Genomic DNA, 55,332 nt, shown 5'->3' on the forward strand with positions numbered 1-55,332 from the left:
GCCCAGGCCGCGCTGGCTGCGCGGGCCCCGGGTTTCCGCGTCATGGCCGCCGAAGGGCGCCCAGCGCGCGCCGTAACTGTCGTCATCCCTGTCGTCATAGCCGTAGCCGGGCCGTGGGCCGGCATCGAGATGGCGGCGGTAGCGCGCGACATCCTCCCCGCCCATGCCCATGCCCATACCCGGGCGCTGGCGATGGCCCATGCCGCCATGGCTGAACGGCGCGTCGCGCCCGTCGTCTTCGTAACCGCGGCCGCTGCCCGACCAGTCGACGTTCGAACGCGTGCCCCCTCTCATGTCATCGGGGCCGATGTCATCAGGGCCCATCCCGGCGGCGCCGCGCCCGCCGGGATCGGGCGCGATGACATCGCGCTCCATGCCGCGGGTGAAGCGCGCGCCGCCATAGTCGCGGCGGCTCAGTTCCTGGCCCGGCTCTGCGGACCTGTCGTCGCGCCGCTCCCCGCGCTCGCGGCCGTAATCCCCGCGCCCGTATTCCCCGCGTCCGTATTCCCCGTGTCCGTGCTCGTGATCTCTCCAGTGCCGGGGCATGACAAATCTCCCTTCATTCCTCTGATGCTGCGGCCCGATATGCGGCGGCAGAGAAGAGGAAACAGGGGCGATGCGGCCCAGTTCCGTGGCGAAGCAGTTCCGTGTGCGATGCGGTTCCGCAGCGAAGCAGTTCCGTGCGCGATGCGGTTCGCTATCAGCCCGGCCGGCCCGACGGCGGCACGCGGTAGATGCCGCAGAGGAACATGTCGGGCGTGGCGTCGTCGCTGCTCAGCGGCAGGATCAGGCGCTCGTAGCTCCACACGCGGCCGTCGTCGCCCAGCAGGGTCAGCCGGTCGCAGCGCGGCTGCGGGCGGGCCAGCACGGCCTCGTACTGCTCCTCGACGATGCGGGCGACTTCCGGCGTGCGGATGTCGGCCGGCGACTTGCCGGTCAGGGTCTGGCCGTGGATCTCGTCCACCGCGGTGCCCGAGAGGCGGTAGCGGAAGCGCGGCGTGCCCCGCGGATCGACCTCGACGAGGAAGATGTTGGCGAGCCAGGGCGCGAGGTCGAGCGGATCGATGTCGGCGCGGGCGGGAAAGCGCCGGCCGCGGCGGCGGGCGTTCCAGTAGGCGTAGAGCGCGGGCAGCTGGGCGCCGCAGCCCGCGCCGGCGCGGCCGCAGCGCTGGCAGATTTCGTCGGTGCCCGCCTGTGCCGGGCCGGCGGCAGTCTTGCCGGATCCGTCCGGCGGGGTCTGCGTCTCCATCTCCGGCTCGATCCCGGTTGAACAGCCCCTTCGATAATGCAACGGGCCCGCAGCGGCAAGCCCGTTCGTATACGAATAAATTCCCCCGACGCTTTTGATGCGAAACGATTTTTCACGGCAGCGATGCGTGGTTGCCGGGCCGGCGGGGGAAGACGCGCGGCCAGAAAAAAGGCCCGGGATCGCTCCCGGGCCTTCCAGTGAGATGACGGCGGGTGCCGGACTTAGAAGTCCATGCCGCCCATGCCGCCCATGCCGCCCGGCGCGCCGGCGGCCGGAGCCTTCGGCTCCGGCTTGTCGGCGACCATCGCCTCGGTGGTGATCAGCAGGCCGGCGACCGAAGCCGCACCCTGCAGCGCCACGCGGACGACCTTGGCCGGATCGATCACGCCGGCCTTGACCAGGTCGGTGTACTCTTCCGTCTGGGCGTTGAAGCCCCAGTTGGTGTCCTTCGACTCGAGCAGCTTGCCGGCCACCACGGCGCCGTCCAGACCCGCGTTCTCGGCGATCTGGCGGACGGGAGCCTGCAGCGCGCGGCGCACGATCTCGACGCCATGCTTCTGGTCGCCGTTCTCGCAGCGCACCTTGTCGATGGCGCGGGTGGCATAGAGCAGGGCGGTACCGCCGCCCGGCACGATGCCTTCCTCGACCGCCGCACGGGTCGCATGCAGCGCGTCGTCGACGCGGTCCTTGCGCTCCTTCACCTCGACCTCGGTGGCGCCGCCGACCTTGATGACGGCCACGCCGCCGGCCAGCTTGGCCAGCCGCTCCTGCAGCTTCTCGCGGTCATAGTCGGAGGTGGTCTCCTCGATCTGCGCCTTGATCTGGGCGCAGCGGGCGTCGATGTCCTTCTTCTTGCCGGCGCCGCCGACGATCGTGGTGTTCTCCTTGTCGATCGTGACCTTCTTGGCGGTGCCCAGCATCTGCAGGGTGACGCTCTCCAGCTTGATGCCGAGATCCTCGGAGATCAGCTGGCCGCCGGTGAGGATCGCGATGTCCTCCAGCATGGCCTTGCGGCGGTCGCCGAAGCCCGGCGCCTTGACGGCCGCGACCTTGAGGCCGCCGCGCAGCTTGTTGACCACCAGGGTGGCCAGCGCCTCGCCCTCGACATCCTCGGCGACGATCAGCAGCGGACGGCCGGTCTGCACGACCGCCTCGAGCACCGGCAGCATCGCCTGCAGGCCCGACAGCTTCTTCTCATGCAGCAGGATGTAGGGGTTCTCCATCTCGCAGATCATCTTCTCTGCGTTGGTGATGAAGTACGGCGACAGGTAGCCGCGGTCGAACTGCATGCCCTCGACGACGTCCAGCTCGGTCTCCAGGCTCTTCGCCTCTTCCACCGTGATGACGCCCTCGTTGCCGACCTTCTCCATCGCCTTGGCGATCATCTCGCCGATCTCGGTGTCGCCGTTGGCCGAGATGGTGCCGACCTGGGCGACTTCCTTCGAGCCGGCGATCTTCTTGGCGCGGGCCCGCACGTCCTCGATCACCTTCTCGACGGCGAGGTCGATGCCGCGCTTCAGGTCCATCGGGTTCATGCCGGCGGCAACCGCCTTGGCGCCCTCGCGGACGATGGCCTGGGCCAGCACGGTGGCGGTGGTGGTGCCGTCGCCGGCCTGGTCGTTGGCCTTCGAGGCAACCTCGCGCACCATCTGGGCGCCCATGTTCTCGAACTTGTCGGCAAGCTCGATGTCCTTGGCGACGGTGACGCCGTCCTTGGTGATGCGCGGCGCGCCGAAGGACTTGTCGAGCACGACGTTGCGGCCCTTCGGGCCGAGCGTCACCTTGACGGCATCGGCGAGGATGTCGACGCCGCGCAGCATCTTGCTACGCGCATCGGCGCCAAACTTGACGTCTTTAGCAGCCATATTCGTTTCTCCTTGGAATCAAGACAGAATTGTCGGGGCGCCCTGGATCAGGCGGCCTTCTTCTTGCTGGCGACACCCTCGATGATGCCCATGATGTCGGACTCCTTCATGATCAGGAGCTCCTCGCCATCCAGCTTCACCTCGGTGCCCGACCACTTGCCGAACAGGACGCGGTCGCCGACCTTGACGTCCAGCGGCTGAACCTTGCCGTTCTCGTCCCGGGCGCCCGGGCCGACGGCGATGACTTCGCCCTGCATCGGCTTTTCCTTGGCGGTATCCGGAATGATGATGCCGCCGGCGGTACGCTCTTCCTCGGCCACGCGCTTCACCACCACGCGGTCATGCAGCGGACGAAACTTCATGCGATCCTCCATAAGTTGTCGCATAGACAGGATGTGAATTCCTCGGGAGCCCAACGAAATCAAAGACTTGGCAGCCGATCGCGCAGGGCTGTTAGCACTCTCCCTGAGAGAGCGCCAGACACCTAAGCACCCGCCCCCGCCCTGTCAAGGAGGGGTCGCCGAGATTCCGCCACAATTTTTCCGTGACCGGGGCCTGCGCCGGTGGGAATCAGGCCGCCGCCCGGCCGGCCCGGTGCGCCATCTCGGCCGCCAGCAGCGCCCGCGCCGCCGCGCGGATCTCCTCATGCAGGGCCGGATCGGCCTCTGTCAGCAGCGGCAGGATCGGGCCCATGTCGGCGAGGCCCGACAGCGTCACCGCGGTATGCAGCACGCGGATGTTGTTGCCGCGCTCGCGCAGATCCTCCAGCGGGGCGAAATGCGGCAGCAGGCGTTCAGCCGCGGCCCAGTCCTGCGCCTGCAGGGTGCGCAGCAGCTGCATGGACAGCGCCGGCGCGAGGCAGACGCAGCCCGCCGTGAAACCCGCCAGCCCGAAATGCCTCATGTGCGGCACGGCCGGCGGCTCGCCGAAGCCCGAGACGATGCGCGCGCGCCCCACCGCGGCGATCAGCGCGTCGAGATAGGCGTCCTGCTCGATCGTCCTGCGCGGCACGGCGTATTTGATGCCGAAGACCGCGCCCTGCTCCACCAGCCGGCCCAGCGCCTCGGGCGCCACGTAATTCTCGCTCCTGATGTAGACGATCAGCTTCACTCCGGCGGCGGCGGCGAAATCCTGCAGCCCGCGCGCCACGCCGTCCGCCGTCTGCGGCCCGGTCATCGGCAGGGCCATGGCGACGGGGAAGCGCATGTGCTTGAGGATCGCCGCCTGGTCCATCAGCTTGCCCCAGTCGGGCCCGACCGAGGGAATCACCCAGCTGTTTTCGGCCGCCATGCCGGCCAGACGCTCCAGCCAGTCCCGGAACCGCGAGACCGGCCAGTTCTGCACATTGGCGTTGCCGCCATAGAGCAGCGTGCTGACGCCGCCCGCCTCGATATGCCGGATCAGCGCCGCATTGGCGGCATCGGCGAAGTCCAGCTCCGGCGTCAGCGCCAGCGGCGGCACCGCCAGCACCGAGCGGGCCAGTTCGGATGTCTCGGCATGGGTCAGCATGGGCGTTCCTCTGTTGTCGCGCATGCTACAGGCGTTCCGGCGGCAAGGCCAAGCGGCTAGACTGCCGCGAAACCAGGGAGAGAGACCATGCCGGATAACAGCCTGCCCTTTTCCGACCTGATGGGCCTGAAGATCCTCGAGGTCACCAGGGAGAAGGTCACCGCCGAACTGCCGGTGAAGCCCGAACTCTGCACCCGGCCTGCCGTGCTGCATGGCGGCGCGATGATGGCCTTCGCCGACACGCTGGGCGCCATCGGCACGGTGGCGAACCTGAGCGACGGCGCCAGCACGACGACCATCGAGAGCAAGACCAATTTCTTCGCCGCCATCCCGGCCGGCGACACGGCGAAGGCCGAATGCACGCCGCTGCATCGCGGCCGCACCACCATGGTGTGGCAGACGAGGATCAGCCGCGGCGACGGCAAACTCGCCGCCATCGTCACGCAGACCCAGCTCGTGCTGCCGGCGAAGCCATAGGCCGCCGGCCGCCGGCCCGGTCTGTTTTCCTGTCGTTTCGGACACCGATAGCGGCTATGGTCGCGGAAACGGACCACAGTTTCGAAAGCCGCGAACCGCGATGAATCTCGCCGACCTCCCCACGCCCGTCCTGCTGCTCGACCGCACGCGGCTGGAGCGCAACTGCCTGCGCATGCGCGGGCGCGCGAAAACACTCGGCGTGCAGCTGCGGCCGCATCTGAAGACGGCGAAATCGGCCACCATCGCCGAAATCGCCCATGGCGGCGCGAAAGGCCCGATCACCGTCTCGACGCTCGCGGAGGCGGACTACTTCGCCGCCCGCGGCTTCCGCGACATTCTCTATGCCGTGCCGGTCGCGCCGCAGAAGCTGGCGCAGGTGGCGGCGATCATGCGGCGCGACGGCTGCGACCTGAAGATCATCACCGACAATCTCGACGTGGCGCTCGCGATTGCCGAAAAAGGCGCGGCGCTCGGCGTCACCTTTCGCGTGCTGATCAAGATCGACTGCGGGCTGGGCCGCGCCGGCATCACGCCCGACTCCGAGGCGCTGCTGCCGATCGCGGCAGCCCTGTCGAAACCGGGCGCGGAACTCGCCGGCGTGCTGACCCATGCCGGCCATTCCTATCACGCCAGGACGATCGCAGAGATCAGGCACATCGCGGAAGACGAGCGCGCGGCGGTGGTGAAGGCGGCGCAGCGCCTGCGCGAGGCCGGCCATCCCTGCCCCATCGTCAGCCTCGGCTCGACGCCGACGGCGGTGCATGCCGACAGCCTTGCCGGCGTCACCGAGATGCGGCCGGGCAACTACGTCTTCTTCGATCTCTTCCAAGTCGGCGTGCAGTCCTGCCGCATGGAGGATATCGCCGTCTCTGTGCTGGCCACCGTGGTGTCGCATCACCGCGGCCGCAACCATCTGCTGATCGATGCCGGCGGGCTGGCCCTGTCGAAGGATACCGGCGCCAACGAGCATGCGCCGGGCACCGGCTACGGCCTGGTCTGCCGCCCCGGGGCGCCGCTGCCCCTGCCGGGGCTGGCGATCCATGACGTGCACCAGGAACACGGCCTCGTCGGCCCGCTTCCCGCGCCGGAGGGTTCGCCGGCGGCGGCGCTGGATTTCGCCGCCTTTCCGCCGGGCAGCCGCCTTCGCGCCCTGCCGAACCATTCCTGCATGACCGGCGCGATGTATGACCGCTACTACGTCACCGAAAACCTGGACCAGGGCGGCGGCCTGGCGGTCGTGGCGGAATGGGACCGGGTGAACGGCTGGTAGCGGCCGGGAAAGAATGGACGCCACCTACGTTTAGAGGTTGAATAGGCGGCAGGGAATTACAAACGGGCAGTTCGTTGAGCGCCAGGCGGACAGCAGAAACCAGAGGGCATCGCAGGAGCGACCGGCGGCGCGCCCGCTTCCGCCAGTTCCTGCCGCTGAATGCCCTCGTGACGCTGTGCACCGCCAGCGCCACCGCCGCCATCCTGTCGACCGATTTCCCCGGACCGCAGATCACCATCTGGTGGCTCGCCCATATGGTCGTCGTCGCCCTGATGATGGCGCGCCGCTTCTTCATCGGTCCGGAGCGCGACGCCGCGGGCAATCCGCGGCGCCGGGGCGAGCGCGGCATCGACATGGTCACTGCCGGCCTGTCGGGTCTGCTCTGGGGTTCCGGCGCGCTGTTCCTCGACCGGCTCGGGCTGGCCTACCAGGTCCTGCTGATCACCGCGACCGGCGGCATGATCGCGGGCGCCGCCGCGACGATGGCGGTGGTGCCGCGGGCGGCGGCGCTCTACATGCTCACCGCCGCCGTACCCTATATCACCGGCCTGTTCCTGCGCGGCGACGGCGACGGCATCGGCCTCGCCCTGATGGCCTCGGCCTTCACCGTCGCGATGCTGTTCACCAACCGCCTGATCTTCGGCGTTATCCGGCGCAACCGCCTGCTGCACGAGGAAAACACCGCGCTGTACGAGCGGGTGCGCGCGGCCCAGGAGGAACTCCTGAACGTCGCCGAAAGCAGCGAGGCCTTCGCCCTCGTCGATGCCGCGGGCCGGCTGCAGCTGTGGAACCACCGTTTCCCCGCCCTGCTCGGCATCGACGAGCAGACCCTGCAGCGCAATGCCGATCTGGCGGCCGTGCTGGAGACGGCCGGACTGTCCGACCTCCTGCAGGAAAAGCTGTCCGGCGGCGCCACGCGGGCCCTGCCCAACGGCCGCTTCGTGCGCGCCCGCATCCGCGAGACGCCGCAGGGCGACCGCGCGCTGATCGTCATCGACAATACCGAGCAGCAGGAACTGCTGCGCAAGGCGAGCGCGGCGCGCGACGCGGCACTGGCCGCCAGCCAGGCCAAGACGATCTTCCTCGCCAACATGAGCCACGAGCTGCGCACGCCGCTGAATGCCATCATCGGCTTTTCCGATCTGGTGCAGCAGCGCATGTTCGGCCCCGAATCGCCGAAATACGATGAGTATCTGCGTGACATCAACGCCAGCGCCCGGCATCTGCTGGACGTGATCAACGACATCCTCGATCTCGCCCGCATCGAGGCCAACCAGATCGTGCTGAACGAGACGGACGTCTTCCTCGACGAGGAGATCGCCACCTGCGCCCGGCTCGCCGCGTCGCAGTTCGGCCGCACGCAGCAGGCGGTCACCATCGAGGTCGATCCCGACCTGCCGCCGCTGATCGCCGACGGCCGGCTGGTGCGGCAGGTCCTGCTCAACCTGATGGCCAACGGCTTCAAGTTCTCGCCCGGCGCCACGCCGATCGAGGCCGGCGCGCGGCTGAACGCGCAGGGCGAGATCGAGGTGTGGGTACGCGATTACGGCATCGGCATCGCCAAGGAGGACCAGGCGCGCATCTTCGAGCCCTTCGAGCAGGCTGACACCCAGCTGAGCCGCAAATACGGCGGCGTCGGACTCGGGCTGTCGCTGGTGCGCGCCTTCGCCGCCGCGCATCAGGGCCGGCTGGAAATCGACTCCGCCCCCGGCGAAGGCACCCGCGTCACCGTGGTGTTTCCGGCCGTCCGCACCGGACGGGCCTGAGGGGCGGAACGGCTACCAGCCGAAGCCGAGCTGGTGCAGGAAGGCATCCACCGCCGACTGCCACAGGTCCGGGTGATCGAGCAGGCAATGGCCGTCGGCGCCCTCCAGCGGCGGAAACACGTAGAGCTGGGCATGGCCGCCGGTGCTGGCATAGGCATCGTGCCACTGGCGCACGATGTCCGGCGCGAACATGCTGTCATTGGCGGCATAGAGCCAGAGCGAGGGAACCATCGCATCGCCGCCGATGCGCAGCAGCATGTCGCGGGTAAAGACGTTGGTCGCGCCGGCGGTGTCGTTCCAGCCGCCGGAGAAATTGATGCTGCCGCGCAGGCCCGATCCGTGCTGGCCGGCATAGAGCACGCTGAGCAGGCCGCCGCGCGACTGGCCCGCCACCACGATGCGGCTGCCGTCGATGTCATCGCGGTTGCGCATGAAGGCGATCGCCGCATCGAGATCGTCGAGCGCGTGATGCAGGCCCTCGCCGAGTTTCAGCGGATCGGGATCGTACCATTCGACATAGTCGCTTTCCGATCCGCCGCGGCCGCGCCGCATCGGCACCAGCATGGCGAAGCCGCGGGCGAGGAAATAGCGCGCCTGGATTTCGAAGCGCAGCACCTCGTCGGTGCGATGGCGCCCGCCGGCCGTGGAGCCGTGGCTGAACACGACCAGCGGCCAGCCGCGCGGCGGCGGCGGCTGCAGGCCCGGATAGAAGGTCGCCATCAGCCGCGCCATCCGGCTGCCGTCGGGCAGGGGCACGCGGCTCGGCATCCACAGGATTTCCGAATGCAGCGGCTGCTCCGGTGCGTCGGTCATCTCGGCTCGGCGGTTATGCGGCGATCCGCTGCGCCGTCTGGGCCCGCGCGCGCCGGCGTTCCAGCCAGCGCAGGTCCTGGCCGTCCCAGAGATGGGAGAACTCCGCCAGCAGCCGCGTGGTGACGGCCTCGACGAAAAACGCGCGGTCGGCGCCCGACTGCTGGCCGCGCGCCATTTCCACCACGGCGGCGGCCATGGCGAAGAATTCGCCGGGCAGGCCGGCGCGGTCGTAGATGGCGCGGAAGCCGCGGCCGCCGGGATCGTGTATCAGCAGCTGCGCGTTGCGCAGCGGAACGCTGCAGAGCTGCGCCAGCGCCTGCTCGAAGAAGACGATGTCGCCGCCGGCCAGCGCGCGCAGCACCAGGCCCGGCGAAAGCTGGCCCTGTCGCTGGAGGTCGGCGACCAGCCCGGCCAGCGCCGGCGGCGCGGCGCCCTCGCCAAGCAGGCCGAGCAGGCTTCGCTCGCGCAGCTGCAGCATCATGTCGGCCGCCATGGCCGGCGGAATCCGGTAGCGCGCGATCAGCGTCTCGCGCAGATCCTCGGCAACCAGCGCCACCAGCCGGGCGGCGAATTTCGCCGGTACGCCGGGCCGCCGCGCCAGCGCCTCGCCCAGCGCGCGGCTGTCAGGAAAGCGGTCGAGCGCGCGTTCCATCATCGGCTCGCTCACCGGGGCGCCGCGATTGCCCATCAGCACCGCCACGGCAGGCTCGGCGCCATGACTGACCAGCGCGCCGCAGAGTTCGCTTGAGACGCGGGCGCGGCCGGCAATCGCCGCCTGGTGCTGCGGCGAGACCGACTGCAGCAGCTCGATCAGTTCGGCATCGGTGAAGACCGGCGAGCGGCGCAGCACCGGCACCGCGACGGCGGCAACATCGCGCGCCATGCGGGCGGCGATCGCGGGCGGCAGGTCGGGATTGTCGGCGATATGCTCGGCCAGCGCCTGGCGCACGCGCAGCTCGGCGTCGCGCGACAGGGCGGCGACGATCGCCTGCGCCAGCTGGCGCTCGCTGTCGCTCAGGCTGGGTACGCTGTAGGCGCGGGCGACTTTCGCGGCCGTGTCGGCGCGCGCCGCCGGCGAGGGATCCGCCAGCAGCCGCTCGACATCCTGAATGCTGAGAAAGGCCCCCTGCGCCACGTCCGATCTCCCGTGCGGCCTGCCCCCGGCCGCGCTCGGCGGCGGACAATAGCATCGCGTCGCCAAAAGTCACCGGGGAATTACGGTAAACGCCGCGGCTTACGCGGGTGCAAAAAATTCAGGCAGGCGCCAAGCCTATCATCGTATGCGCGATGGCCTGCGCGACCAGGAAATTACGCCAGCACGCGGCGCGCCAGCGCATCCTCGATGGCGTCCCAGATCTCGGCTTCCAGCTTCACGCCGTCGAAGCGGTTGATCTGCTGGATCCCGGTGGGCGAGGTGACGTTGATTTCCGTAAGGTAATCGCCGATCACGTCGATGCCGACGAAGATCAGGCCCTCGCGCTTGAGATGCGGCCCGATCATCTCGCAGATCTCCTGCTCGCGCCTGGTCAGCGTCGCCTTTTCCGGCCGGCCGCCGACATGCATGTTGGAGCGCGCCTCGCCCTTGGCCGGCACGCGGTTGACCGCGCCGGCCGGACGGCCGTCGATCAGGATGATGCGCTTGTCGCCCTGGCGCACCTCGGGCAGGTATTTCTGCACGATCACCGGCTCGCGCGACAGCGCGGTGAACATCTCGAGCAGGGCGCCGAGATTCTCGTCATCGGGCTTGAGGTGGAACACGCCGGCGCCGCCATTGCCGAACAGCGGCTTGAGGATGATGTCCTTGTGCTCGTCGCGGAACGCCTTGATCGTCTCCATGTCGGAGGAGATCAGCGTCGGCGGCAACACGCCGTCGAAATGCGTCACGTAGAGCTTCTCCGGCGCGTTGCGCACCGCGACCGGGTTGTTCACCACCAGGGTCTTCGGATGGATGTGCTGCAGGATATGCGTCGCGGTGATGTAGGCCATGTCGAAGGGCGGGTCCTGGCGCATCAGCACCACGTCCATCTCGGCAAGGTCGATCAGTTCCGGCGCGCCCATGGTGTAGTGGTTGCCGCGCTCGTGCCGCAGTTCCATCGGCCGGGCGCGCGCCAGCACGCGGCCGTCGCGGAAGCTCAGGTCATGGGCCAGGTAATGCCACATCGGATAGCCGCGACGGCCGGCTTCCAGTCCCAGCACGAAGGTGCTGTCGCCATCGAAGTCGATTTTCTCGATGGGATCCATCTGGATCGCGACCTTGAGCACCATGGCGGGTCCTTTTCTGCGTTCTGTGCGTTTTGTGCGGTGCGGTGCGGAAAAGCTAAAGCGCCGCGCGGCTAGTTCAACTGGTTGCGAATGTGCCGCAGGAAGCTTTCCGCCTCAAGACTTGCCGCCTCGCTGCCCGACAGCATGAGATAGCGCTCGGTCGCCGCGATCGCCTGGCGCATATGGCCGAGGCTGCCCTCCACCACGCCCAGCTCGCGCCAGGACAGCGCATGGTTGGGCGCGAACAGCAGGATGCGGCGCAGGATCTCCGCCGTGCGCTCGGCGTCACTGGCGCGCCAGGCCCGCGCCTTGATGTTGTTCTGCAGCCGCAGCAGCACCTCGCGGCCGCTCATCGGCCGCAGATGCTCTGGCTGCAGGGTCTGGTCGCCGCTGCCCAGCCGCTGCAGCAGCTCGGCCATGTCGGGCGGCGCCGCGATGCGCCCGCCGCGGAAAGGATCGAGCACCAGCGTGCCGTCCTCGCCCTCGACGCTGATCAGGAAATGGCCGGGGAAGTCGAGACCGGCCGCCGGCCAGGACTGGGCGCGGGCGGCGTAGATGTAGAGAATTCCCAGGCTCACCGGCAGGCCCATGCGGCGGTCGATCACCCGGATGAGATCGGCATTCTGCGGATCGTCGTAGGTTTCGGTGTCGCCGCGATAGCCGAATTCGACGCCCAGCACGGCGGCCAGCGCCATGGCGCGCGGCGCCACTTCCACGCCGGCATCGATGCGGTTCAGCGCCGCGGCGATGTCGGAGAGATGGCGGCGATAGGGACCAAGATCGGTCTCCGGCCGGTCGAGCGCGGCAAGCAGCAGCGCGGCCTCGGCGATGTCGAAGCCGTCATCCGGCGCGGCCCCGAGCGCCTTCAGAGAGGTCTCGATGGCCGCGCGGTCCGTCATCGCCGGCCCTATATCGGCTGGCGGCGCGGATCGGTCTTCAGCCAGACATGGCTGACGACGCGGCGCACGCCCCTGATGGTGCGGGCGTGATCGGTGACGCGCATCAGTTCCGCCTCGTTCTGCGCCAGGCCGATCAGGTAGACGGTGCCGTTCACCGTCTCGATGGAATAGTTGATGTCGACGATCTCGCGGTCGCTGGCGAGCTTGAAGCGCAGCTGGCCGGTGATCCAGGCGTCGTTGCTGAAATCGAGGATCGTGCCCGGCGGCGCGATCACGATCTCGTCGATCACCTCGCGGATGCGGTCGGAGGCGCTCCAGACCAGCTTCAGCGCCTGGTCCTTCTGCTCTTCCGTCTGCAGCACGCCGGTCAGCAGCACGCGGCCCTCGTAGACGATGGTGCCGAGCTTGTGGAACAGCGCCAGGTCGGTGCGGAACAGGGCGTCGTTGATGGCGAGCTGGATGCCCTTGTCGTTCGCCGCGTTCTTGGCGCCGCGCTCCTCGGCCGCCGCCACGCCGGCGGCGGCGCCGGCGCCGACCGCCACGCCGAGGCAGCCGCTCAGCGCGGGCGCCAGGGCCAGCAGCGCAAGCAGCGCGAAGGGGAAACGCAGGGCTTTGGAACGGAACGGCAGCACGCAGGCACTCCTTCTGTCTGGACCGGGACCGACAATCTAAGGCCGCCACGCGTCACGGACGTGGCGCGGCAGGCGGCCGGGCATCAGCAGCACGGCGTCGAAGCGCAGCCGCAGCTTCGCCGCATCGGGCTGTCGCGACAAGAATACCGCAGCGGCATTGGCAATGCGATGGCGCTGCTGTCGCAGGATCGATTCGGCCGCCGCGTCGAGGCTGGCGCGCCATTTCACCTCGACGGCGACCAGCAGATTGCCGCGGCGCGCGAGGATGTCCACCTCGCCGGCCGGGTGGCGCCAGTTGCGGGCGAGGATGCGGAAGCCCTGCAGGCGCAGCCAGAATGCCGCGAGCCGCTCGCCGCGGCGCCCGCGCAGCAGATGCGCCGCCCGCGCCGTCATTGCCCCCGGTCGCGCAGGTCCAGCGCGCGGGCATAGACCGCCTTGCGCGGCAGGCCCAGCGCGGCGCTGACCTCGTCCACCGCCTGGCGCAGGGGCACCTGCCGCATCGCCGCCGTCAGCGCGGCATCGAGATCGCCCGCCGTGGCCTCCGGCTGGTCGGGCGGCGGGCCGATCACCAGCGTCACCTCGCCCTTCGGCGGCCCGTGTCCGGCGTAGAAGGCCGCAAGCTCGGCCAGGCTGCCGCGGCGCACCTCCTCGAACTTCTTGGTCAGCTCGCGCGCCACCGCGGCCTCGCGCGCGCCGCCCAGTATGTCCGCCATGGCGGCAAGGCTGTCGGCGAGCCGCTGCGGGCTTTCCAGCAGCACGAGGCTGGCGCGCACGGCTTTCAGTTCGGCCAGCCACTCGGCCCGCGCCCCGGCCTTCGGCGGCGGGAAGCCGGCATAGAGGAAACGGTCGCTGGGCAGGCCCGACAGGCTCAGCGCGGTCAGCACCGCCGACGGGCCCGGCAGGGCGGTGACATGGATGCCCTGCGCGATGCAGTCGCGCACCAGCTTGTAGCCGGGGTCGTTGATCAGCGGCGTGCCGGCATCCGACACCAGCGCCACCACCGCGCCGTCACGCAGGCGCTGCAGCAGCTGGGGTCGCACTTTCGCCGCATTATGCTCATGGTATGGCAGCAGGCTGGCCTGGATGCCGTAGCGCTTCAGGAACGGCCCCGTGACGCGGCTGTCCTCGCAGGCCACCAGATCGGCCCGCTGCAGCAGCGCGAGCGCGCGGAGCGTGATGTCCGCCGAGTTGCCGATCGGGGTCGCCACCAGATATAAGCCGGGGGTGAATTGTGCCGCGTCGACCCCGGTGGCCAAGGACACAGGCGGCGGGGATCGGGACGGCTGGATCGGGTCTGACATGGGCATCGGAATCTGCAGGTACCATAAAGCGGCCCGGTTTACGTCAGCCAAAGTGGCCTCGCTGCTCCTTCTCGGCATCCTGCTGGCCGCCTGCCAGAGCGGGCCGGCCACCCGCGGCGGCCTGCCGGGCCTGTTCGGCGGCGCGCCGCAGCGGGTCGCGCCTGGCCCCGGCGCCCCGCCCCAGACCGGCGCCGGCCAGGCCAATGTGCCCCCGGTCGGCATGCCGGCGCCACAGCTGCCGCGCCCCGCCATGCCCGCCGACGGCATCGAGACCCAGCCTCTGCCGCCGCTCGCCGCGCCCGGCCTGGTGCCGCCCGGCGGTGCCGACGTGATCCGCATCGGCTTCCTCGCGCCGCTCAGCGGCCCCAATGCCGGAATCGGCCGCGCCCTGTTCGATGCCGCCCAGCTGGCGCTGTTCGATCTTGCCGACGACCGCCTGCTGCTGCTGCCGCGCGACACCGCGGGCCAGCCGGAAAAGGCCGCCGCCGCGGCGACGCAGCTACTGGCCGAAGGCGCGCAGATCATCATCGGGCCGCTGTTTTCCTCCGCCACCAGCGCGGTGGCGCCGCTCGCGCAGAGCCGCGGCGTGCGCGTGCTCAGCTTCTCGACCGACCGTGCCGTGGCGGGCAACGGCGTCTACCTGCTCGGCTTCACCCCCGACCAGCAGATCGCCCGGGTGATCTCCTATTCGCGCAGCAAGGGCATGACGCGCTTCGCCATGCTGGCGCCGGATTCGGCCTACGGAAATGCCGTTGCACAGGCCGCGAGCGAAGCGGTACTGCAGGCCGGCGCCGAACTCGCCCGCGTCGACCGCTATCCCGGCGACGCCGCCGATCTCACGCCCGTCGTGCGCCGCTTCGCCGCCGGCCTGCGCGCCCTGCCGCCGCGCCCGGTCGATCCGGCGCTGGCGCCGGCCACACCGGCGACTTCCCTGCCGGCCGCCTCGGGGACGGAGCTGCCGCCCGCCCGCGTGGACGCCGTGCTGCTGCCCGAAGGCGGCGCGCGCCTGCGGGCGCTGGCGCCGCTGCTGCCCTTCTTCGACATCGATCCGCGGGTGGTGAAATTCCTCGGCACCGGCCTCTGGGACGAGGCGAGCCTCGGCACCGAGCCGGCGCTCGTCGGCGGCTGGTATGCCGCGCCGGCGCCGGAGGGCTTCGCCGATTTCGCCCGCCGCTTCGAGCAGTCCTTCGGCCGCCGCCCGCCGCGGCTGGCCAGCATCGCCTATGATGCGACGGCGCTCGCCGGCATTCTCGCCCGCCAGGGCGGCGCGGCCGCCTTCACCGATCCGGTGCTGACCAATCCCGACGGCTTCGCCGGCTATGACGGCATCTTCCGATTCCGTGCCGACGGAATCGTGGAACGCGGCCTGGCCGTCCTGGAGGTCCAGCGCCGCGGCAGCCGGGTGATTGACCCTGCCCCGGCCAGCTTCCAGCCGCCGGTTAACTGACGGAACCGCCTCGCCAATCCGGAACATCACGGGGCTCCGGCGACTAAGCCGGGCAGCGGCAGGAACGCCTCGCGCAATTTCAACCAGCGCGAGCTTTTACCGGTCGCCGTATTCTAGTACAGTCCGGCCGCAATCCCGCCAGGGAGGAGTCTCCGGTGAGCGACGAGAATGTAGCGGATCACGAGCGGATCGATTTCTCGAAGATCAGTTTCCTGGTCGTCGAGCCGAACAAGCTGATGGGCCAGATGGTGCGCGACGTCCTGATGATGCTGGATGCCCAGTACATCGACCGCGCCCGCAACTTCGAAACCGCCGTCGGCATCCTGCGGCTGGGACGCATCGACGTCGTGATCACCGAATGGGCCCTGAGCGACGACCATACCGGCCATACCGGCATGGATATCGTGCACTGGATCCGCAACGATCCCGCCTCGCCGAACCGGATGATGCCCATCGTCATGATGACGGCCAATTCGGAAGAGGAATATGTCTGCCGCGCCCGCGATTGCGGCGTGTCGGAATTCGTCGCCAAGCCCTACACGGTGAACGGCTTCTATACCCGTCTGGCGGCCGCGATCGCGCGTCCGCGCCAGTTCGTGCGCGTCGGCGAGTATTTCGGCCCCGATCGCCGCCGTCGCCGCCTGCCCGACTACGAGGGCCCCGAACGCCGCGCCCCCACCGAAGCCTGGTCGCTGACGGGTTAAGCATCGCTGATGGCTCGGAAGGAAAAGCCGGTCTTCACGCCGCCGCCGCAGGAGCTGCGCCGCAAGGCGGTGAATTTCAAGAAGGGTTTCGGCCTCAAGCTGATGCCGGACGAGCAGCGCCGCCTGGAAGAGGTGGTGGAGAAGGCCACCGATGCCTTCACCAAGGATGTCGCCGAACGGCTGCGCCGGCTGCGCGCCGCGCTCGACGATGTCGCTTCCGGCAACGACCGCGCCGATCTCGCGATGCGGGCGATCCGCTCGCTGTCGCTCGACATCAAGGGCATGGGCGGCATGTTCAAATATCCGCTGCTCACCGCGTTTGCGAAATCGCTGAACGACTTCACCAAGGATATGGGCCTGCCGGGGCCGCGGCAGCTCGACATCATCGCCGCCCAGATCGACGCGCTGTATGTCGTGATGGCCCGGCGCATCACCGGCGATGGCGGCCCGACCGAGCGCGAGCTGCTGGCGGCGCTGAAGCAGGCCACCGCGCGCTACAAGCGCAGCTGAGACTCCGTCAGAAGCCGCGCCAGAGCGGCAGGCCGGCAAGCGCCGCGAAGGCGCAGAGCGCGAGCGCCGCGATGCGGAACTGCCGCTCGCTGGAGCGCGCGAAGAGATGGCTGCCGATCCACAGCGGCAGCCAGTAGGCCGCCGTCAGCAGCACCGCGCCGCTCAGGCTCTCCGCCGTGAACAGGCCGTTCCACCAGTAGGCCGCCACCATCGCCATGGCGGTGATGAAAAAGAACGACACGAGATTGGCGCGCACGGTGGCGGCGTTGCCCTGGCCGCCGAGCCAGAGCAGCACGACCGGCGGACCCGACAGGCCGGTGGTGCCGCCACTGAGGCCCGCCAGCGCGCCGGTACCCAGCGTCGCCGCCGGACCGAGCCGCCGCCGGTAGCGCCAGCCGCGGGCCATCAGCATGACGACGAGCAGGATCAGGATGCAGATCACCCAGCGGATCGTGTCGGCATCGGCGATCACCAGCAGATGGACGCCGAAGGGAATGGCCACGATGGCGCCGGCCGCCAGCGGCAGCACCTCGCGCCACACGCAGCGCCGCACGGCGTCGGGCAGCATGCTCACGGAAGCGATGGTGTCGGCAGCGAGCAGCCAGACGGCGGCCAGCTTCGGCTCGAAGACGAGGCTGGCCAGCGGCATGAAGACCATCGCGCCGCCGAAACCGGAAAAGCCGCGCACCAGACCGGCGAGCGCGGCAGCGCCCAGCGCGATCCAGTAGCGCGGGTCGGACAGAAGCCCTGCGAGGGTATCAGCCAACCAGGATGACGAGGCCGGCGACGGCGCAGGCGGCGCCGGCGGCGCGCGCCAGCGACGGCAGCGCGATCTTCTGCGTCAGTTTCGCGGCCATCAGGCCCGCGGCATGGAGCAGGGCGGTAGCGAACACCATGCCGGCAGCATAAGTCAGCGCCAGATCGGCCTGCGGCAGTTCGGTGCCATGGGCATGACCATGAAACAGCGCGAACAGCGCCGTCACCGCAGTTGCGGCGGCGAGCGGCAGGCGAACCGCAAACGCGACCAGCAGGCCGAGGACCAGCACCGACAGCGCAATGCCGGTTTCCACCGCGGGCAGCGCAACACCGGCAAGGCCGAGCATGAAGCCGAGCGCCATGGGCAGCACGAAGGCAGCCGGCAGCAGGATCAGCGCGCGGCGGGAATTCTGCTGCATGGCCCAGAGGCCGACAGCCGCCATGGCAAGCAGATGGTCGAGACCGCCGAAGGGATGGGCGAAGCCGGCGGCAAAACCGCTGCCGGCATCATGGCCCGTATGGGCCAGCGCGGGACCGGCAAGGCCGGCAAGAATGGCGGATACAATCAGCGTGCGGCTCGGCTTCATGACAGATTCCCTCGTTTCGCGACGATTGCGATCCACCCGCTCCCTTTCTGCACGATCGTCCGGCGATTTGACAAGCGGCTTCGATGCCGGTGCGTTTGACAAGCCCCTGACCCCGGCTTACCGTCCGCTGCGATGGTCCGCCGGCGCTTTCGGGCTTCGGCGGTGAAAAGGGAATGCGGTGCTGAGAAGGACTCTCCCAGGCCGCGGCAGCCCCCGCTACGGTAGGCGGCGGGCGCCATGCATCAGGCCACTGGCCGCATTCGAGCCGGGACGGCGCATGGTCCGCGACGAACCGCAAGCCCGGAGACCTGCCATCGCACCAGTCGGAGCGGAGCCGCCGGACAGGGTGTGCCGGCGTCAGGCCAGGCGTTCTCCAGCCAGCCGGCTCTGCGACGGCGTCAGATGGACGGGCGCTGCGATATGACTCAGGTTTCCGACACCAGAATTTCCGCCTCCATCGTTCCGGGCTTCCCCCGCGCCGGCCTTGACGACGCTGCGATCAGCGCAGCCCTCGCCGCCTGAGCATCACGGGCGCGCCTTGCATCTGCTCAACGCCATACCGGAAGGACAGGTTGCCGCCGATGGCGCCGTCGACCTGAAGCAGACGCCGGGCAAGATCGTCGTGCTGAGCGCCGCCGATTCCGAGCTGGCGGCCCTGAGCGCCGCCGCCGCATCGCTGCCCGGGGAATTCCCGGCGCTGCGGCTGGCGAACCTGCTGCATCTCGCGCATCCCCATTCGGTCGACCTCTATATCGAGCAGGTGATCCGGCACGCCAAGCTGGTGGTGGTGCGCCTGCTCGGCGGCCAGAGCTACTGGTCCTACGGCGTCGAACGCCTGAGCGGGATCTGCCGCGACAACGGCATCGCGCTCTGCCTGCTGCCCGGCGACCGCCAGGAGGATCCCGGGCTGGATGGCTTCTCCACCATCGGCGAGGATGCCCGCAGCCAGCTCTTCGCCTATTTCCGCGAAGGCGGCGTGGCGAATCTCGGCAACGCGCTGGGCTATGCCGCCTCGCTGATCGGCCATGTCTGCGACTATCAGCCGGCGCGGCCGCTGCCGCCGGCCGGCATCTACTGGCCCGGCCAGAGCGATCCCGACCTGCCGATGCTGCAGGGCTTCTGGTCCGAGAAGGCGATCATCGCGCAGCCGGTGGCGGCAATCGTCTTCTACCGCGCGCTGCTGCAGGCCGGCGATGTCGAGCCGGTGCATGCGCTGATCGAGGCGCTGCAGGAGGCCGGCCTCAATCCGCTGCCGATCTATGTCACCAGCCTGAAGGACCGGCTGTCGGCCGATATCGTCGCCGCGCTGCTGGAGCAGGCGCCGCCGGACGTGGTGCTGAACGCCACCAGCTTCGCCATCGGTTCGCTGAACCGGCAGCTCGGCTGCGGCGAGAGCGACGATCCGCTGTCGCAATGCGACTGCCCGGTCCTGCAGGTGGTGTTCGCCTCCAACGACCGCGCGCAATGGCAGGAAAGCGCGCGCGGGCTGAACGCGCGCGATCTCGCCATGGCGGTCGCGCTGCCCGAGATCGACGGCCGGATTCTCTCGCGCGCCGTCGCCTTCAAGGCGGAAGCCCGTTTCGACGCACGCACCGAATGCAGCATCGTGCGGCTGCAGGCCGATCGCGGCCGCGCGGCCTTCGTGGCGCAGCTCGCCGCGCGCTGGTCGCGGCTGGCGCGCCTGTCGCCCGACGAGCGCCGCGTCGCCATCGTGCTGGCGAACTATCCCAACTGCGACGGCCGCATCGGCAACGGCGTCGGCCTCGACACGCCGCAGAGCGTGGTGCGCATCCTGCGCGCCATGAAGGATGCCGGCTACGAGCTGAACGCCATTCCGGTCAGCGGCAACCGCCTGATCGAGGCCCTGCGCCAGGGCGTCACCAACGACCTCGAAGCGGCGCCGCACCGGCCGGCCCGCGTCTGCTATCCGCTCGGCGCCTACCGCCTCTTCTTCGACGGCCTGCCGGAACAGCTGCGCGCGCGGGTGATCGCGCGCTGGGGCGAGCCGGAGGCGGACCCGCATCTGCGCGAGGACGGCTTCGCCCTGCCGGTGCTGCTGCTCGGCAACGTGGCGGTGCTGATCCAGCCGGCGCGCGGCTACAACATCGATCCGGCGCGCACCTACCATGATCCCGATCTGGTGCCGCCGCACAGCTACTTCGCCGCCTATGCCTGGCTGCGCAACGGCTTCAAGGCCGATGCGGTGATCCATTGCGGCAAGCACGGCAGTCTGGAATGGCTGCCGGGCAAGGCGCTGGCGCTGTCGGAAAGCTGCGTCCCCGAGGCCGTGCTCGGGCCGCTGCCGCAGCTCTATCCCTTCATCGTCAACGATCCCGGCGAAGGCACCCAGGCCAAGCGCCGCACGGCGGCGGTGATCATCGACCACCTCACGCCACCGCTGACCAGGGCCGAGATCTACGGCGATCTTGCCGCCCTGGAGCAGCTGGTGGACGAGTATTACGAAGCGGCAGGGCTCGACCGCCGCCGGCTGCCCCTCCTGGCCGACCGCATCCTGGCGGAAGCGCGCCGCATCGGCCTCGATGCCGATTGCGACATCACGCTGGACGAGGATGCCGAGACGGCCCTGCTCAAGATCGACAACCATCTCTGCGACCTCAGGGAGCTGCAGATCCGCGACGGGCTGCATGTCTTCGGCGAGAAGCCGGAAGGCGAGGCGCTGATCGACCTGCTGGTGGCGCTGGTGCGCCTGCCGCGCGGCGACGGCAGGGGCGGCAACGCCTCCATCCTGCGCGCGCTCTGCGCCGATCTCGGGCTGGACTGCGATCCGCTGGAGGTCGAGTACGCCGCCACGTGGCAGGGGGCGAAGCCGCCTTTGCTGGCGATGATCACCGATGCGCCCTGGCGCAGCTTCGGCGACACCGTCGAGCGGCTGGAACTGCTGGCCAAGCAGCTGGTCGGCGACAAACGACTGCCCGAAGACAGCTGGACGGCGACGCGCGCGGTGCTGCACGAGATCGACTACGTGCTGCGGCCCGCCGTGCTGCGCTGCGGCCGCGAGGAAATGCAGAATCTGCTGCGCGGCCTCGACGGCCGCTTCGTGCCGCCGGGTCCGAGCGGGGCGCCGACCCGCGGCCGGCCCGATGTGCTGCCGACCGGGCGCAATTTCTACTCGCTGGATGCGCGCAGCCTGCCGACGCCGGCGGCCTGGACGCTCGGCTGGCGCTCGGCCGACGCGCTGCTGCAGCGGCACCGGCAGGATCACGGCGAATGGCCGCATGCGATCCTGCTCAATGCCTGGGGCACGGCCAACATGCGCACCGGCGGCGACGACATCGCCCAGGCGCTGGCGCTGATTGGCGCGCGGCCGACATGGGATCCGCATTCGGGCCGCGTCACCGGTTTCGAGATCGTGCCGCTCGACCTGCTCGACCGGCCGCGCATCGATGTCACGCTGAAGGTTTCAGGCTTTTTCCGCGATGCCTTCCCGGCCCAGGTGGCGCTGTTCGACGCCGCCGTGCGCGCGGTGCAGGCGCTGGACGAGCCGGACTATCTCAATCCGCTGGCGGCGCGTGCCCGCGCCGAGGCGAAGGCACTGATCAGTCAGGGCATCGCGCCGGAGGAGGCGAAGCGCCGCGCCGGCTATCGCATCTTCGGCGCGAGGCCCGGCGCCTATGGCACCGGGCTGCAGGCGCTGATCGACGAGAAGGGGTGGGAAAGCGCCGACGATTTCGCCCGCGCCTATATCGCCTGGGGCGCCTGGGCCTACAGCGCCGAAAGCGACGGCGTGGAGGATACCGAAGCCTTCGCCGGCCGTCTGGCGCAGGTGGACGCGGTGGTGCAGAACCAGGACAACCGCGAGCACGACCTGCTCGATTCCGACGACTACTATCAGTTCGAGGGCGGCGCGGTGGCCGCCGTGCGCTATGCCGCGGGCGAGGCGCCGGCCGCCTATCACAACGACCATTCGCGGCCTGAAAATCCGCGCATCCGCCGGCTGGAGGAGGAGATCGCCCGCATCGTGCGCGGCCGCGCCGCCAATCCGAAATGGATCGAGGGCGTGCGGCGCCACGGCTACAAGGGCGCCTTCGAGATCGCCGCGACGGTGGATTATCTCTTCGCCTTCGCCGCCACCACGGGACTGGTGCGCGACACGCATTTCGATCTGCTCTACGATGCCTATCTGGGCGATGACGCGACACGCGGCTTCATCGAGACGAACAATCCCGCCGCGGCGAGGGACATCGCCGCCCGCTTCGGCGAGGCGATCCGGCGCGGGCTGTGGCGGCCGCACACCAATATCGCGGCGGCAACGATCGAACGGATGAGTGCGGCATGACGGACGACATTCCGGGCGAGGACAAGATCAAAGCGCGCGACCGCATGCCGGCGACCGGGACCATCGGGAAGGGCCTTCTCATGGTCCATACCGGCAGGGGCAAGGGCAAGTCGACCGCCGCCTTCGGCCTCGCGCTGCGCGCCATCGGCAACGGCATGCGCGTCGGCATCGTGCAGTTCGTCAGGGGCGGAAGGATCACCGGCGAGCGCGTGGTGCTGGAGAAGTTCACCGACCAGGTCACCATCCGCACCATGGGCGATGGCTTCACCCGGGAAGCCCGGGACCGCGCCCGCGACACCGCCGCGGCGAAGCAGGCCTGGGAGGCGGCGCAGGAGCTGATCGAGGCGAGCCGCGGCCCGAAGCCGCTCTACGAGCTGCTGATCCTCGACGAACTCAACATCATGCTGCGCGACGGGTCTCTCGATGTCGACGAGGTGGTGCGCGTGCTCAACGGGCGGCCGCCTGACCTGCATGTCGTGGTCACCGGCCGCGATGCACCGCCGGCACTGATCGAGGCGGCCGATCTCGTTACCGAGATGGCCGAGGTCAAACATCCGTTCCGCGCCGGCGTGACGGCGCAGAAGGGCATCGAGTTCTGATGGTCCGGCTCGAGAAAACCGGCATCATGATCTGCGGCCATGGCAGCCGCGACGGCCGCGCCGTGGCCGAGTTCACCGCGCTGGCGCAGCGGGTGAAGCGCCGCCTGCCGCAATACGACGTCGATTTCGGCTTCCTGGAATTCGCCACGCCGGTCATCCGCGACGGCCTGGATGCGCTGCGCGCGAAGGGCAACACCAGGATTCTCGCCCTGCCCGGCATGCTGTTCGCCGCCGGTCATGCCAAGAACGACATCCCGAGCGTGCTGAACCGCTACCAGGCGGAGCATCCTGGCGTGGCGATTTCCTGTGGTCGCGATCTCGGCATCGACCTGAAGATGCTGCGCGCCGCCGGCGACCGCATCCGGCAGGCGCTGGAGGATGCCGGCGACGCCGTGCCGCGCCATGAGACCGCGCTGGTGGTGGTCGGCCGCGGCACCTCCGATCCCGATGCCAATTCCGGCATCGCCAAGGTCATGCGCCTGCTCTGGGAAGGCTTCGGCTTCGGCTGGGGCGAGACGGCCTATTCCGGCGTCACCTTTCCGCTGGTCGAGCCGGCGCTGCGCCATGTGGCGAAACTCGGCTACCGCCGCGTCGTGGTGTTTCCCTATTTCCTCTTCACCGGCATCCTCGTCGAGCGCATTTACGGGCATACCGATCTCGTCGCCCGCGACCATCCGGAGATCGAATTCGTCAAGGCCGGCTACCTCAGCGATCATCCGCTGGTACCCGAGGTGCTGGAGGACCGGCTGAACGAGATTCTTGCCGGCGCCAACGCCATGAACTGCCAGATGTGCAAATACCGCGCGCAGATGCTCGGCTTCGAGGATGAGGTCGGTCTGGCGCAGCGGAGCCACCACCATCACGTGGAAGGCATCGGCACCGGACATTCTCACCACCATGATCATGGGCACCATCACGGCCATGATCACGGGCATCATCCCTATCCCCATGCCGACCATCCGCTCGGGCCGCGCAGCCTGGGTCGTCCGGCAAAGACCGGAACGCCATGACGGGCTACGACTACCTGCGCGATCCCGACACGATCCACCGCCTGAGCTTCGAGCTGATCCGGCGCGAGGTCGACCTGTCGCATCTGCCGCCGGGCATCGACGAGATGGCGCTGCGCCTCATCCATGCCTGCGCCATGCCCGACATCCTGCCCGACCTGGTCTGGACGCCGGATCTCCCGCGCGCGGTCCATGACGCGCTGCAGGCGGGCAAGCCGATCCTGAGCGACGTCGACATGGTGGCCTACGGCGTGATCCGCTCGCGCCTGCCGAAGGGCAATCCGGTCCTCAGCTTCCTCAACGAGCCGGCCGCGGGCCGGATCGGCCGGGAAAAGCAGATCACGCGCTCGGCCGCCGCGGTGGAACTCTGGGAGCCGCATCTGGACGGCGCCGTGGCGGTGATCGGCAATGCGCCGACCGCCCTGTTCCGCCTGCTGGAGCTGCTGCGCGACGGCGCGCCGAAGCCCGCCGCGATCCTCGCCTTTCCCGTCGGCTTCGTCGGCGCCGCCGAATCCAAGCAGGCGCTGATCGATGCCGATACCGGCATCGCCTTCGCAACCCTGAAAGGCCGGCGTGGCGGCAGCGCGATGGCGGCCGCGGCGATCAACGCCCTGGCCGCCTGGAAGCCGCAATGAGCCGCTGGCTCAGCGTCGTCGGCATCGGCGAGGATGGCCCGGAGCGGCTGACGCCCGCCGCCCGCACGCTGATCGACACCGCTGAACTGCTGGTCGGCGGCGAGCGCCATCTCGCCATGCTGCCGCCGCGCGCGGGCCAGCAGCGGCGGCGTTGGACCAAGCCGCTGGATGATCTGGTCGCGGAGATCGTTGCCCATAAGGGACGCCGCGTGACCGTGCTGGCGACCGGCGATCCCATGTGGTTCGGCATCGGCGTCACCCTGGCGAACCATGTGCCGGCCGCCGAGATGCTGATTATCCCGCAGGCTGGCGCCTTCTCGCTGGCAGCCGCCCGGCTCGGCTGGGCGCTGGATGCGACGGACTGCATCACGCTGCATGGCCGCCCGCTGGATCTGCTGGCACTGCATCTGCAGCCCCATGCGCGGCTGCTGATCCTGAGCGGGAACGGCCAAACGCCGGCGCAGGTCGCGGCCTATCTGGCAGCGCGCGGCTTCGGCAGCGCCGAACTCACCGTGCTGGAGCATATGGGCGGCGCGCAGGAGCGCATCGTCACTGGCCGCGCCGATGCCTGGCGCGACAATCCCTGCGCCGATCTCAACACCACCGCCGTGCAGCTTCATGACGGTCCCGGCCTCACGCGCCTGCCCGGCCTGCCCGACGCGCTGTACCAGCATGACGGCAGCATCACCAAACGCGAGATCCGCGCGGTGACGCTCTCGAAGCTGGCACCGTTTCCGGGCGAGCTGCTCTGGGACATCGGCGCCGGCGCGGGCTCGGTTGCCATCGAATGGATGCGCAGCCATCGCCGCAACCGCGCCATCGCCATCGAGCAGAGCGCGGACCGCTGCGCCGTGATCGCACGGAATGCGGCCATGCTGGGCGCGCCCGGCCTTGACATCCGGCAGGGCCGCGCGCCCGCAGGACTGAAAGACTGGCCGGCCCCCGACGCCGTCTTCATCGGCGGCGGCATCCTCGCCGACGGTCTGGTCGATCTCTGCTGGAATGCGCTGAAGCCCGGCGGGCGGCTGGTTGCCAATGTCGTCACCACCGAGGGCGAAGCCGCCGTGGCGCAGGCCCAATCTCGCCATGGCGGCGAGCTGACGCGGATCAGCGTGCAGCGTGCCGCACCCGTTGGCCGCTTCCAGGGCTGGCATGCGCTGATGCCGGTGACGCAGTGGAGCGTGACGAAATGAGCGGCAGGCTTTACGGCCTCGGCATCGGTCCGGGCGATCCGGAGCTGATCACGCTGAAGGCCCTGCGGCTGCTGCGCGCCTGCCCCGTGCTGGCCTTTCCCGCGCCCGAGAGCGGCGACAGCCTCGCCCGCAGCATCGTGGCGCCGCATCTGCCGGGCAACCAGACCGAATACGCGATCCGCATGCCGTTCAGCGCCGAACGCTTTCCTGCCCGGGCGATCTATGACGAGGCGGCGAAGGATCTCGGCGCCCATCTTGAAGCCGGCCGCGATGTCGCCGTGCTCTGCGAGGGCGATCCCTTCTTCTACGGTTCCTTCATCCATCTGTTCGACCGGCTGGCCGCGCGCTTTCCGGTCGAGGTCGTGCCTGGCGTGTCGTCGCTCACCGCCGGCGCGGCCGCGCTGGGCCAGCCGCTGGCGTCACGCAACGACGTGCTGACCGTCATTCCCGCGCCGCTGGATGACGACGCCATCGCCGCGAGGCTCGCGCAGAGCGAGGCCGCGGCGATCATCAAGCCCGGCCGCCACGGGCCCCGCATCGTCGCGCTGCTGACAAAGCTTGGCCTTGCCGGCCGCGCGCGCTATGTCGAACGCGCCACCATGCAGAACCAGCGCATCCTCACCCTGGAACAGATCGACCCGCAGACAATGCCCTATTTCGCGATGATTCTGGTGCACAGAACCGACGGGGCCCCGCGGTGAGCGGCAAACCGGCGCTGATCCTGCTCGGCATCCATGCGCGGCCCGCCGCGCAGGTGCTGATGGCCGCTTTTCCGAACTGGGACGTCTACGCGCCCGACGAGGCCGCGCTGCCGCACAGCCTGCCGCTCGGCAGCGCAACCGAGACGATTGCCGCGCTGTTCAGGGACGGACGGCCGGTGATCGGCCTCTGCGCCGCCGGAATCCTGATCCGCGCCGTGGCGCCGCATCTGGCCGACAAGCAGAACGAGCCGCCGCTGATCTCGGTGGCGGCCGACGGTTCCGCCGTCGTGCCTCTGCTCGGCGGCCATCATGGCGGCAACCTGCTGGCGCGGCGCATCGCCGCCGCCTTGCAGGGCGTGGCCGCCATCACCACGGCCGGCGACCTCGCCTTCGGCCTCGGACTGGATGAGCCACCGGAAGGCTACAGCCTCGCCAATCCGGAGGACGCAAAAGCCTTCATGGCGGCGATGCTGCGCGGCGCGACGATCCGCATCGAAGGCCATGCGCCCTGGCTGACCGGCTCGCAGCTGCCGCTGGACCAGGAAAGCGGCACGCTCACGATTGCCGTGACGCATCTCGCCGAAGAGGGCAGCGGCGAGCGGCTGGTCTATCATCCGCGCAGCCTCGCCATCGGCGTCGGCTGCGAGCGCGGCTGCTCACCGCTGGACCTGATCCGGCTGGTGCAGACGACCCTCGACGCGCATAACCTCGCGCGCGAGTCCGTCGCCGGCGTTTACTCCCTCGACCTCAAGGCCGATGAGCGCGCCATCCAGGAACTCGGCGGCTGGCTCGGCGTGCCCCTGCGCTTCTTCGATACGGCGAGGCTGGAACAGGAGACGCCGCGGCTCGCCAATCCCTCCGACGCCGTCTTCGCCGAAGTGGGCTGTCATGGCGTGGCGGAAGGCGCAGCCCTTGCGGCTGCAGGGCGTGACGCCGAACTGATCGTGCCGAAAGTGAAGTCCCGGCGCGCCACCTGCGCGATCGCGCTTTCGCCCGCGCCGTTTGACGGCGCGACGCAGGGGCGGCCGCGCGGCGCGCTGCACATTCTGGGCACCGGGCCAGGCGGATCGGACTGGCTGACGCCGGAAGCGCGCATCGCGCTCACCGGGGCCAGTGACTGGGTCGGCTACGGCCTCTATCTCGATCTCTGGCCGGAGCTGCAGGGCGACAGGGCGCTGCACCGCTTCGAGCTCGGCGAGGAGGAGAAGCGCGTGCGCTTCGCGCTGGATCTGGCAGCGGAAGGCAAACAGGTGGCGCTGGTCTGCTCCGGCGATCCCGGCATCTATGCCATGGCGACGCTGGCCTTCGAACTGCTGGAAGCCGAGCCGCAGCAGAAGGCCTGGCAGCGCGTGGAGATTGCCGTCATACCTGGCGTCTCCGCCATGCAGGCGGCGGCGGCGAAATCCGGCGCGCCGCTGGGGCATGATTTCTGCGCCATCTCGCTGTCCGACCTGCTGACACCGCTGGAAACCATCCTGCTGCGCATCAAGAAGGCGGCCGAGGCCGATTTCGTCATCGCCTTCTACAATCCGGTGTCGCAGCGCCGTCGCGAACCGCTCGCCATGGCGAAGGACATCCTGCTGCAGCATCGCGCACCGGAAACGCCCGTGGTGCTGGCGCGCAACCTTGGCCGCGAGGGCGAGCGCATCACCCATGTCAGTCTGGGCGAGCTCGATGTCGACAGGGTCGACATGCTGACCCTGGTGATCGTCGGCAGCGGCGCCAGCCGGCCGCTCGCGCTGCCCGATGGCCGCCGCTTCGTCTACACGCCGCGCGGCTACGGGACGAAGCGGGAATGACGGTACACAGTCCATGACCGTCCACTTCATCGGCGCGGGACCCGGCGCGCCGGACCTGATCACGCTGCGCGGCGCGAAGCTGATCGGATCCTGCCCGGTCTGCCTCTATGCCGGATCGCTGGTGCCGGAAGCGGTCGTGGCGCTGGCGCCGGAAGGCGCGCGGGTGATCGACACCGCGCCGCTCACGCTGGATGGGATCATGGAAGAAATCGCGGCGGCGCATGACAGGGGCCAGGACGTTGCCCGCGTGCATTCCGGCGATCCCGCACTTTATGGCGCCATCGCCGAGCAGATCCGGCGCCTGAAGACGATGGGCATCCCCTACACGATCACGCCGGGCGTGCCGGCCTTTGCCGCCGCAGCCGCCGCGCTGCAGACGGAACTCACCCTGCCCGGCATTGCCCAGAGCATCGTGCTGACCCGCACGGCGATGCAGGCATCCGCAATGCCCGACGGCGAGACGCTGGCGAATTTCGGCCGCACCGGCGCGACGCTGGCGATCCATCTGTCGATCCGCAACATCCGCCATGTGGTGGAGGAACTCACGCCGCATTACGGCGCCGATTGTCCCGTCGCCGTGGTGGCGCGCGCGAGCTGGCCGGACCAGCAGATCATCCGCGGCCGGCTAGACGACATCGCAGCGAAAGTGCGCGCGGCGAAGATCACCCGCACGGCGCTCATCCTGGTCGGCCGCGTGCTGGACGAGGATGCGCCGTTCCGCGACAGCGCGCTCTACGATCCGGCGCATGCGCATGTCCTGCGGCCGGGGAAGAGAGCCAGAAGCGTTTCCGCTAAGTCTAAACCGCGTGCAGGTTGATCCAGGCCAGCGCCTCGCCGACGGACCTGAGGATCTCGCCCGGCGGCAGCGGCGGGCGGTCGATCATCAGCACCGGCAGATGGAGTTCGGCAGCGGCCGCGATCTTCGCTGCCGAGCCGCCGGAATTCTTCGTCACCAGCAGCTCGATGTGATGCTGCCGCATCAGCGCCGTTTCGTCTTCCGGCCGGAACGGGCCGCGGCCGAGGATGACCTCGCCCGGGGGCAGCGGCGTGTCGGGGTCCGGCGGATCGATCATGCGGATGAGGAACCAGCGGCCGTCGCCGGGATCGCCGTCATTGGCGCCGGCCAGCGGCACGAAGGGTGCGAGGTCCTGCCGGCCGAGAGTGAGAAAGATGCGCCTGGCCGGATGGACGCGCAGGAAGGCCGCCGCGGCGGCGATGTCGGGCATCACGGTCCAGCGGTCGCCCGGCGAGGGCACCCAGGCCGGCCGCACCAGCTTGGCGCGCGGAATGCCGAGATCCTCGCAGGCCTTCTGCGCATGGTGGCAGATCTGCGTCGCGAAGGGATGCGTCGCATCCAGCACCAGCTCGATGCCCTCATTCATCAGATAGGTGACCAGACCCGGCCGGCCGCCGAAGCCGCCGATGCGCACCTCGCCCGGCGGCAGCACCGGATGATCGGTGCGCCCGGCCAGTGAGGAGATGCAGTGCACGCGGCTGCTGCCGTCGAGTTCGCGCGCCAGCCGCAGCGCCTCGCCGGTGCCGCCGAGCAGCAGAAGTCTGCGTTTACGTGCCATCGGTTCCACCCGTGCTGCGGCCCACGATCCGTCCGGTCCGGTCCACCGCGACCACGTCGATCGCGATCTCCGCCGGAGAGACAATCGCGGCGGCGGCCGCTTGTGCCTTTTCCGCCACCAGATCGCCCAGGCCGAGCCCCGCAGCCTCGGCCATCTCCAGCACTTCCAACGCGGTATTGGCCTGTTCCGCACGGCGGCGCAGCGCGTCGCCGGCGCCGAGCGCCGCCAGCCAGCCGGCAAGCATGGCCCGGTCCACCCGGCTGCGGCCGGAATGCAGATCCATCTGCCCCTGCGCCAGTTTCACCAGCTTGGCGAAGCCGCCGCCGATGGTCAGCCGCTCCACCGGATGCTGCCGCAGGTATTTCAGCAGCGCGCCGGCGAAATCGCCCATGTCGAGCATGGCGGGTTCGGGCAGGCCGTACAGCATCCGCACGGCCGCTTCCGAAGTCGCGCCGGTGCAGCCGGCGACATGCCGCAGCCCCGCCGCAAGCGCCACGTCGACGCCGCGATGGATGGCCTGGATCCAGGCCGAGCAGGAATACGGCACCACGATGCCGGTGGTGCCGAGGATGCTGAGGCCGCCCACGATGCCGAGCCGCGGATTCCAGGTCCGCTGCGCCAGCTCCGCGCCGTTCGCCACGCCGATCTCGATCTCGACATCGCCGGGATCGTCATGCGCCGCCGCCAGTTCGGCGATCACGTCGCGCATCATCTGCCGCGGCACCGGATTGATCGCCGGCTCGCCGGGCGGCACCGGCAGGCCAGGCCGCGTCACCATGCCGACGCCCTCGCCCGCCCTGAACACCACGCCCGCCCCCGCCGGCGCGCGGCGCACGCGGCTGCGGATCAGCGCCTGATGCGTCACGTCGGGATCGTCGCCGGCATCCTTGACGATCGCCGCCTCGGCCCAGCCGTCGCCCAGCCGCTCGGCCGCCAGCGCGAAACCCGGCGTCTCGCCCCCGGGCAGCGTGATGATGACGGGATCGGGAAAGGCGCCGGTCAGCAGCGCCTGCCAGGCCGCCTTGGTCGCCGCGGTGGCGCAGGCGCCGGTCGTCCAGCCCCGGCGCAGGACCTTTCCTGTCGGCCGCTCCGTCATGGCGGCCAATATACAGGAGAGCGCATGCGGTGTACCTTGCCCGCATGCAGCTGCCGCCGCTCGAGATGCCGGTTTTTCCGCCCGGCCAGGTCTGGCTGACCGGCGCCGGGCCGGGCGATCCCGGCCTGCTGACGCTGCATGCAGTGAACGCGCTGAACCAGGCCGACGTGGTGATCTACGACGCGCTGGTCAGCGAGGCCATTCTCGGCTGCGCGCCGCGCCAGGCCCTGCTTGAATATGCCGGCAAGCGCGGCGGCAAGCCCTCGCCGAAGCAGCGCGACATCTCCGAACGCCTGATCGAACTGGCGCGCCAGGGCAAGCGCGTGCTGCGGCTCAAGGGCGGCGATCCCTTCATCTTCGGCCGCGGCGCCGAGGAGGCGCTGGCGCTGATCCAGGCCGGCATTGCCTTCCGCATCATCCCCGGCATTTCGTCCGGCGTCGGCGGACTGGCCTATGCCGGCATTCCGCTCACCCATCGCGACACCAATTCCTGCGTCACCTTCCTCACCGGCCACAATGCCAGCGGCGAGGTGCCCGACAGCCTCGACTGGGCGGCGATGGTGCGCGCCTCGCCGGTGCTGGTGATCTACATGGCGATCAAGCATCTCGCGCTGCTGGTGGCGAAGCTGCGCCATGCCGGCCTGAGCGCGGACCGTCCCGCCGCGCTGGTCGCCAATGCGACCCTGCCCGACATGCGCGTGCTGCGCTCGACGCTGGGCAGCATCGTCGCCGACGCGCAGCGCGCCGGCATCGAGCCGCCCGCCCTGCTGGTGGTCGGCGAGACGGTGGCGCTGCACGAGCGGTTCGGCACCAGCGACCTGCAGGCCCGGCTGCCTTGCCCCGCTCCCACCTGACCCATGGCGTCGTCATCGCCGCGCCGGCCTCGGGCAGCGGCAAAACGCTGGTCACGCTGGCGCTGATCCATCTGCTATCGCGCGAGGGCCGCGTCGTTGCGCCGTTCAAGACGGGGCCCGACTATATCGACGGCGCCTATCACCGCGCCGCCAGCGCCGGCCGGCCCTGCTTCAATCTCGATCTCTTCGCCATGCGCCCGGAAACCATCGCGGCGATCCTGCATGACGGCGCCGCGGACGCGGCCTTCGCCGTCATCGAGGGCGTGATGGGCCTGTTCGACGGCGCCGCCGATGCGGAAGGCAGCACGGCCGACCTCGCGGCGCGGCTCGGCCTGCCGGTGATCCTCGTGATCGATGCGTCCCACCAGGGCCAGTCGGCGGCGGCGCTCGCCCATGGCTTCCGCAGCTTCCGCGCCGATGTGCGGATCGGCGGCGTGATCCTCAACCGCGTCGCCTCCGAACGCCATGAACGTTTGCTGCGCGAGGCCTTTGCGCCGCTCGGCCTGCCGGTGCTGGCCGCACTGCCGGCGCATGACGACCTCGTGCTGCCGAGCCGCCATCTCGGCCTGGTGCAGGCGGACGAGCATGGCGGACTCGACCTCTTCCTCGATCGCGCCGCCGACTGGCTGCATCGCCGGCTCGACCGCGCCGCCTTCAAGGCCATCGCGACGCCGCTGACGCTGCACACAGCGCCGCTGCGGCCGCTGCCGCCGCCGGGCCAGCGCATCGCGGTGGCGAGCGATGCGGCCTTCGCCTTCGCCTACCCGCATCTGCTGCAGGGCTGGCGGCGGCAGGGCGCAGAGCTTTCCGTCTTCTCGCCCTTGCAGGACGAGGCGCCGGCCGGCGACGCCGATGCCGTCTTCCTGCCCGGCGGCTATCCCGAGCTGCATGCGGACAAACTCGCCGGCAACGCGCGGCTGATGCAGGGCCTGCGCGATGCGGCCGCCCGCGGCGCGGCGATCTACGGCGAATGCGGCGGCTTCATGCTGCTGGGCGAGAGCCTGACCGATGCGGACGGCGCCCGTCACGCGATGGCCGGATTGCTGCCGGTCGCCACCAGCTTCGCCGCGCGCCGGCGCAGCCTCGGCTACCGCCGCATCACCGCGCTCGGCGATACGCCGCTGGGCGCGAAGGGCAGCCGCTTCCGCGGCCATGAATTCCATTACTCGGTGCAGACCAAGACGGCCGCGACGCCGCTCTTCGCCGTCAGTGACGCATCCGGCGACTCACCTGGCGTCACCGGCGCGCAGGCCGGCCGCGTCTTCGGCAGCTATCTGCACCTGATCGACCGGGAAGACTGATCCTTCAACGATCGCCACCCTCGCGCGGAGCGCGAGGGTCCATTGCCCTGTCCGTTTCTCGGACGGTTGGGATGGTCCCCCGGCCTGTGCCGGGGTGACGGTTTCTGTGCCGCTCCCTCACGCCGCCTGGCGGTCGCCGGTGTTGAAGAAGCCGACCAGCTCGGCGAGGTTGCGGGCCTGCGCGGCCAGCGCTTCGGCGGAGGCCGAGGTCTCCTCCACCAGCGCGCCGTTGCGCTGCGTCATCTCGTCCATCGAGCCGACCGCCGTGTTGACCTCTTCCAGGCCGCGCGCCTGTTCCGCCGAGGCGACGGCGATCTCGGCCACGATGTCGGACACCTTCTTGATCGCGGTGACGATCTCGGCGAGCGACTGGCCGGTCTGGTTGACCAGCGCGGCGCCGCTCTTCACCTGGCCGTTGCTCTCGCCGATCAGCGCCTTGATGTCCTTCGACGCATTCGCCGAGCGCTGCGCCAGCGCACGCACTTCCTGCGCCACCACGGCGAAACCCTTGCCGGCCTCGCCCGCACGCGCGGCTTCCACCGAGGCATTCAGCGCAAGGAGATTCGTCTGGAAGGCGATCTCGTCGATCAGGCCGACGATGTCGGAAATCTTCTGCGCGCTTTCCTCGATCTGCGTCACCGCGGTGACGGCATCGCGGGTCACGCTGCCGCCCTTCTCGGCCAGGTCGCGCGCGGTGACGGCGAGCTGGTTCGCGGCCTGCGCATTGTCGGCATTCTGCTTCACCGTGGCCGTCACCTGCTGCATGGCGGCCGCCGTCTGCTCCAGGCTGGACGCCTGGCTTTCGGTGCGCTGCGACAGGTCCTTGCTGCCGGAGGAAATCTCCGCCGAGGCATCGCGCACGGCCGCGGCCGTGGTGGCCAGGGTGCCGGCCAGTTCGCGCAGCGTGTCGATGGTGCTGTTGACGTTGGCCTTGAGCTCGCCGAACAGACCCTGGAAATCGGCCTCGATGCGATGGGTCAGATCGCCCCTCGCCATCGCGGCGACGGAAGCCAGCACGGCGCGGGTGCACTGCTCGGTGGTATCCACCAGCGAATTGATGCCGGAGGCGAGCAGATGCATGAAGCCTTCCTTGCCCTCCAGCGGCAGGCGCTGCGAGAAGTCGCCATTGCCGGCGGCGGTGACGATGGTCGCAACCTCCTGCTCGATCGCCAGCTGCTGGGTGATGTCGGTCCATTCGACCGAGGTGCCGACCCGCACGCCGCGGCGGTTGTAGGCCGGATTGGCGATGAGGTTGAAGGTGCGGCCGCCGATGCGGATGCGGGCGCGATGGGCCTGGGTGAGGCCGGCCAGAATCCGCTGCTGATGCGCCGGATTCTTGTGGAAGACATCGATCGACTGGCCGATCAGGCCGTTGGCGTCGAAGTCGGGCAGGTCCCTGCGGATATCGGCTTCGGCGCGGCGCAGCAGCTCCTGCACCGACTTGTTGCAGAACACGATCCGGTTCTCGGCATCGGCCACCATGATGCTGGAGGCGACATTGGCCAGCGCGCTTTCCGCCCGCGCGGCCAGCACCGTCACCTTCTGCAGCTCGATGGCGGCGCGCGCGATCTCGCCGATCTCGTCGCGGCGTTCGCCGCCCGTGATCGCGGCCTCGTCATCGCCCTCGGCGAGCGACTGGATGGCGCGGGTCAGGCGCGCCAGCGGCGGCGCGATGCTGCGGGTGATGCCGAAGCCGACGATGCCGGCGAGTGTCAGGCCGATCACCAGCAGGATGATCTGGATCCGGTCGATATCGCGCACCGCCTGCATCACCAGTGCCGCCGAGGCGCCGAGCGCGGCCTGCTGGTCGCCGCGCAGGCCGCCGCTGTGGTCGCCGGCGCCGCGGTTGGGACCGTCGAGCCGGTCGAGCAGCATCTTCACCACCGGCAGGGCCTCGGCGCGCAGCTGCGCCGCGGCCTCGTCGCGCTTGCCCGCCATCGAGGTCGCCTCGACCCGGTCCTGCGCCTGGCGCAGCCGGGCCAGCAGCGGCCGGATCTCGGCCCAGCGGTCGGCCATGTCGCGGTCGCCGCTCCGGGCGGCGAGGGCTCCGACCGCCTCGGCCGATGCCTCGAGATTGCGCCAGGCGTCGGCGCGCTCCTTCCGCAGCGCCTCGTCGCCGGTCAGCATGAAGCCGCGCAGGCTGGCCAGGGTGGCATAGAGGTCGGAGGTCACCTCCATCGTCTCCATCGCCATCGGCAGACGGTAATCGGTCATGGCGGTGACGTTGCGCTTGATCTGCTGGGTTTCCCATAGCGCGATCGCGACGGCGAGGGCAAATATGGCGCAGACAATACCGAAACCGACCGCCAGGCGCGGTCCGATCCTGAAGCGATGCATGATTTCCCACCCCAGCTGTTCTAGTTATGCGGGCGATCATGGCGCAGATTTGAATAGGGACAAATAAGTCTTTTCACCGGGAAACCAGCAAAAACACTCGAAGTTGCAGGGGTTTAGGCTTTCGACTCGCTAGCGGCGAGTGATTGATTATCGGAGGTTGTCCGCCTACGGACTTATGCAGCTTTGCCCGCGTGCATTGCGCCGGCAGACCCCCCTGCTACGATCAGCGCGCCCATCCGATTCGCTTAACCGATCCTTACACGGTTTGCTGTAGTCCGGCCGTCATGCTGCTGCGTCTCGTTCTGTCTGCCTGCCTGCTGCTGACCCTTGTCCCCCCCGGCCAGGCCGCCGCCGATGATGCCCGGTCCGCCTCCGGCCCCGTCGGGATCGGCCCCGATTCCGGCCTGCCGGTGCCGCGTTTCGTCAGCCTCGCCGCCGACAAGGTGAATGCCCGCACGGGGCCCGGCGCGCGCTATCCGATCGCCTGGCAGTACCAGCGCCGCAACCTGCCGGTGGAAGTCACCGCGGAATACGAATACTGGCGCCGCATCCGCGACCATGAGGGCACCGAGGCCTGGGTGCACAAGAACCTGACCTCGGGCAGGCGCTATGCGCTGGTGGACGGCACCGTGCGGCCGCTGCTGGCCAGGGCCGATCCCGCCGCCGAGGTGCTGCTGATGGCCGAGCCCGGCGTGCAGGCGCGCCTGCGCAAATGCCCCAACCTGATCTGGTGCCAGGTGGAGATTTCCGGCGAACGCGGCTGGATGGAGCGCCGCCATCTCTGGGGCATCTATCCGCACGAAATTTTCGATTAGCCGCCGTCTGCGACCTCGCGCCACGCTGCACTTGGCGGGTGCACTGCCCTATTCTGATCGGCATGAGCCATGACGACGAGACGACTTACGCCGAGCGCCAGCGCCGCCGCGCCGCGCTTTCGCCGGGCGCCGAAGCCGGCGTGACCGAGGAGATGATCCATGCCGTGGTGCATGGCTTCTACGGCCGCATCCGCCAGGATGCGCTGCTCGGCCCGATCTTCAACGGCGTGATCGGCGACAACTGGGACCATCACCTCGCCAAGATGTGCGACTTCTGGTCCTCGGTGCTGCTGATGAGCGGCCGCTACGACGGACGGCCGATGCCGGCCCATGTGAAGATCGATCTCGGCCGCGGCGCCGGGCTCGACGACAGGCATTTCGACCACTGGCTGGCGATGTTCCGCGCCACGGTGCGCGAGCTCTGCCCGCCTGCCGCCGCGGCCCTGTTCGAGGACCGCGCGCAGCGCATCGCGGCCTCGCTGCTGCAGGGCGTGCGCTTTGCCCGCGGCGAGATGCCCGACTGGCTCGGCCCGGTCAGGAGCGAGGCGCCGGCTCAGTAGAGCGTCCCATCAATTTCCCGCAACTTGTAAGTATCTTCACTGATTGGCTGAACAAAAAATTCCGATTGGGAGGGGAGTAGCTTTTGCCTCACCCCTCTCGTCGCAAGTGGGTTGTGAACCACTGATAAAAGCTTGTCGTTTCGATGCCCTTGGACTGCAATTGTCTCATCTATTGCAGCAGCCCAAATCGCACTGATCGCCGCAAACTCTTCGTTTAAAAAGGCGGAAGTGGGAACACGTCCGCCATTCGGCTTGGCTATAACAGGCCTATATTGATGTTCAGTGTGCCTGATTTCAGCCGTAGTTGTATCGAGTGTTACTTGCAAAGGCCCAACTGGAAACACGGCTTCAACAGCATATGGCCGCTGCGTGATTCCCGTGAAGCTCAAGTCTCTATGATACGCGAGCCGCCGGCCATTTATCGCGATGACGTATATGTCCCGATCTGTTACCCAACCTCTATCCAAATAACCTGTAAGCCCACGCTCGTTATTGCCGACCAGCTTCTCATACTTTTCCTTTAGTGCGGCAGTCCATCGGAGCAAAATCTGCTCATGAGGAACAGTGTAAGCAGTTCCCTTCTGTAAGTTCAGAAATTCTCGCGGAATTCCCGTTGGCGATGGGCATATAACTTCAATGAAAATACGCTCATTCTCATGCTCAATCAGGAAATCTGGCCCACCCTCCTGCTCTCGACGACGCAGGGCAAAACCTGCCGTCAATAACTCATTGGCTATAAGCAGCTCACTAAGGGTCTGATAGTAGGAATCATCATCTCTCGACCGAAGCCTGCCTGCACATTCGCGCCCGAGTAATCTGTCCTCAGATAGACGTAAGTAAATTGATAGCACAAACTCAACTATGGACTCGCGCTGGGTTGAGCCTGCATACCTAATATGCAGGGCGTCCCTGATACTGTCAGCCTCTCCTGCCATCTAGGTCAGTAGAGCCGCGTCCGGTAACTCTCTTCCAGATTGGCGTCGGCCGCCGCGGCATCGATGCCGGCGATCTGGTCGGCGACGATGCGTCCCAGCGTGGGAAAGCTGCTGCGCTCGACATGACGCTCCGGGTTCCACAGGTCGGAGCGGATCAGCGCCTTGCCGCAATGGAAGAAGACTTCCCGCACCGCGATTTCCAGCGCCGATGCCGGCACCTTGCCCTGCACCGCCATGGGCTCGAGCCGGGCGGCCTCGCTGACGATGCGCGCGCGGCCGTTCACCCGCAGGGTCTCGTTGATGCCCGGCACCATGAAGAGCAGGCCGATATCGGGGCTGTGCGTCAGGTTGCGCAGGGAGTCGATCAGGTTGTTGCCGCGCCGGTCGGGCAGCAGCAGCGTGGTATCGTCCTCGACCCGCACGAAGCCCGGCGCATCGCCGCGCGGCGAGCAGTCGGCCCCGTCCGGCCCGTGGGTCGCCAGCACCACGAAGGGCGACAGCGCGATGAAGGCGCGGGCATGTCTGTCGAGGCGGTGCAGGATCTTCTTCTGCACCAGGTCGCTGGGCCGGGCATAGCGCACGCGCAGGTCGGCTTCGGTGTCGATGACGGACATGGCTTCACTCCTTCGCGCGGAATTCTATCGCAATTCCGCCCGGCCTGCGCTATGGGCGGACAATGCCCGACGGAATTTCCCTCCAGCCGGTGACCGCGGCCGATCTGCCGGCCCTGCTCGGTTTCGCCCGCGATTTCCACGCCGAGGACGGCCATGCGCTGGATGCGCGCGGCGAGCAAGGCGTGCGCGCGGCGGCCGCCGGCGATCCGCTGGCGCGCGCCTGGTTCGTCTGCGACGGCGGCCAGCGCATCGGCTATGCCGTGCTGACGCTGGGCTTCAGCATCCTGCATGGCGGCCGCGACGGCTTCATCGACGACCTCTACCTGGTGCCGGCGGCGCGCGGCCGGGGCATCGGGCCGAGGGTCATGGCCATGCTGGAGGACGAGGCGCGCAGGCTCGGCCTGCAGGCGCTGCATCTGGAAGTCGAGACCGGCAATGTCCGCGCCGCCGCGCTCTATGCCGCGCGCGGCTATGAGGAAAGCCCGCGCCGGCTGATGAGCCTGCGGCTCGCCGGCGGCTAGCCGGGCGGCAGCTGCGGCGTGATCACCACGCTGGGTGCCGATCGCGTCGAGGGGCCGTGGAAGACGGCCTCGATATTGTTGCCGTCGGGATCCAGCGCGAAGGCGGCGTAATAGCCGGGATGGTACTTGCTGCGCAGGCCCGGCGCGCCGTTGTCGCGCCCGCCCGCCGCCAGCACGGCGGCATGAAAGCGCTGCACGGTTGCCTCATCCGGCGCCTGGAAGGCGATATGGGCACGGCCGGTGAGATGGAAATCCTCATGCGCCGCGGTGTTGCTGACGTAGAACTCGTCGCAGTGGAAGAAACCCGGTCCCTCGCCTTCGACCTTCAGGCCGAGCGCGGTGAAGGCCGCCTCGTAGAAACGGCGGGAGGCCCCGAGATCGCGGACCACCAGATGCACATGGTCGATCAGCCGGCCGCGATGGAACTGCATGATGTCTCCTCCGGATCGGTAAGCGTCCTGTCACGCTCAATGCGGAGCGCGCTGCTTTGATCCGGCGGCTGCGACGGCTTTAAGCGAAATCCCCGCTGAGGTTTTCGCGCACCGCTTCGGGCATCACGGCGATATGGCCGTAATTCTCATGCTCGATGCCGAGCAGCACGCGGGTGCCGGGGGTGCGGAAGGCGGTGATCTGCTCGGCGGTGAACGGGAAGCGCAGGAAATGCACGCTGGAGGTCTTGCCGTCCTCGCGGTTGCGCTCGGCATCGTCCTCCGGCACGGCGCGGATCCTGTGGCTGCCGAATTCCAGCACGATCTTCTGGTCGATATTGGTCAGCTGCGCCAGCACGGCCGGGCGGCGCACCGCGTCGTCCACCTCGATCATGAAGGTGGCGACCAGCTCGCTGCCCTTCGGCACCAGCGGCTCGTAGGCCGCCAGCTCGTCGGCGATCTGCTCCTCGCCGCCCTTCTCGATGAACAGCATCTCGTGGATCTGCCACCACATGGTGGTGTAGTTCTCGAAATAGAAGGTGCAGAAGGGGCCGACGCCGACACGGCGGTTCTTCTTCGTCGCGACGACTTCGGCGCGCTTGTCCTTGCGGACCTTCACGAAATCCTCGAGCGAGAGGATGTCCTCGCGGGTGATCGTCGTCTTCAGCGTCATGACGCGTTCCTCACATCAATCCGTAGGCTTTGGCGAACAGCTCCACCGGATGCTCGGCCTTCTCCGGCAGGCGGAAGCCTTCCCTGTCCCTGCCCTCGCGCTCCATGCCCTGGCGGATATGGATGGCGGCGAGCGGGCATTCGGAGGCTATATGCGCCTTGTTCTCCTTCACCGCCGCGCGCATCACCGGCTTGCCGACCTTCATCCCGACCTCGAAGAACTCCCTGCGCACGCCCCAGGAGCCGCCATGGCCGGCGCAGCGTTCGATGACGGCGAGATCGCCCGGCTGCTGCGGAATCAGCTTCATCAGCTCGGTCGCCTTGGCGCCCATGTTCTGTGCCCGCGCATGGCAGGCGAGATGCAGGGTCACGCCGCCTTCCAGCGGCTTCAGCCCCGGCGCGAGGCCGTGCTGCTTCGCGATGTCGACGATGTATTCGGAAATGTCGAAGGTCGCCTGGCTCAGCTTCTTCACCAGCGGATCGTCCGGCAGGATCAGCGGCCACTCGAATTTCAGCATCAGCGCGCAGGACGGCACCAGCGCGACGATGTCGTAGCCTTCGTCGATCAGCGGCGAGAAGGCCTCGGCCACGCGGCGCGCCTTCTTCGCCACATCCTCGATGTCGCCCTGCTCCAGCCGCGGCATGCCGCAGCAGCCGGGATATTCCACCCGCAGCTCGACACCGTTATGGGCGAGGATCCTCTGCGCCGCGATGCCGATATCGGGATTGTTGTAGTTGCCGAAGCAGGTGGCGTAGATCGCTGCCTTGCGCTTCGCGGCATAGGCCGGCGCGGCGGTATTGATCGCCGGCGCTTCCGATTTCGCGCGCGCGACCAGGGTCCTGGAATGGAACTTCGGCAGCTCGGCATCGTGATGGATGTCGGCCACCTTCTCCATCAGGCCGCGGGTCAGCCTGTTGCCGCGGTCGCTCGCCCAGTTGGCCAGCCCGGCGACGACGCCGGCCAGCTTGCCGTTGCGGTCGGTCTGCGACAGCTGGTCGCCGATCGCATCCTTGCGGCCCGCCTTCCGCTCGGCGGCGCGGTAGCGCAGCATCAGATGCGGAAAATCGAGATTGAACTCGTGCGGCGGCACGTAGGGGCACTTGGTCATGTAGCACAGGTCGCAGAGCGTGCAGGCATCCACGACCGGCTTGAAATCCGCCGACTTGACCTCGTCGAGCTCGCCGGTGGGCGATTCATCGATCAGGTCGAACAGCCGCGGGAAGGAATCGCACAGATTGAAGCAGCGCCGGCAACCGTGGCAGATGTCGAAGATGCGCCGCATCTCGGCGTCGATCTTCTCCATGTCGTAGAAATCGGGATTCTGCCAGTCGAGCGGATGGCGGGTGGGCGCCTCGAGGCTGCCTTCGCGCATGGTCGTCTCCGGAGCAATGGGCGCGGCGATGCGGGCCCGGCGCCTTGCGGCGCCGGACCTCGCGTCAGCCGTGTTGTGGCTTGCGGTGTGCGGCGGCGGTTACGCCACGCACGGATCAGGCCATCGTGTCGAGGGCCTTCTGGAAACGGCCGGCATGGCTCTTCTCAGCCTTGGCCAGCGTCTCGAACCATTCGGCGATTTCCTCGAAGCCCTCTTCGCGGGCGGTCTTGGCCATGCCCGGATACATGTCGGTGTATTCGTGAGTCTCGCCGGCGATCGCCGCCTTCAGGTTCTGGGCGGTCGAGCCGATCGGCTCGCCGGTGGCCGGGTCGCCGACCTCGGCGAGGAATTCCAGATGGCCATGGGCATGGCCGGTCTCGCCCTCGGCGGTCGAGCGGAAGACCGCGGCGACGTCGTTGTAGCCCTCAACGTCCGCCTTCTGGGCGAAGTAGAGGTAGCGGCGGTTCGCCTGGCTCTCGCCGGCGAAGGCTTCCTTCAGGTTGGCATGGGTCTTGGTATTCTTCAGTGCAGGCATGCTGGTCCTCCATCTTCCCTGACTCCCGGCCGCTCATCTGGGGAATGACGGCTTGTTTCCGACGCATTCGGATTCGGGATCGTTCGCGGATTATGAGCCGCGACAATGGCCTGTCAAGTTCTCTTGAATGATTCTAAAATACCTGCTGTTGACTCTGATTTGCAATCAGCGCGGCCGCCATCGCGGAGGCGTTTACCCTGCCGCCGCCGCCGCTTTCGCAGCGGTCACCGGCATCGGCAGTTCCACCACGACGCGGAAACCGCCCTCGGGCCGGTTGGCGAAGGTGATGCGGCCGCGATGCGCGGCGACCAGTTCGCGCACGATGGCGAGGCCAAGCCCCGTGCCGGTACCGCTGCCGGTATAGACATCGCGGTCCTGCACGAAGGGATCGCCCAGCCGCGGCAGCAGCTCGGGCGACACGCCCGGCCCGGTATCGTCGATCCGGATCGCGAGGCAGCCGTCGCCGGCGGCGCGCAGGGTCGCGGTGATCAGGCCGCCCGGCGGCGTGAACTTCACCGCGTTGCCGAACAGGTTGATCAGGATCTGGCGCAGCGCGCGCTCGTCGGCCACCACTTCGGGCGGATCCGTCTCGGTGCGGACCTCGATCTCCACGCCCTTCTCGCTGGCGCGCCGGCGCACGAAGATCAGCGCGTCGCTGATCGCGTCGCGCGCATCGATCGTGCCGAAGCGGAAATCGACGCCCTTCTGCTGGATCTTGCTGAGGTCGAGGATGTCGTTGATCAGCTCGAGCAGATGCCGGCCGCTGCTCAGGATGTCCTGCACGTAGCCGCGGTAGCGCTCGGAGCCGATCGGGCCGAAGATCTGCGCGTCGATCGCCTCCGAGAAGCCGATGATGGCGTTCAGCGGCGTGCGCAGCTCGTGACTCATGTTGGCGAGGAATTTCGCCTTGGCCTGGTTGGCCTGTTCGGCCAGCGCCAGCAGTCGGCTCTGCTCGGTCGTCAGCTGGGTGAGCCGCAGTTCGGTGGCGGCGAGATCGGTCATGTCGCGCATGATGGCGCAGAGCATCGCCTCGCCGCTGGGCAGCGTGACCTTCGAGATCGAGGACAGCAGCGGGAATTCGGTGCCGTCGCGGCGCAGGCCGTGGACCTCGCGCCAGCTGCCCATGTCGCGCGCGCCGTCGGGGCCGTTGAGGATGCCGCGGAGGATGTCGTCGTGATGGCCGCGCACCGCATGGGGCAGCAGCGGCTTCAGCGAACGCCCGATCATCTCCTCGGCGCGGAAGCCGAACATCGCCTCGGCGCCCTTGTTGAAATGGGTGATCGTCAGCGACTGGTCGAGTGCGACGATGGCGTCCTGCGCGGCGTCCAGCACCATCGCCAGCCGCTTCTCGGATGCCTGCACCGCATCGGCGATGCGGCGTTCCTCGGTGATGTCGAAGATCACGCCGTCGAAGACCCAGCCGTCGCCGTCGGCGCGCGGCCGGCCGGTGGCGCGGAAATGGCGGATGCTGCCGTCGGACAGGACGCGCCGGCCCTCGAGGGTCAGGTCGCGGCCCGACCTTGCCGCGTCGAGCAGGGCGGCCCGCAGCCGCGGCTCGTCTTCCGGATGCGGGCGAAAGCTGCGCGCATCGGCAAACAGCGTGGCGGCATCGACATCGAGAATCTTCGACGCGCGCTGGCTGGTCCAGAGCAGCGTGGCGCGGCCATTGCCATCGATGCGCAGCCGGTAGAGCACGCCGGGCATGGTATCGGCGATGTCGCGCAGCAGCCGCTCCGCGCGGCCGGCATGATGCAGCAGGAAGAGGCCGATGCCGGTCACCAGCAGCAGGCTGGCGACCGCAAGCGGCGCGATGTCGCTCATGACGGCGGCGGCCTCGCCCAGCCAGGAGGTCGACCGCGCGGCGAAGACGGCTTTCAGCGGGTAATGCTCGAGCGGCTGGACCGTCAGGTCGTGCAGGCGCCCGCCCAGGATGGTCTCGCCCTGCAGCAGGCCCTGCGCGCCCGGATCCCAGTAATCCAGCAGCCGGCCGACATCGGCCTCGGCCATGCCGTTGATGTAGTAGATGATGCCCTGGCGGCCGACCAGCGCGATATGGTCGCCGGGATCCTGGCGCAGGCCCTGCACGAAGCGGTCGAGGTAATGCAGGTCGATCGCCGCCACCGCGACGCCGCGGAACCGGCCGCCCGGGTCGAGCAGGGCGCGGCTGAGGGAGAAGAACCAGCGTCCGTCGATCTGGGATTTCACCGGCGCGCCGATGATCAGGCCGCTCTCGCCCTCGCGATGGCGGCGGAAATACTCGCGTTCGGAGCCGTTATAGGGACGCGGCGGGAAGGCGCCGGCATCGCCGATCGAGCGGCCGGTTTCGTCGAGCACGACGAGGTAGCGGATCGGCGCCGAGGCGCCGGCCAGTTCCTTCAGCAGCAGATGGATGCGCCCCGGCGACGGCCAGGCCTGCTGGTCGGTCTGCAGCAGCATCGCGGCGATCTGCAGGTCGCGGTCGGCCTCGCTCAGCGTGCGTTCGGCATGGTCGGCCAGCATGCGCGTGAGTTCGACGGCGCGCTGCTGCTTGTCCTGCTGCCGCGCCTTCAGATGGTAATAGCCATAGGCGGCGAGAAAGCCGAGGCTGACCGCATAGACGAGGATCAGGGTCAGCCCGATCAGGCCCTGACGCGAACGGAGGACGATGGGTGGCTTGTGGCTCATATGGCGGTTCCGCCGGCAACAATGCGGGCGAATGCCCCCGGCTGCTTTGATCTAGGGCAACCGCTGGTCGAACAGAGCGTTATTTATTGATAAGGAAACGCGGACGTTGCGCCGCCGGTCAGCTCTGCAACCGGACGATTACGTCGACCCGGGCGATGCGCTCGCCGGGCGGGGCCTGGGGCACACGCACCAGGGCAACCTCTTCTTCCGGGATGTCGCGCAGCTCGCCGGTCCGCTCGTAGTAGAAATGGTGATGCGGGGCGAGGTTGGTGTCGAAGTAGGAGCGGCCCGCGTCGACGGTCACCATACGGAGCAGCCCCGCGGCGGTGAACTGGTGCAGGCAGTTATAGACGGTGGCGAGCGACAGCCGTTCGCCGCTGGCCGCCGCCTCGTTGAACAGACTTTCCGCCGTCACATGGCGCGGACCCTGGGCGAACAGGATCCGGGCCAGGGCCAGACGCTGCCGGGTGGTCCGCAGGCCGGCCTCGCGCAGCAGCGCCGCGGCGTCCTGGAACCGGGGTTCGATCATCTTGTTCATTCTGTCCGATATATCGCAGGGATCCTCCGCGCACCAGTAGCAGCTTTGTAACAAAGTGCAACGAAACTGTTGCGACTGGCGGGCGGATCACTACATTGAGCCCGGAAGATGGAGACAGGTCCGAGACTTAAGGCTCCCGAGGGACCCCGAAGAGGGGCAACGGACCCGGGTGACGGGGATTGTCGGCAAACCATCCTTCAGGCGCAACAGGGGTTGAGGGCTCCGAACGTGGAACGGAAGTCGAGCTATAGTTACGAGGATCTGCTGGCCTGTGCTCATGGCAAGCTGTTCGGCGAGGGCAATGCCCGTCTGCCGCTGCCGCCCATGCTGATGCTGGACCGCATTCTCAAGATCGCCGACCAGGGCGGCAAATACGGCAAGGGCGAGATCGAGGCCGAACTCGACATCAAGCCCAATCTCTGGTTCTTCCCCTGCCATTTCGAGAATGACCCGATCATGCCGGGCTGCCTCGGCCTCGATGGCATGTGGCAGCTGGTGGGCTTCTTCCTCGGCTGGATGAAGGCGCCGGGCAAGGGCCGCGCGCTCAGCGTCGGCGAAGTGAAATTCTCCGGCGAGGTCACGCCGGCGGCCAAGAAGATCACCTTCAGGATCGACATCAAGAAGGTGCTGATGCGCAAGTTCGGCATCGCCGTCGCCGACGGCATCATGCTGATCGACGGCAAGCCCGCCTATGAATGCAAGGACATGCGCGTCGGGGTCTTCCCCGAAGGCATGGCCCCTGCCGCGGCATAAGGAACATCGTATATGCGTCGCGTCGTCGTCACCGGTCTCGGCATCACCTCTTCCATCGGCAACAATGCCGAGGAAGTGGCCGACAGCCTGAAGGCCGGCCGCTCCGGCATCGTCTTTGCCGAGGAATACGCCAGGCTCGGCTTCCGCAGCCAGGTGCACGGCACGGTCAAGATCGATCTCGACGCGGCCATCGACCGCCGCCAGCGCCGCTTCATGGGCGACGGCGCGGCCTATGCCTATCTCGCCATGGAACAGGCGATCGCCGATTCCGGCCTCGAGGAACGCGAGGTCGTCAACGAACGCACCGGCCTGATCGTCGGCTCCGGCGGTCCCTCGACGCGCAACCTGATCCAGGCGGCCGACATCACCCGCGAGAAGGGCCCGAAGAAGATCGGCCCGTTCATGGTGCCGCGCTGCATGTCGAGCACCTGCTCGGCGGTGCTCTCCACGGCGTTCAGGATCAAGGGCGTGAACTACTCGATCTCGTCCGCCTGCTCGACCTCGGCGCACTGCATCGGCAACGCCGCCGAGCTGATCCAGCTGGGCAAGCAGGACATCGTCTTCGCCGGCGGCGGCGAGGAACTGGACTGGACGCTCTCCGTACTGTTCGACGCCATGCCGGCGATGAGCTCGGCCTACAACGACACGCCGGAAAAGGCCTCGCGCGCCTATGACAAGAACCGCGACGGCTTCGTGATCGCCGGCGGCGGCGGCATCCTGGTGATGGAAGAACTCGAACATGCCAAGGCCCGCGGCGCCAGGATCTATGCCGAGCTGGTCGGCTACGGCGCCACCTCCGACGGCGCCGACATGGTGGCGCCCTCGGGCGAGGGCGCGGTGCGCTGCATGAAGCAGGCGCTGAACGAGGCGGCGCGCAACGGCCATATGGGCCACAACGCGCCGGTCGACTACATCAACACCCACGGCACCTCGACCCCGGCCGGCGACATCACGGAGCTGAACGCGATCCGCGAGGTGTTCGGCGAGGCGGTGCCGGCGATCAGCTCGACCAAGTCGCTGACCGGTCACAGCCTGGGTGCCGCCGGCGTGCATGAGGCGATCTATTCGCTGCTCATGATGCGCGACAACTTCCTCGCCGCTTCGGCCAATATCGAGACCCTCGATCCCGGAGCGGAAGGCTTCCCGATCCTGCGCGAGCGCAAGGACAACGTGACGCTGAACCGTGTCATGTCGAATTCCTTCGGATTCGGCGGCACCAACGCGACGTTGCTGTTCCAGCGTTACGACGCCTGATCCTTCGCAGACATCTTTTTTCGGATTCCGCTATGACCGATACGCGCGCGTTGATGAGTGGCAAGCGCGGCCTCATCATGGGGGTCGCCAACGACCATTCCATCGCCTGGGGCATCGCCCGCACGCTGGCTGCCCATGGCGCCGAACTGGCCTTCACCTACCAGGGCGTCGGCTTCGACCGCCGGGTGAAGCCGCTGGCCGACTCGGTGAATGCCAGGGCCGTGGTGCCCTGCGACGTCGAGGACGAGACCAGCATGCATTCGGCCTTCGACGCGGTCGGCAAGGCCTTCGACGGCCGGCTCGACTTCGTCGTCCATGCCATCGCCTATTCCGACAAGGAAGAGCTGAAGGGCCGCTACCTCAACACCACCAAGAGCAACTTCGCGCGCTCGATGGCGATCTCCTGCTATTCCTTCACGGAAGTGGCGCGGCTCGCCATGCCCTACATGAACGACGGCGGCGCGCTGGTGACCCTGACCTATGAAGGCAGCACCCGCGTGATGCCGAACTACAACGTGATGGGCGTGGCGAAGGCGGCGCTGGAAGCCAGCGTGCGCTATCTCGCCGTCGATCTCGGCCCGCAGAAGATCCGCGTCAACGCCATCTCGCCGGGGCCGATGCGCACGCTGGCCGGCTCGGCCATCGGCTCGGCCCGCGCCACCTTCAGGTTCACCGCGCAGCATTCGCCGCTGCGCCGCAATGCGACGCTGGACGAGGTCGGCGGCGCGGCGCTGTTCCTGCTCTCCGATCTCGGCTCCGGCGTCAGCGGTGAAGTCGTCCATGTCGACTGCGGCTTCCACGCGCTCGGCATGCCCAACCCGGCCGACCTCAACGGCGGCGGCAACGGCGAGGGCTGAGCCCGCCCGGCAGCGGCCGGTCAGCCGCCGCTGTATTCGACGACAAAAGCCGCCACCAGCAGCAGCGCGCCGAGCAGGTTGGCGACGGCGTCGGGGATGTTGAAGGTATTGCGCTTCATCTCCAGGCCCTCGGCGCAGGCCTTGCGCAGCGCGCCGGTGAAGCGCGACGACGCGCGGTTCGCCCTGTACTCATCGCGGAGAATGCGGAACCGCTGCGCGACGTCATGCAGCGGCGACCATGCCAGCAGCAGCGAACCGATGATGCCGAGGATGCTGGAGCTCAGCATGTCCTAGTAGTGCATCTTGTCCGGCGTGCCGGATCCCAGGCCCAGCAGATCGGCGAGCGTGTGCATCATGTGCTGCCGCGTTTCGACGGGAATCTCCGTCATGATCGTCTGGCGCAGCAGCGCGGCCTGGTATCCCGCATCGGTCGCCTTGGTCCAGCCGCCGCCGGCCCGCTCCAGCGCGAGGCCGAGCAGCTCTGCCGGATTGGCGTCGAGCGCGTCGGCATAGCGCAGCAGCGTCTTCAGTCCGATATCGCCCTTGCCCGACAGGCCGCGCGACACCGCCGAGGGATCGACGCCGAGCTCCTGCGCCAGATTGAGCTGCGACTTTTCGCTGGCCCGCAGGCGCTCCTTCAGCAGGGCGCGCAGGGTCTCGACGACGGAAGCGATCCTGCGGTCGCGCTCCGCCAGCCGGCGGTAATCCGGATTGGCCTCGGCGATCGCCGTTTCGATCCCGGACACGAACCTGTTGGTTTCCGTCATCACGCAACTCCTCTGCAACATTCCGCCGGCTAGTACGTCGCCGCGGCCGCCCGGATCAGGGCAGCCCAGTCTTCCTCGGGCTCTCCCCGGATCAGCTCCAGACAGGTCCCGGTGCCGGCCGAGACCAGAACCAGCAGCGCATAGCGGTAATCGCCGCCCCGCAATTCCCATATCGGCGGCACCACGCAAATCCTTCCGTCCGGCGTCGACCGCACCACCTCGGCGCCCAGACCATCCTCCGCGCAATCCTCCAGCGCCCTCAGAATGGCGCGCGCATGGTGCTGAGTCCGCCAGTTCCGCCCCAGCCGGATCAGCTCCAGGGCCACCGGATGGGAGGCGGGGTCGTCGACAATAGTAAATGCATCAGGATGCATTTTTCAAGTCCATTTCGGACCATTATTGATCTATATATCAATATTTTCCCTGAAAATTATACTATCGCAGCAGTGTGAAAACCGGAAAGGGAATCCGCCGCGAGGCAATACGGCCGCACAAAACCGTCATCTCCCATCCGCGTGGACGGGGCGGCCGCTTGGGCCCTCGGCTGCGCCGGGGGAGACGATCTTTGGGTTTGCGTCAGCTTACGAAAGCGCGTCCTTCATGACGCGGAACAGCCGCTCGACATCCTCGTCGGTGTTGTAGACATGGGGCGTGACGCGCATGGATTTGCCGCGGACGCTGACGAAGACACTGGCGGCGGCGAGCTTCGCCGGCAGTTCGGGCGGCACCCCTTCGGTGAAGCGCAGGCCGAGATAATGGCCGGCGCGGCGATCGGGGGCGACGCTGTCGAGGCCGAACTCGGCCCGCGCGCGTTCGGCGATCGCGTCCGTACGATGCCTCAGCGTCGCCTGGATCGTCTCCGGTCCCCAGTCGAGCAGCATCTGCAGGGCCGCCTTCGCCGCCGGCACCAGGGCGAAATTGCTGCGCTCGCCGACATCGAAGCGGCGCGCACCGGGCTGGAAGCCGGTCCTGTAATTCACCAGCGCGGTGAAATCCTCCGAAGCCTGGCGCGCGATCCAGTTATGCTCGAGCGGCGGCGCGTCATGCCAGCGCGGATCGACATAGAGATAGCCGAAGGAATACGGCCCCAGCATCCATTTGTAGCCGCCGGCGCAGAGGAAATCCGGCCGGATCGCCTGCACGTCGAAGGGCAGCACGCCGAGCGACTGCGTGGCATCGATGCAGAGCGCGGCGCCGACCCGGTCGCAGGCCCGGCGGATTGCGACGAGATCGAGCAGGCCGCCATCGGTCCAGTGGCAGTGCGGCAGCGCGACGATCGCGGTGCGCTCGTCGATCAGCGCCAGCACCGCGCGCGTCCAGTCGTCATCGGCCGGGCGCGGCACGGTGACATGGGCGGCGTTGCATTGCCGCGCCTTCTCGATCCAGGGATAGACGTTGGAGGGAAACTGCTCGGCGAGCGTCAGCACGCTCTGCCCGGCCTTCAGCGGCAGCGCATGGGCGGCGACGCCCATGCCGTAGGACACCGCCGGGACGAGCGCGACATCGTCGGCCGTCGCATTCACCAGCTTCGCGAACAGCGCGCGCACCGCTTCGGAATCGGTGAAGAAATCCTCCGGGCGGATCAGCCAGGGCCGGCCCTTGGCCGCCATGCCCTGCTCGCCGGCGGCGATCGCCGCCTTCGCCATTGGGCCCATATAGGCGGCGTTCAGATAGGCGACATCGCCGGGGATGTCGAAGAGGTGACGCTGGCTGGGAAGGAGTCCGGACTGGGTCATGTCTCTGGCTAGCCTCCCCCGTGCCCTTTGGACAGAGGAAAAATGCACCGGCACAATCCGCAGGGCAGACAGGCAATGGCGCCCTCGACTCGCGCCGAGGGTGACGGCCTTCGGAACCCCCCGCGGGAGGCAGGAAAACGGAGAGATCGCGCGGGAGCCGGCGCGGCTACATCTTCAGCGCCAGGTCGCGGATCGCCAGACGGCAGGCGTCGGCGGTGCGTTCCAGATAGGCGCGGGCGTCAGGGCGAAGGTCGGGTTGCAGCAGCTGCTCGTTGATCGAGGCCAGTATCGTGCGCAGGTGCCGAATCCGTGCCGGCATATCCGTTTCCCCCTTGAGCGAATCAGTCATATCGGCAGGGAGAGTGGCGCCGGTTTGGTTAACAAAATCTGAGGCGTCGCGGTTTTCCAGGCTTCATGCGGCGGCGGCTCACGCCGCCGTCGAGACCTTCTGGCCGCCCGCATCGGCGACGAAGTCGCGCAGCAGGCCGAGCATGTTGGAGGATACCGCATCATGGCCCTTGAGGATCAGCACCAGCGAAGCGCGGTTGCTGCCGATCTTGAGCGCGAAGGCATCGAAGCTGATCTGCTTGCGGCGGCAGGCTTCGAGGATGATCGGCTGGACGTCGCGGGCGAAGAACATCCGGGGCCCGCTGCGTTTGACCTCGAGGGCGCGCGGATCGAGCACCGGGGGCAGCAGGGAAGACGGGCGGGTCACGGCGACGGCTCCTTTCTGTTTCGCAATGCTCCGTGCCGGGCATGTGCCGGGCAGCATCAAGATTCGTCAAAAGCCGGGCCGGATTCAAGGGGGTGGGTTGTCGCAGGGTCCGCCGCTCAGGCGCTGCGCAGGCGGGCCTCCAGATTGCGCGGGCGCATGCGCTGGGTGACCCGCGCCACCATCGCCGCGGCCTGGGCGCGGGCGACGAAATCGTCCAGCAGCCGCAGCATCTGCGGCGACACCGGATCCTGGCCGCGCAGGATCAGCGCCAGGCCGCCGCGCGACAGGTCGAAGCGTTTCGCCAGGACATCGAAGGCAATCTCATGCTGCTGGCAGGCCTGCAGCACCAGCGGCTGCACGTCGCGCGCGAAGAACAGCCGCGAGCCGGATTCGATGGTGGGCAGGCCGCGGGAACGCAGGCCATGGCGCTTGATCTGCTGGTCCAGGTGAGTCACGTCCCTACTCCTTTGCTTGGCCCGACGACCCGGTGCTTGCTGCGGGGAGAAGTGCGGTCGTCAGGCAGGCGGGACGGTAGCCGCAGCGATGCGGCTTGCGTGTGATCAGGCTGTGGCGTTGCCCAGGCTGCGCGCGATGAAGTCTTCCAGGATGCGGCGGGTCTGCGGCGTAAGCGGCGCGCGGCCGCGCAGGATGTCCGCCAGCTCGGCGCGCGGCACGCTGAAGCGCGTGGCGAAGAGATCGAAACCGAGCCGCCGCGCCCGGCAGGCCCGCAGCACCATCGGCTCGACGTCGCGGGCGAAGTACAGCCGGCCGTCGCGCTCGACGGTCTCGAGCGACATGGCATCGGGCAGCAGGGCCGGCGGCGGCGGCCGGCGCGGCGGAGAGAGGAATGGCGGAGAGAAGCTTTGCAGACTCACGGCATCGGCCTCCTGCCCGGCGGCAGGAGCGCAGCCCGGCACGGGCTCAACATCTAGCCCGGAGTCGCGTGTCCGTGCTGTGACCGGTCTGTGGCCGGGGGGACTCAGTTTTTGGAATCAGACGCTGAGATCGGCCTTGCTGCCCATGCCGCGCGGGCGCAGGCCGGCGCGGGTGGTTTTGGCCTCGGTGGCGTCGGCGCCGCGATCGGCATCCTTGCCCTTCTTGCCCCGGGCGCCTTCCGAGCCGCCGCTGTTGCCCGAGGCGCCGGCCGCCATGCGGGTATCGGCCCGGACGGGAACGGCCGTCACCGCCGCGGCCGCCTGGACCGGGTTCGGCGCCTGCTGTGCCGTGGGCGTGGCAGCCTGCGGCAGCGGCATCGAGGTGACGGGCGGGACGAACATGCTCATATTTCACATGTAGTGGTGTGACAATGCCTTGACAAGCCCTTATCTTTCCGACGCAGGTAGACCCGAATCACCCCCTTGCCCAGATCAGAGGAGGCCGTTCTGGCCAGATCCGCCCCCAAACCCGGCCTGCTGGCCCGGCTGTTCGGCCCGTCCGGCCCGAAGCCGGCCACCCCGGCCCGGCGCTATACCGGCCCGGCCAAGGATGCCGAGACCGGCCGGCTGCGCGCCCAGCTGCAGCAGCAGATCCGCAGCCTGCGGGCGAAGCTGAATCCGCAGCTGCTGCGGGTGGCCGAGACGATCGCGCAGAAGGGCCCGCCCACCACCGACCAGGACCGCGCCCAGATGGCGATCGGGCTCTTCCTCGCCCAGAAGAAGGACGGCGGCGACTATCTCGCCCGGCTGAAGCAGAAGCTGGACGAGCAGAAGCGCAGGAGCCATTGATCCGCCTGCCCGCCCATGCCGCGCTGCTGGCGATCGACGCCGCCGAGCTGGTGCACGAACGCTCGCTCGCCGATCTCTCGGGCGAATACGCAACGATCGTGACCGCTGCGGACCTGACGCGGGCTTAATGCAGGACGCCTAATGGAGCACGGAGGGCGGCGGCGGCGTGTCGCTGTCCGGGTTTTCCACCGGGGCGTTTTCCGTATCGGTCACCGGCAGATCGGCGGCGCCCCGCGCGGCGGCAGCGGCATCGCTGCTGCGGAAGCGGTTATAGGCGCGGATCGAAAACGGGATCGTGGCCAGATAGGCGATGCCGAGCAGGCTCAGCGTCACCCAGGGCTGGTTCAGCAGCGCGGCGGCAAGCAGGCCTGCAGCCAGCAGCACGAGGCCGACATACTGGCGCTGCACCCGCACCCGCTTGAAGGAGAAGGTCGGCACCTGGCTGATCATCATGCCGCCGACCGCCAGCAGCCAGATCGCGTTCAGCGCCGGCGAGCGGAACGCGTCGCTTTCCACCTCGAAGCTGATGATCAGGAAGAGCAGCGCGATGCCGGCGCCGGCCGGCGAGGGAATGCCGGTGAAGAAGCTGCCGGTCCATTGCGGCTTCTCGACATCGTCCAGCGCGGTGTTGAAGCGCGCCAGCCGCAAAGCCGTGCAGACGCTGTAGGCCAGCACGACCAGCCAGCCGGTATTGCCCGAGCCGAGATCGTGCAGGGTCCAGAAATACAGCACCATGGCCGGCGCGACGCCGAAGGACAGGAAATCCGACAGCGAGTCGAGTTCGGCGCCGAATCGCGAGGCGCCCTTGAGCAGCCGCGCCACGCGGCCGTCCAGCATGTCGAACAGGGCCGCCACGGCAATGGCGCCGACGGCGAACTTGAACTGCCCGAGCAGGGCGAAGCGGATCGCGGTGAGGCCGGAACAGAGCGCGATGATGGTGAGGAAGTTCGGCGCCAGCATGTTGAGCGGCAGCTTGCCGAGCTGCCGCGGCGGCCGGATCATCCTGTTACCCTCTTTCCACGGCATCGGCCGGCGCCCCGCGCTAGCGCACTTCGCCGACGCGCGGCTGCGCGGTGGAATTGTCCTCGGCGATCACCGTCTCGCCGCCGATGGTCCTCTGGCCGACGATCACCAGCGGCACCATGCCCTCGTCGAGATAGACGTCGACGCGGCTGCCGAAGCGGATCATGCCGAAGCGCTCGCCCGCCTTCAGCTCGCGGCCCTCGCGGGCGTCGCAGAGGATGCGGCGCGCCACCAGGCCGGCGATCTGCACCACGGCGATCTCCTTGCCGTTGTTCAGCCGGATCTTCAGCGCCTGGCGCTCGTTATCGACGCTGGCCTTGTCCAGCGCGGCATTGAGGAAGCTGCCCGGACGGTAGGCGGTGGCGGTGACCGTACCGTCCACCGGCGAGCGGTTCACATGCACGTCGAAGACATTCATGAAGATGGAGATGCGCTGGCGCGGATCGGTGCCCATGCCGAGTTCCTCCGGTGGCACCGCGCGCTCGATCATCTGCACCACGCCGTCGGCCGGCGCGATCAGCAGGTTCTCGGCCACCGGCGTGACCCGCGGCGGATCGCGGAAGAAATAGGTGCACCACAGCGTCAGCACCACGCCGAGCCAGCCAAGCGGCTCGGCGATCAGGAACAGCACGACGGTGACGGCGACGAAGATCGCGATGAACTTGTGCCCCTCGCGGTGGATCGGCACCAGGACGGAACGGATGGTGTCCATGAACGTGTAAGCCTCGGCTGTTCGTTTCCGGCCGGTAATCTAGGTGCTGCGGGCCGTCATATAAAGGGGCGGCGGGTCCCTGCCGGCCGGCCCTGCTTCACAAAAACCCTCACCTTCGGGCGAAGTCCGAGGGTCCATTCCCGCCCTCCGCCGCGCCGACAGGGCAATGGACCCTTGGAGACGGCACCTTTCTCCTCCGTCATGCCCGGGCCTGTCCCGGGCATCCACGTCTTTACCCCCGCGCAAAAAGAATGCGTGGATGGCCGGCACCAGCCCGGCCATGACAACGAACTCTTAATTCCATCGGCTCACTTCGCCGCCTCCACCGCCGCCGGCGCCGCATTCGGGCGGTCGGATGCGATCGGCTCGCCGGCCTCGCGGGCTTCCTGCTGCTTCTGCCACAGCGCCGCGTAGAGGCCGCCCTGGGCGAGCAGGTCGTGGTGGCGGCCGCGCTCGGCGATGCGGCCCTCGTCGAGCAGGATGATCTCGTCGGCATCCACCACGGTGGAAAGCCGGTGCGCGATCACCAGCGCGGTGCAGCCTTCCGCCGCGCGGGCGAGCGCCGCCTGGATCTCGCGCTCGGTATGGGTGTCCAGCGCCGAGGTCGCCTCGTCGAACACCATGATCCGCGGCTTCTTCAGCAGGGCACGGGCGATCGCCACGCGCTGCTTCTCGCCGCCCGAGAGCTTCAGCCCG

Annotated in this window: 61 protein-coding genes and 1 riboswitch (1 of these 62 only partly in view); of the genes, 24 read left to right on the forward strand and 37 right to left on the reverse strand. The window is 68.5% G+C overall.

Annotated features, from left to right (window positions below):
- The 5 genes from VKZ87_RS11205 to VKZ87_RS11225 form a co-directional block, all read right to left on the reverse strand.
- On the reverse strand, positions 1–546 hold a 546-nt coding region (locus VKZ87_RS11205; protein WP_414655648.1), incomplete at its 3' end, for a hypothetical protein.
- 154 nt (positions 547–700) lie between these two features.
- The gene (locus VKZ87_RS11210; RefSeq protein ID WP_324221344.1) at positions 701–1,249 is read right to left on the reverse strand and encodes a PAS domain-containing protein; all 549 of its coding nucleotides are present in this window, start codon (positions 1,247–1,249) and stop codon (positions 701–703) included.
- Between the two features lie 221 nt (positions 1,250–1,470).
- On the reverse strand, positions 1,471–3,114 hold the full coding sequence (groL, locus tag VKZ87_RS11215; protein ID WP_324221345.1) for a chaperonin GroEL: 1,644 nt from the start codon (positions 3,112–3,114) through the stop codon (positions 1,471–1,473).
- A gap of 47 nt (positions 3,115–3,161) precedes the next feature.
- Complete coding sequence (gene groES, locus VKZ87_RS11220; protein WP_324221346.1) at positions 3,162–3,476, reverse strand: co-chaperone GroES; 315 nt, start codon at positions 3,474–3,476, stop codon at positions 3,162–3,164.
- Between the two features lie 208 nt (positions 3,477–3,684).
- Complete coding sequence (locus VKZ87_RS11225; RefSeq protein WP_324221347.1) at positions 3,685–4,623, reverse strand: dihydrodipicolinate synthase family protein; 939 nt, start codon at positions 4,621–4,623, stop codon at positions 3,685–3,687.
- Positions 4,624–4,710: 87 nt separating this feature from the next.
- Between VKZ87_RS11225 and VKZ87_RS11230 the strand changes: the two genes are divergently transcribed.
- From VKZ87_RS11230 to VKZ87_RS11240, 3 genes are all read left to right on the forward strand, one after another.
- On the forward strand, positions 4,711–5,100 hold the full coding sequence (locus tag VKZ87_RS11230; protein ID WP_324221348.1) for a PaaI family thioesterase: 390 nt from the start codon (positions 4,711–4,713) through the stop codon (positions 5,098–5,100).
- A 100-nt stretch (positions 5,101–5,200) separates the two neighbouring features.
- Positions 5,201–6,370, forward strand: coding sequence for an alanine racemase (locus VKZ87_RS11235; protein WP_324221349.1), 1,170 nt, complete (start codon positions 5,201–5,203; stop codon positions 6,368–6,370).
- Positions 6,371–6,537: 167 nt separating this feature from the next.
- Positions 6,538–8,136, forward strand: a complete 1,599-nt coding sequence (locus tag VKZ87_RS11240) for a sensor histidine kinase (protein WP_324221350.1) — start codon at positions 6,538–6,540, stop codon at positions 8,134–8,136.
- Between the two features lie 12 nt (positions 8,137–8,148).
- Here VKZ87_RS11240 and VKZ87_RS11245 read toward each other — a convergent pair whose 3' ends face one another.
- The 7 genes from VKZ87_RS11245 to rsmI form a co-directional block, all read right to left on the reverse strand.
- Positions 8,149–8,949, reverse strand: a complete 801-nt coding sequence (locus VKZ87_RS11245; protein WP_324221351.1) for a dienelactone hydrolase family protein — start codon at positions 8,947–8,949, stop codon at positions 8,149–8,151.
- A 13-nt stretch (positions 8,950–8,962) separates the two neighbouring features.
- Entirely contained in the window at positions 8,963–10,084 is a 1,122-nt protein-coding gene (locus VKZ87_RS11250) for a DUF2336 domain-containing protein (protein WP_324221352.1), read from the reverse strand.
- A gap of 173 nt (positions 10,085–10,257) precedes the next feature.
- Positions 10,258–11,214 (reverse strand): glutathione synthase, encoded by a 957-nt coding sequence (gene gshB, locus VKZ87_RS11255; protein ID WP_324221353.1) that lies wholly within the window; start codon positions 11,212–11,214, stop codon positions 10,258–10,260.
- 68 nt (positions 11,215–11,282) lie between these two features.
- Complete coding sequence (locus tag VKZ87_RS11260) at positions 11,283–12,110, reverse strand: transglutaminase-like domain-containing protein (protein WP_324221354.1); 828 nt, start codon at positions 12,108–12,110, stop codon at positions 11,283–11,285.
- 8 nt (positions 12,111–12,118) lie between these two features.
- Entirely contained in the window at positions 12,119–12,742 is a 624-nt protein-coding gene (locus VKZ87_RS11265; protein WP_324221355.1) for a BON domain-containing protein, read from the reverse strand.
- A gap of 36 nt (positions 12,743–12,778) precedes the next feature.
- On the reverse strand, positions 12,779–13,135 hold the full coding sequence (locus tag VKZ87_RS11270) for a YraN family protein (protein ID WP_324221356.1): 357 nt from the start codon (positions 13,133–13,135) through the stop codon (positions 12,779–12,781).
- Positions 13,132–13,950: a 16S rRNA (cytidine(1402)-2'-O)-methyltransferase gene (gene rsmI, locus VKZ87_RS11275; protein WP_324221357.1), complete on the reverse strand. Its 819-nt coding sequence runs from the start codon at positions 13,948–13,950 to the stop codon at positions 13,132–13,134. Before rsmI ends, VKZ87_RS11270 begins: the two co-directional genes overlap by 4 nt.
- A 145-nt stretch (positions 13,951–14,095) precedes the next feature.
- On the opposite strand from rsmI, the gene VKZ87_RS11280 reads away from it, so the two are divergent.
- The 3 genes from VKZ87_RS11280 (at position 14,096) to VKZ87_RS11290 (ending at position 16,704) form a co-directional block, all read left to right on the forward strand.
- The gene (locus VKZ87_RS11280) at positions 14,096–15,490 is read left to right on the forward strand and encodes a penicillin-binding protein activator (protein ID WP_324221358.1); all 1,395 of its coding nucleotides are present in this window, start codon (positions 14,096–14,098) and stop codon (positions 15,488–15,490) included.
- Positions 15,491–15,645: 155 nt separating this feature from the next.
- Positions 15,646–16,194: a response regulator gene (locus VKZ87_RS11285; RefSeq protein ID WP_324221359.1), complete on the forward strand. Its 549-nt coding sequence runs from the start codon at positions 15,646–15,648 to the stop codon at positions 16,192–16,194.
- A 9-nt stretch (positions 16,195–16,203) separates the two neighbouring features.
- Positions 16,204–16,704, forward strand: a complete 501-nt coding sequence (locus VKZ87_RS11290) for a hypothetical protein (protein ID WP_324221360.1) — start codon at positions 16,204–16,206, stop codon at positions 16,702–16,704.
- A 7-nt stretch (positions 16,705–16,711) separates the two neighbouring features.
- On the opposite strand, the gene VKZ87_RS11295 is transcribed toward VKZ87_RS11290, so the two are convergent.
- Positions 16,712–17,470 carry a sulfite exporter TauE/SafE family protein gene (locus VKZ87_RS11295; RefSeq protein WP_324221361.1) on the reverse strand — a complete coding sequence of 253 codons (759 nt, stop codon included), beginning with the start codon at positions 17,468–17,470 and terminating at the stop codon, positions 16,712–16,714.
- A complete protein-coding gene (locus VKZ87_RS11300) occupies positions 17,463–18,047 on the reverse strand; it encodes a HupE/UreJ family protein (RefSeq protein ID WP_324221362.1) in 585 nt (194 codons plus the stop codon). Before VKZ87_RS11300 ends, VKZ87_RS11295 begins: the two co-directional genes overlap by 8 nt.
- Positions 18,048–18,163: 116 nt before the next feature.
- Positions 18,164–18,377, forward strand: a riboswitch (cobalamin riboswitch).
- Between the two features lie 208 nt (positions 18,378–18,585).
- Between VKZ87_RS11300 and cobN the strand changes: the two genes are divergently transcribed.
- The 8 genes from cobN to cobM are packed head-to-tail and all read left to right on the forward strand — an operon-like array spanning position 18,586 to position 29,095.
- Entirely contained in the window at positions 18,586–22,344 is a 3,759-nt protein-coding gene (gene cobN / locus VKZ87_RS11305; RefSeq protein WP_324221363.1) for a cobaltochelatase subunit CobN, read from the forward strand.
- On the forward strand, positions 22,341–22,943 hold the full coding sequence (gene cobO / locus VKZ87_RS11310; protein WP_324221364.1) for a cob(I)yrinic acid a,c-diamide adenosyltransferase: 603 nt from the start codon (positions 22,341–22,343) through the stop codon (positions 22,941–22,943). The genes cobN and cobO overlap by 4 nt, the downstream gene beginning before the upstream one ends.
- Positions 22,943–23,953, forward strand: a complete 1,011-nt coding sequence (locus tag VKZ87_RS11315) for a sirohydrochlorin chelatase (protein WP_324221365.1) — start codon at positions 22,943–22,945, stop codon at positions 23,951–23,953. Before cobO ends, VKZ87_RS11315 begins: the two co-directional genes overlap by 1 nt.
- On the forward strand, positions 23,950–24,585 hold the full coding sequence (locus VKZ87_RS11320; protein ID WP_324221366.1) for a precorrin-8X methylmutase: 636 nt from the start codon (positions 23,950–23,952) through the stop codon (positions 24,583–24,585). The genes VKZ87_RS11315 and VKZ87_RS11320 overlap by 4 nt, the downstream gene beginning before the upstream one ends.
- Positions 24,582–25,778 carry a precorrin-6y C5,15-methyltransferase (decarboxylating) subunit CbiE gene (gene cbiE / locus VKZ87_RS11325; RefSeq protein ID WP_324221367.1) on the forward strand — a complete coding sequence of 399 codons (1,197 nt, stop codon included), beginning with the start codon at positions 24,582–24,584 and terminating at the stop codon, positions 25,776–25,778. Before VKZ87_RS11320 ends, cbiE begins: the two co-directional genes overlap by 4 nt.
- On the forward strand, positions 25,775–26,479 hold the full coding sequence (cobI, locus tag VKZ87_RS11330; protein WP_324221368.1) for a precorrin-2 C(20)-methyltransferase: 705 nt from the start codon (positions 25,775–25,777) through the stop codon (positions 26,477–26,479). The genes cbiE and cobI overlap by 4 nt, the downstream gene beginning before the upstream one ends.
- Complete coding sequence (cobJ, locus tag VKZ87_RS11335; RefSeq protein ID WP_324221369.1) at positions 26,476–28,278, forward strand: precorrin-3B C(17)-methyltransferase; 1,803 nt, start codon at positions 26,476–26,478, stop codon at positions 28,276–28,278. Before cobI ends, cobJ begins: the two co-directional genes overlap by 4 nt.
- Before the next feature lie 13 nt (positions 28,279–28,291).
- Positions 28,292–29,095 carry a precorrin-4 C(11)-methyltransferase gene (gene cobM / locus VKZ87_RS11340; protein WP_324221370.1) on the forward strand — a complete coding sequence of 268 codons (804 nt, stop codon included), beginning with the start codon at positions 28,292–28,294 and terminating at the stop codon, positions 29,093–29,095.
- On the opposite strand, the gene VKZ87_RS11345 is transcribed toward cobM, so the two are convergent.
- Together VKZ87_RS11345 and VKZ87_RS11350 are read right to left on the reverse strand one after the other, a co-directional pair.
- Positions 29,076–29,852, reverse strand: a complete 777-nt coding sequence (locus VKZ87_RS11345) for a cobalt-precorrin-6A reductase (RefSeq protein WP_324221371.1) — start codon at positions 29,850–29,852, stop codon at positions 29,076–29,078. The genes cobM and VKZ87_RS11345 overlap by 20 nt on opposite strands.
- Positions 29,842–30,948 carry a cobalt-precorrin-5B (C(1))-methyltransferase gene (locus VKZ87_RS11350; protein ID WP_324221372.1) on the reverse strand — a complete coding sequence of 369 codons (1,107 nt, stop codon included), beginning with the start codon at positions 30,946–30,948 and terminating at the stop codon, positions 29,842–29,844. The genes VKZ87_RS11345 and VKZ87_RS11350 overlap by 11 nt, the downstream gene beginning before the upstream one ends.
- 29 nt (positions 30,949–30,977) lie before the next feature.
- Between VKZ87_RS11350 and cobA the strand changes: the two genes are divergently transcribed.
- Together cobA and VKZ87_RS11360 are read left to right on the forward strand one after the other, a co-directional pair.
- Positions 30,978–31,802: a uroporphyrinogen-III C-methyltransferase gene (gene cobA, locus VKZ87_RS11355; protein WP_324221373.1), complete on the forward strand. Its 825-nt coding sequence runs from the start codon at positions 30,978–30,980 to the stop codon at positions 31,800–31,802.
- Positions 31,784–33,103 carry a cobyrinate a,c-diamide synthase gene (locus tag VKZ87_RS11360; protein WP_324221374.1) on the forward strand — a complete coding sequence of 440 codons (1,320 nt, stop codon included), beginning with the start codon at positions 31,784–31,786 and terminating at the stop codon, positions 33,101–33,103. Before cobA ends, VKZ87_RS11360 begins: the two co-directional genes overlap by 19 nt.
- A gap of 117 nt (positions 33,104–33,220) precedes the next feature.
- Here the strand turns inward: VKZ87_RS11360 and VKZ87_RS11365 are convergent, their stop codons facing one another.
- On the reverse strand, positions 33,221–35,440 hold the full coding sequence (locus VKZ87_RS11365; protein ID WP_324221375.1) for a methyl-accepting chemotaxis protein: 2,220 nt from the start codon (positions 35,438–35,440) through the stop codon (positions 33,221–33,223).
- Between the two features lie 284 nt (positions 35,441–35,724).
- Here VKZ87_RS11365 and VKZ87_RS11370 point away from each other — a divergent pair, with 284 nt between their 5' ends.
- Both VKZ87_RS11370 and VKZ87_RS11375 read left to right on the forward strand, forming a co-directional pair.
- A complete protein-coding gene (locus VKZ87_RS11370) occupies positions 35,725–36,255 on the forward strand; it encodes an SH3 domain-containing protein (protein WP_324221376.1) in 531 nt (176 codons plus the stop codon).
- Between the two features lie 38 nt (positions 36,256–36,293).
- On the forward strand, positions 36,294–36,815 hold the full coding sequence (locus VKZ87_RS11375) for a group III truncated hemoglobin (protein WP_324221377.1): 522 nt from the start codon (positions 36,294–36,296) through the stop codon (positions 36,813–36,815).
- On the opposite strand, the gene VKZ87_RS11380 is transcribed toward VKZ87_RS11375, so the two are convergent.
- Both VKZ87_RS11380 and VKZ87_RS11385 read right to left on the reverse strand, forming a co-directional pair.
- Complete coding sequence (locus VKZ87_RS11380) at positions 36,809–37,750, reverse strand: hypothetical protein (RefSeq protein ID WP_324221378.1); 942 nt, start codon at positions 37,748–37,750, stop codon at positions 36,809–36,811. The two genes, VKZ87_RS11375 and VKZ87_RS11380, sit on opposite strands and share 7 nt — an antisense overlap.
- Before the next feature lie 5 nt (positions 37,751–37,755).
- On the reverse strand, positions 37,756–38,364 hold the full coding sequence (locus VKZ87_RS11385) for a pyridoxamine 5'-phosphate oxidase family protein (RefSeq protein ID WP_324221379.1): 609 nt from the start codon (positions 38,362–38,364) through the stop codon (positions 37,756–37,758).
- A 62-nt stretch (positions 38,365–38,426) separates the two neighbouring features.
- On the opposite strand from VKZ87_RS11385, the gene VKZ87_RS11390 reads away from it, so the two are divergent.
- Positions 38,427–38,885, forward strand: coding sequence for a GNAT family N-acetyltransferase (locus tag VKZ87_RS11390; RefSeq protein ID WP_324221380.1), 459 nt, complete (start codon positions 38,427–38,429; stop codon positions 38,883–38,885).
- Here VKZ87_RS11390 and VKZ87_RS11395 read toward each other — a convergent pair.
- From VKZ87_RS11395 to irrA, 6 genes are all read right to left on the reverse strand, one after another.
- Entirely contained in the window at positions 38,882–39,316 is a 435-nt protein-coding gene (locus VKZ87_RS11395; RefSeq protein WP_324221381.1) for a VOC family protein, read from the reverse strand. The two genes, VKZ87_RS11390 and VKZ87_RS11395, sit on opposite strands and share 4 nt — an antisense overlap.
- A gap of 79 nt (positions 39,317–39,395) precedes the next feature.
- Entirely contained in the window at positions 39,396–39,986 is a 591-nt protein-coding gene (locus tag VKZ87_RS11400; protein WP_324221382.1) for a DUF3501 family protein, read from the reverse strand.
- 10 nt (positions 39,987–39,996) lie between these two features.
- Positions 39,997–41,358 carry a (Fe-S)-binding protein gene (locus VKZ87_RS11405; protein WP_324221383.1) on the reverse strand — a complete coding sequence of 454 codons (1,362 nt, stop codon included), beginning with the start codon at positions 41,356–41,358 and terminating at the stop codon, positions 39,997–39,999.
- A gap of 115 nt (positions 41,359–41,473) precedes the next feature.
- Positions 41,474–41,893, reverse strand: a complete 420-nt coding sequence (locus VKZ87_RS11410; RefSeq protein ID WP_324221384.1) for a rubrerythrin family protein — start codon at positions 41,891–41,893, stop codon at positions 41,474–41,476.
- A 192-nt stretch (positions 41,894–42,085) separates the two neighbouring features.
- Positions 42,086–44,557, reverse strand: a complete 2,472-nt coding sequence (locus VKZ87_RS11415; RefSeq protein WP_324221385.1) for an ATP-binding protein — start codon at positions 44,555–44,557, stop codon at positions 42,086–42,088.
- A 118-nt stretch (positions 44,558–44,675) separates the two neighbouring features.
- Positions 44,676–45,086: an iron response transcriptional regulator IrrA gene (irrA, locus tag VKZ87_RS11420; RefSeq protein ID WP_324221386.1), complete on the reverse strand. Its 411-nt coding sequence runs from the start codon at positions 45,084–45,086 to the stop codon at positions 44,676–44,678.
- A 237-nt stretch (positions 45,087–45,323) separates the two neighbouring features.
- On the opposite strand from irrA, the gene fabA reads away from it, so the two are divergent.
- From fabA to VKZ87_RS11435, 3 genes are read left to right on the forward strand one after another with little or no spacing between them, the layout of a single operon-like run.
- Positions 45,324–45,848 (forward strand): 3-hydroxyacyl-[acyl-carrier-protein] dehydratase FabA, encoded by a 525-nt coding sequence (gene fabA / locus VKZ87_RS11425; protein WP_324221387.1) that lies wholly within the window; start codon positions 45,324–45,326, stop codon positions 45,846–45,848.
- Between the two features lie 12 nt (positions 45,849–45,860).
- Positions 45,861–47,102 carry a beta-ketoacyl-ACP synthase I gene (fabB, locus tag VKZ87_RS11430; protein ID WP_324221388.1) on the forward strand — a complete coding sequence of 414 codons (1,242 nt, stop codon included), beginning with the start codon at positions 45,861–45,863 and terminating at the stop codon, positions 47,100–47,102.
- 32 nt (positions 47,103–47,134) lie between these two features.
- Positions 47,135–47,959: an enoyl-ACP reductase FabI gene (locus VKZ87_RS11435; protein WP_324221389.1), complete on the forward strand. Its 825-nt coding sequence runs from the start codon at positions 47,135–47,137 to the stop codon at positions 47,957–47,959.
- A 20-nt stretch (positions 47,960–47,979) separates the two neighbouring features.
- On the opposite strand, the gene VKZ87_RS11440 is transcribed toward VKZ87_RS11435, so the two are convergent.
- From VKZ87_RS11440 to VKZ87_RS11480, 9 genes are all read right to left on the reverse strand, one after another.
- Positions 47,980–48,246, reverse strand: coding sequence for a hypothetical protein (locus VKZ87_RS11440; RefSeq protein WP_324221390.1), 267 nt, complete (start codon positions 48,244–48,246; stop codon positions 47,980–47,982).
- A gap of 3 nt (positions 48,247–48,249) precedes the next feature.
- Entirely contained in the window at positions 48,250–48,726 is a 477-nt protein-coding gene (locus VKZ87_RS11445) for a helix-turn-helix transcriptional regulator (RefSeq protein WP_324221391.1), read from the reverse strand.
- A gap of 29 nt (positions 48,727–48,755) precedes the next feature.
- Entirely contained in the window at positions 48,756–49,100 is a 345-nt protein-coding gene (locus VKZ87_RS11450; protein WP_324221392.1) for a hypothetical protein, read from the reverse strand.
- A gap of 207 nt (positions 49,101–49,307) precedes the next feature.
- Complete coding sequence (locus tag VKZ87_RS11455; RefSeq protein ID WP_324221393.1) at positions 49,308–50,462, reverse strand: aminotransferase class V-fold PLP-dependent enzyme; 1,155 nt, start codon at positions 50,460–50,462, stop codon at positions 49,308–49,310.
- A gap of 166 nt (positions 50,463–50,628) precedes the next feature.
- A complete protein-coding gene (locus VKZ87_RS11460) occupies positions 50,629–50,781 on the reverse strand; it encodes a hypothetical protein (RefSeq protein ID WP_324221394.1) in 153 nt (50 codons plus the stop codon).
- Positions 50,782–50,889: 108 nt separating this feature from the next.
- Complete coding sequence (locus VKZ87_RS11465; protein WP_324221395.1) at positions 50,890–51,177, reverse strand: hypothetical protein; 288 nt, start codon at positions 51,175–51,177, stop codon at positions 50,890–50,892.
- A gap of 116 nt (positions 51,178–51,293) precedes the next feature.
- Entirely contained in the window at positions 51,294–51,632 is a 339-nt protein-coding gene (locus VKZ87_RS11470) for a hypothetical protein (protein WP_324221396.1), read from the reverse strand.
- A gap of 105 nt (positions 51,633–51,737) precedes the next feature.
- Positions 51,738–52,052, reverse strand: coding sequence for a hypothetical protein (locus tag VKZ87_RS11475; RefSeq protein WP_324221397.1), 315 nt, complete (start codon positions 52,050–52,052; stop codon positions 51,738–51,740).
- Positions 52,053–52,169: 117 nt separating this feature from the next.
- Complete coding sequence (locus tag VKZ87_RS11480; protein WP_324221398.1) at positions 52,170–52,460, reverse strand: hypothetical protein; 291 nt, start codon at positions 52,458–52,460, stop codon at positions 52,170–52,172.
- A 75-nt stretch (positions 52,461–52,535) separates the two neighbouring features.
- Between VKZ87_RS11480 and VKZ87_RS11485 the strand changes: the two genes are divergently transcribed.
- Together VKZ87_RS11485 and VKZ87_RS11490 are read left to right on the forward strand one after the other, a co-directional pair.
- Entirely contained in the window at positions 52,536–52,901 is a 366-nt protein-coding gene (locus VKZ87_RS11485; protein WP_324221399.1) for a hypothetical protein, read from the forward strand.
- The gene (locus tag VKZ87_RS11490; protein WP_324221400.1) at positions 52,898–53,029 is read left to right on the forward strand and encodes a hypothetical protein; all 132 of its coding nucleotides are present in this window, start codon (positions 52,898–52,900) and stop codon (positions 53,027–53,029) included. The genes VKZ87_RS11485 and VKZ87_RS11490 overlap by 4 nt, the downstream gene beginning before the upstream one ends.
- A gap of 10 nt (positions 53,030–53,039) precedes the next feature.
- On the opposite strand, the gene pssA is transcribed toward VKZ87_RS11490, so the two are convergent.
- The 3 genes from pssA to VKZ87_RS11505 all read right to left on the reverse strand — a co-directional run.
- A complete protein-coding gene (gene pssA / locus VKZ87_RS11495; protein WP_324221401.1) occupies positions 53,040–53,903 on the reverse strand; it encodes a CDP-diacylglycerol--serine O-phosphatidyltransferase in 864 nt (287 codons plus the stop codon).
- A gap of 40 nt (positions 53,904–53,943) precedes the next feature.
- On the reverse strand, positions 53,944–54,675 hold the full coding sequence (locus VKZ87_RS11500; protein ID WP_324221404.1) for a phosphatidylserine decarboxylase: 732 nt from the start codon (positions 54,673–54,675) through the stop codon (positions 53,944–53,946).
- A gap of 269 nt (positions 54,676–54,944) precedes the next feature.
- Positions 54,945–55,332 carry the 3' portion of an ABC transporter ATP-binding protein/permease gene (locus VKZ87_RS11505; RefSeq protein WP_324221402.1) on the reverse strand. Its footprint extends 1,451 nt past the window's final position, so only the last 388 of its 1,839 coding nucleotides appear in the window; its start codon lies off the right edge, out of view; it ends in the stop codon at positions 54,945–54,947.

It is taken from the genome of Ferrovibrio sp. (assembly GCF_035304305.1).
GTDB lineage: Bacteria > Pseudomonadota > Alphaproteobacteria > Ferrovibrionales > Ferrovibrionaceae > Ferrovibrio.

Bases quoted from the DNA above. Each gene is read 5' to 3' on its own strand.
- irrA (WP_324221386.1), bottom strand. From the start codon at position 45,086: ATGATCGAACCCCGGTTCCAGGACGCCGCGGCGCTGCTGCGCGAGGCC.
- VKZ87_RS11380 (WP_324221378.1), bottom strand. From the start codon at position 37,750: ATGGCAGGAGAGGCTGACAGTATCAGGGACGCCCTGCATATTAGGTAT.
- VKZ87_RS11445 (WP_324221391.1), bottom strand. From the start codon at position 48,726: ATGACGGAAACCAACAGGTTCGTGTCCGGGATCGAAACGGCGATCGCC.
- VKZ87_RS11385 (WP_324221379.1), bottom strand. From the start codon at position 38,364: ATGTCCGTCATCGACACCGAAGCCGACCTGCGCGTGCGCTATGCCCGG.
- fabB (WP_324221388.1), top strand. From the start codon at position 45,861: ATGCGTCGCGTCGTCGTCACCGGTCTCGGCATCACCTCTTCCATCGGC.
- VKZ87_RS11400 (WP_324221382.1), bottom strand. From the start codon at position 39,986: ATGACGCTGAAGACGACGATCACCCGCGAGGACATCCTCTCGCTCGAG.
- pssA (WP_324221401.1), bottom strand. From the start codon at position 53,903: ATGATCCGGCCGCCGCGGCAGCTCGGCAAGCTGCCGCTCAACATGCTG.
- VKZ87_RS11350 (WP_324221372.1), bottom strand. From the start codon at position 30,948: ATGACGGAGCGGCCGACAGGAAAGGTCCTGCGCCGGGGCTGGACGACC.
- VKZ87_RS11320 (WP_324221366.1), top strand. From the start codon at position 23,950: ATGACGGGCTACGACTACCTGCGCGATCCCGACACGATCCACCGCCTG.
- VKZ87_RS11480 (WP_324221398.1), bottom strand. From the start codon at position 52,460: ATGAGCATGTTCGTCCCGCCCGTCACCTCGATGCCGCTGCCGCAGGCT.
- VKZ87_RS11225 (WP_324221347.1), bottom strand. From the start codon at position 4,623: ATGCTGACCCATGCCGAGACATCCGAACTGGCCCGCTCGGTGCTGGCG.
- VKZ87_RS11260 (WP_324221354.1), bottom strand. From the start codon at position 12,110: ATGACGGACCGCGCGGCCATCGAGACCTCTCTGAAGGCGCTCGGGGCC.
- VKZ87_RS11345 (WP_324221371.1), bottom strand. From the start codon at position 29,852: ATGGCACGTAAACGCAGACTTCTGCTGCTCGGCGGCACCGGCGAGGCG.
- groES (WP_324221346.1), bottom strand. From the start codon at position 3,476: ATGAAGTTTCGTCCGCTGCATGACCGCGTGGTGGTGAAGCGCGTGGCC.
- cbiE (WP_324221367.1), top strand. From the start codon at position 24,582: ATGAGCCGCTGGCTCAGCGTCGTCGGCATCGGCGAGGATGGCCCGGAG.
- groL (WP_324221345.1), bottom strand. From the start codon at position 3,114: ATGGCTGCTAAAGACGTCAAGTTTGGCGCCGATGCGCGTAGCAAGATG.
- VKZ87_RS11235 (WP_324221349.1), top strand. From the start codon at position 5,201: ATGAATCTCGCCGACCTCCCCACGCCCGTCCTGCTGCTCGACCGCACG.
- VKZ87_RS11455 (WP_324221393.1), bottom strand. From the start codon at position 50,462: ATGACCCAGTCCGGACTCCTTCCCAGCCAGCGTCACCTCTTCGACATC.
- VKZ87_RS11290 (WP_324221360.1), top strand. From the start codon at position 16,204: ATGGCTCGGAAGGAAAAGCCGGTCTTCACGCCGCCGCCGCAGGAGCTG.
- cobO (WP_324221364.1), top strand. From the start codon at position 22,341: ATGACGGACGACATTCCGGGCGAGGACAAGATCAAAGCGCGCGACCGC.
- VKZ87_RS11210 (WP_324221344.1), bottom strand. From the start codon at position 1,249: ATGGAGACGCAGACCCCGCCGGACGGATCCGGCAAGACTGCCGCCGGC.
- cobM (WP_324221370.1), top strand. From the start codon at position 28,292: ATGACCGTCCACTTCATCGGCGCGGGACCCGGCGCGCCGGACCTGATC.
- VKZ87_RS11450 (WP_324221392.1), bottom strand. From the start codon at position 49,100: ATGCATCCTGATGCATTTACTATTGTCGACGACCCCGCCTCCCATCCG.
- VKZ87_RS11230 (WP_324221348.1), top strand. From the start codon at position 4,711: ATGCCGGATAACAGCCTGCCCTTTTCCGACCTGATGGGCCTGAAGATC.
- VKZ87_RS11365 (WP_324221375.1), bottom strand. From the start codon at position 35,440: ATGCATCGCTTCAGGATCGGACCGCGCCTGGCGGTCGGTTTCGGTATT.
- VKZ87_RS11245 (WP_324221351.1), bottom strand. From the start codon at position 8,949: ATGACCGACGCACCGGAGCAGCCGCTGCATTCGGAAATCCTGTGGATG.
- VKZ87_RS11315 (WP_324221365.1), top strand. From the start codon at position 22,943: ATGGTCCGGCTCGAGAAAACCGGCATCATGATCTGCGGCCATGGCAGC.
- VKZ87_RS11410 (WP_324221384.1), bottom strand. From the start codon at position 41,893: ATGCCTGCACTGAAGAATACCAAGACCCATGCCAACCTGAAGGAAGCC.
- VKZ87_RS11435 (WP_324221389.1), top strand. From the start codon at position 47,135: ATGACCGATACGCGCGCGTTGATGAGTGGCAAGCGCGGCCTCATCATG.
- VKZ87_RS11415 (WP_324221385.1), bottom strand. From the start codon at position 44,557: ATGAGCCACAAGCCACCCATCGTCCTCCGTTCGCGTCAGGGCCTGATC.
- VKZ87_RS11270 (WP_324221356.1), bottom strand. From the start codon at position 13,135: ATGACGGCGCGGGCGGCGCATCTGCTGCGCGGGCGCCGCGGCGAGCGG.
- VKZ87_RS11370 (WP_324221376.1), top strand. From the start codon at position 35,725: ATGCTGCTGCGTCTCGTTCTGTCTGCCTGCCTGCTGCTGACCCTTGTC.
- VKZ87_RS11460 (WP_324221394.1), bottom strand. From the start codon at position 50,781: ATGCCGGCACGGATTCGGCACCTGCGCACGATACTGGCCTCGATCAAC.
- gshB (WP_324221353.1), bottom strand. From the start codon at position 11,214: ATGGTGCTCAAGGTCGCGATCCAGATGGATCCCATCGAGAAAATCGAC.
- VKZ87_RS11395 (WP_324221381.1), bottom strand. From the start codon at position 39,316: ATGCAGTTCCATCGCGGCCGGCTGATCGACCATGTGCATCTGGTGGTC.
- VKZ87_RS11440 (WP_324221390.1), bottom strand. From the start codon at position 48,246: ATGCTGAGCTCCAGCATCCTCGGCATCATCGGTTCGCTGCTGCTGGCA.
- VKZ87_RS11390 (WP_324221380.1), top strand. From the start codon at position 38,427: ATGCCCGACGGAATTTCCCTCCAGCCGGTGACCGCGGCCGATCTGCCG.
- cobI (WP_324221368.1), top strand. From the start codon at position 25,775: ATGAGCGGCAGGCTTTACGGCCTCGGCATCGGTCCGGGCGATCCGGAG.
- VKZ87_RS11300 (WP_324221362.1), bottom strand. From the start codon at position 18,047: ATGAAGCCGAGCCGCACGCTGATTGTATCCGCCATTCTTGCCGGCCTT.
- VKZ87_RS11405 (WP_324221383.1), bottom strand. From the start codon at position 41,358: ATGCGCGAAGGCAGCCTCGAGGCGCCCACCCGCCATCCGCTCGACTGG.